Origin of the sequence: Salinivibrio sp. EAGSL (genome assembly GCF_013366455.1) — a bacterium.
In the GTDB taxonomy this organism is placed as follows: Bacteria; Pseudomonadota; Gammaproteobacteria; order Enterobacterales; family Vibrionaceae; genus Salinivibrio; species Salinivibrio costicola.
On record NZ_JABWMG010000006.1, the window covers coordinates 115343 to 171919 of the forward strand.

A 56577-nucleotide genomic window follows, 5' to 3' on the forward strand; every position below is an offset into this window, starting at 1 on the left:
CCAAACGCGGTGAAGCGGGCGATGCCCAGCTCGAGGTTCACACCGGCGTCACCACTGGGTTTAACAACAGCGACGACCTGACCAAAAAAGCCGCGGTCGCGGTATCCGGCGGCAGTGATACCTTGCAAGGGCGCTTGTCAGTAGCGTATGAAGGCAAAGGCGCGGCCTACGACGGCAATGGCGATCCTATTCTGCCCGATGTGACCCAAACCGATACCCAATTTAATGACAGCATTGATGTGATGGGCAGCCTCGATTACCGCCCAGATGACGAACAGCATCTCTCTCTAACTGCTCAATACTATGATAGTCAGCAGGATACGGATTATGGGATTGATTATGGGCCTAAAACCAGTATTTATGGAGGAGCGATTACTGTATTTTCTGGCTTATTAGATTCTAATAAACTCAAGCGTTCAGAAGGCCTAGAGCTTGACGAACAACCTTTCACTGAGCGTATGATGTTAAACGCTCAATATAGTAATGTTAATTTACTGAATCATTCATTACTTGCGCAAGTTTACTATCGTGAAGAGACTTTTGGATATTTCCCATATCCCAGATTAGTTGGCAACACTTTCACCATGAGTGCTTCAGAGCAAAGCAATAATGTTATCGGAGCGAAGTTATTATTAGAGAAGGAGTTGGGAGCTTTCACACTCAACTATGGCGTCGATTATAGCCATGAAGAGTTTAATGCGTTCCAGCGTGTTTATGACCCTGATACTAGCTATGCTAGCAATGGCCTTGAGTTCAAACATATAGGGGACATAGGCCGCTATCCCGACTTTACTACCCAAAATGCAGGCATATTTGCGCAGGCGGATTGGTCAATAACAGATAAATTCAACGCTTTTGCAGGATTACGGTATCAATACACCAAGTATAAAGGCGATGACTTTATTGGATTTGCTCAGCAAGCATTAACATTAGTTTCCTCTTCTCCAGAAGCTGATGCCATTCCAGGTGGAACCACTGACAAAGACATCTGGCTGGCAAATGCTGGGTTAAAATATGACCTGACCGACAACCAGCAAGTTTGGGCTAACTTTAGCCAAGGCTTTAATATGCCGGATCCAGGTAAGTTTTACGGCAAAGGCGATTACTCCGGAACCACGTTAAAAGAGAGTGTGAATGTGGAAAACACCCCGCTGGATGGTGCTAAAACAAACTCCTTTGAACTTGGTTGGCGCACCCAACAACAAGACTATAATGCTCAGCTAGCTGCTTATTACTCCCTCTCAGATAAGACTTATAAATATAAAAAAGCTAGCTTAGAGTTAAACAGTAATAAAAAGCGTATTTACGGCCTTGAAGGACAGATTAAATATTACTTCACTGATGTCTGGTATAGCCGCGCGCAGGGTCACTTAGTGCAAAGCGAAACCAAGAAAAATGGTAGCTGGGATGAGCTGAGTATCTACAATGCCAGCCCTTCTACTGCAATGGCGGCAGTGGGTTACGATAACTTCGATTGGGGCACCGAGCTCAACCTCCAACACGTTGGCGATTTGTCGGACGAGGCAGGATATAACCTAGAAGGCTACGAGCTTGTCGGTCTCAATGGTTACTACACCTTGCCAGTAGGCCAGATTAATTTTGGTATCCAAAACCTACTTGATAAGCAATATCAAACCATTTGGAGTCGTAAAGCACAAAACGCCTACAGTGAACAGCCTGAACCATCGAAACAAACTGCCGCAGCACTGTTTGACTACGCCGGCGTAGGGCGCACCTTTAGCTTAAGCTACAGCGCCACGTTTTAACTATGTTCCTTTTCGCGCCCAGTCCTCGCTGGGCGCCTTTTCTCCTAATTTGTTTCACTCATAGTTGCACCACAACATTGCCTTAGTAAGCCCGTGTCTGTAAGGAGTTGTCATGACACATCCCCTGAGTTTGAATGCGTTTTTCAATGCGTTGTTTGTCGAGCACCCACACACGCGTGTGATAAAAGGTCAGCCTGACCACGCCAGTTTCCCGTGTGAACACGGCGAATTATTATTACCGCTCACCTACACCTCAGCAGCCGGCCGTCATCGTTATCAAGGTGACATACTGTGGCGCGGTAGCGACGGTGAAACTGTCCCTACTACCTTTGCCGATGCGGTTTACCGTATCGCGCAATCAGTGCCTGAGATCAGTGGCGAGCGTCTCGACCGCTTTGCATCACGTGTTAGCCAGTCTGACGCCTATGTACAGCGAGCAGAAGCACATTGGCAACACAGGTTCGCTGACCGCTGGCCACAGCGTTTTATCGAATCGGAGCAGTCTCTGACCGGCGGTCATAGCATGCACCCTGCCCCCAAGAGCAATGAACCACTGACGCCCGAACAGCAAGAGGCGTATCTACCCGAATTTGCGGAGTCATTTGCGATTGAATGGTTTGCGGTTGCGCCGGGGCAATGGACAGGTGAAGGGGTTAACCATGATGTACTCGACACCTTGCAATCCTTGTTTGTCGATAGCGTGGGCTTAACCCATGCGGCCAATTTACCGCAAGGCTGGCTTCCCTTGCCCATGCATCCTTTACAAGCGCAAGCATGGCGTGACAGTGATGACGCACGTGCACTCAAAAACAGCGTGATTGATTTAGCCTTGACCAGTAGCGGCTGGCTGGCGACCTCATCGTCACGCGCCATCTATCATCCCGACCATCAGTGGATGTTAAAAGTCTCTCTACCTGTCAAGCTCACTAACTCGGTACGGCTATTAACCGCCACTGAAGCCAAGCGTGGTGCCTTACTGAGTAAAATGCTCAACGCAGCCCCCGGACAAACGCTGCAGCAGCGAGCCGCCACGACGACCTTTATCGAAGAGCCGGTCTGGTGCACCATTTTGTCCAAGCAAGGTGAGCCTTTATCACTGCCTTTGGTGAGCTTGCGCGACAATATTTTCGCCCACCAAGCCGATCAAGATGTCCACCTGCTCGCCAGTATCAACCAGCCACATGGGCAAGGCAGCCAAATTGGCGCGCTGATCGCGCAAGCCGCACAACATCATCAATGGACACAGCACGACGCCGCACATCATTGGTTAGCCGCCTTCTTGGACCATATTCTGTATCCCCTGTGTTTGGCACGCAGCGATTATGGCATCTTGTTACTGGCCCATCAGCAAAATATCTTGCTGCGTACCGCGCACGGTTTGCCTAGCGCCATGATGTACAGAGACTGCCAAGGTATTTGGGTCACCGACCCTGCCCCTGCGCTGTTCCCCGATGCATTCAGTGAAGGGTTACCAAGCTGTTACGTGCCAGCCGACAAGGTTGATCCGTATCTGAGCTACTACCTGATTGGTAATACACTAATCAATACACTTTCCGCGATCAGCGAAGCCACCGGTGTCACCGAGCAGCGTTTGTGGCAGGTGTGCCGTCAAGCTTTCGCAACTTGGCGAGCGAGCCATCCTGTGGATAGCCGCCTGTATGACTATCTTCTCGACTCGCCGACCCTGCACTGGAAACGGAACTTCCACACTTTCCTCGCCGATCACAATGAAGCGACACTGGCCGATCCCAGCCAAATTTACACGGATATCGATAACCCATTTTATGATGATAACGCACTGGGCTCATGCGTATTTAAACCGGTCAATCTTGATCGCACCGTGGGGCTTCGCAGCCACTCGCTCGACGCGTCTTATCACCTCATCGACGTGATGGAACATGGTCAAGCCAAAGCGACCTTCGTGCTGCACAAACCGGACAATGACACTGCGACGCTAACCACGCGCTATTGCAATGATGAATCACTCTGGTGGGCGGCGGTTGAGCACGCCTTTTATCAGCATCAGTGCCAAGCACTGTATGCCAGTGATTATCCTCACGCTCTGCAATCCGTCGTCGCCCCCTGCACACCACTGACACTGTCGCAGTTTAAACAACACTGCCCGATTTGGCACCAAGCTCAGTCACCCTCCAATGAGGTATACCAAACCGCAGAGAACGGTTTAACCCACCCAACGCGACCTGAGAAACCACAAGGCGTGTTCTATCGTCGCTACTTTTATCACCTCAAGCGCACACTAACGCTACGTCCAGCAGAAACGAAACGCGATCTTGCTTGCTTTCACGCCTGGCACAACCATCCGGATATTGCCCCGATTTGGGAGTTAGAGGGCTCGCTCGAGTTTCATCGTCAATATCTGCAAAAGGCCCATCACGATGCGCACTTGCTCCCCGTGATTGGCGAGTTTGATGGAAAGCCTTTCGGCTACTTTGAAATTTATTGGGTCGCGGAAGACCGGCTTGGACCTTACTACGATGTCGATGCTTTCGATCGTGGTATGCATATGTTAGTCGGTAATTCCGACTTTTTGGGTCGCCAATACTTTAATACCTGGGCGCAATCTATTATCCATTACTGTTTCTTAGCCGAGCCTCGTACCCGAAACGTAATGGGTGAGCCTAATGCAACAAATTGGCGCGTAGCCCGAATTGCTCGCGGTGTGGGCATGAAAAAACAAAAAGAATTCGATTTTCCCCATAAGCGCGCTGCACTGATGCAATGTGAGCGTAACGACTTTTTCGCACGTTATGCGCAATAAGGATGCAGTTATGACAAGGCATTATTCTATTTTAGGTGTAGGGCTTGGCCCCTTTAATCTCAGTGCGGCGGCGCTGCTGGCTCCCCACAGTCAGTCCATTTCGAATTTGTTTGTTGAGCAAAAGCCACGGTTTGCGTGGCATCCCGGCTTATTGCTGGATGATGCGAAAATGCAAACCTCATACCTAAAAGACATGGTGACGGCCGTCGACCCAACGAGCCCTTACACCTTTATTAATTACCTGGTTAAGACCAAAAAATTTTATCCCTTTACCGCGCGGGGCGAACAGACGGTATCGCGGTTAGAGTTTTCTGATTATATGGCTTGGGTGGCTCATCAGCTTCCCAACACCCAATTCGATACGCCAGTACTGAATATCATGCCTCACGGCTCAGGCTTCGCGGTGAGTACGCCACACGGACAATTGAGCTGCGATCATTTGATCGTTGGCACCGGTACCCAACCGTTTATGCCTGACTGTGCTGCGCCATTTGTGGGTGAGCGGGTCTTTCATGCCAGTGAACTTGCCCTCCGACAACCGGACTTAAGGGGTAAAAAAGTTGCCATTGTTGGTGGTGGTCAAACCGGTGCCGATGTCTTCCAGCATCTCTTTGATGGTGAATTTGGTAAAGTAGCGCATATTGATTGGATTTCTCGCCGTCCTAATCTGCAAGGATTAGATGAGAACCCTTTTACTGATCAGTATTTTATCCCTGATTACGCAGAGCAGTTTCATAGCCTCGACCCCAAGATCAAACACACTCAGCTTGCGCAACAAAAGCTTGCCAGTGATGGGATTACCGACGACTGCTTGCAAGGACTGTATCAACGCCTGTATCACGATAAATATGTGCGCCGGTCACCGCAATGGTGGCGACTGCTTCCAGGACAAACGCTTACTGGGATGCAATCACACCAAGCAGGTTACCAGTTAGCGACCACAGCTACCTTGACCGGAGTAACCACAGCACTCGATGCAGAGGTGGTGATCTTGTGTACTGGTTTTTCTCGCGCACTCCCTCAGTGCCTCGATACTTTAAGCGACCACCTCGACCTTGATGACGAGGGACGACCGAATGTGAATGCTCACTACCGAGTAAAAATGCGTGAAGGCAGTTCACTCGCTTTATATATGATGAATGTCGGCACCCATTGTCACGGTATTATTGAGCCACAATTGAGTCTCGCGGCCTGGCGGGCAGCAACCATTATTAATGCGATTAGCGACACGCCCCTATACGACATTACGCATCATCACGGCTTACTCGACTGGACGCTGACTGAGTCCTCCACACAGTCAGCTCAGATGCAAAAGGTAGCAGGCTGGTAATGGCGTACACACAAACAAAGCCCGCGACACAGACCGCTAAATGGCATCCTATCACCTTAACGTCTATTGCTGCTCTGATGGGCATTGGACAAAACGGGCTGTTGGTCTCGCTGCCACTGTTAGTGGCACAAGGCGGATTTTCATTGTCAACCTGGGCGGTGATCATAGCGGTGGGTAGTGTACTCTTTCTCCCTGCTGCGCCTTTTTGGGGACGTATAAGCGATCAGTACGGCCCCAAATTTGTGGTTCTTCAAGCCTTAATCGGCATGGCTATTAGCTTTGTCCTGTTACTGATCGCCACGCTGGGCGCGCAAAACAGCCTCAACCAATGGCCTTGGTTAGCATTAGCGCTGATGGCAAGAGTCGTGTATGGCTTAACCGTGGCGGGCATGGTTCCCGCCAATCAGCATTGGGCCGTGTTACTCGCTGGCGAGGCACGCCGCATGCAGGCGATCACCTCAATCAGTATTGGTTTAAGTCTCGGTCGCTTGGCCGGCCCATTAATCGCCTCGGCGGTTTTAATCGTCAGCCCGTATGCCTCACTTGTGCTGATGTTATTACTGCCATTAATCGCCACATTGGTTATCAGCCTCATGCCTCACCGTGAGGGCCAGAAAGATACATCAAGCTCGCCTGTCAGTCAGTGGCTGGCGCCAAAAGCTATTTGGCCCTATATGGGATATGGACTCGCCGTGTGTGCAGCAATTGCCCTATTGCAATACAACCTCACGCCGATACTCCATACCATCACCGAATGGTCTGCCAGTAAAGTTAGCCAGATGATGAGCTATTTGCTTACCTTAAGCGGCATTGCAACGCTCACCGTACAAGTGTTGGTGGTAAAAAAACAGCGTCTAAGCATCGACCACATGCTGGGCATCGGCGCAATCAGCTTAGTTGCAGGTTATAGCTTACTTTTACTCCCTACCCTGGGCGCATTAATCGTTGCTATGCTCGTAATATCAGGGGCCTGTGCGTTGCTGATCCCTGCCTATACTAGCCAAGCGATGCAAAGGCTCGACAATGAACCGGGGAAAGTCAGTGGTTATATCGCTATGGCGCATACGCTCGGATATGGATTCGCGTCACTATTAGCGACATTAACACTTAATTATCCACCTCTTCCCATCATCACTTGCGTCAGCCTTGCAACCATGGTGCTACTGGGCATATTAAATGCAGCATATAAACAGTGAACCAACTAAGGCTCACCGTTTTTTCCAGCGAGTTTTTGCCGTTTTCCGGCAAAAACTGAATGAGATCACTCAATCACACTATTGATATTTAAACTGAATCATTACCGGATAGTGATCAGAAAGCTCATTGTAGTAACCATCATGATAGGTTTGTCCTGCTTCTTGTGGCCACTCACCTTCTAAGTAATCCCAGTACCAGCTATCCTTCGCTTTTAAGCGCACAACCTGCATTTGCGGCTGGTTAACAGGCTTGCCATGATCGCGACTCCATAAAATATAATCTAACGTCGTGTTGTAATTCAGATCATACTCAAAGTGATACGCGTTTGCTTTAGTAAACCAGTTATGTTCAGCGGAGAAAGAGGTCACTTCAGGCTCAGAGAAGCGCAGTGCACCATTAAGTGCCGCTTTCATATCCTTAATTTCATCTTGACGGCTCCATTCCACATTCATATCTCCGCCGACAATCACGGGTTCGTCAGTCGGTATGTCTTTGTTGCTAATAAATTGTTTGATCTCGCCAAGTTGCCCTAAACGAACCTCGTGTTCTTCATCAGACATGCCATCATGCGTGGCTTGTAAGTGCGTACCTATCAAATGGAAGATCTCGCCATTTTTATCGATCTTAGCGTACGCAAACCCCTTATTTGCTTGATAGTCCCAGCTGCCCCGTAAACTGTTATTATAAATGTGCGCTTGCTGAGTCAAAATCGGATACTTGGAAATAATGGTGACGCCACCCCGGACGACGAAAGGAGAGTTAGAGCAATCTCCTGTTAATGCATCCCAACCCTCACCACTGCAATCTTGCCCCACATTGGGCGTTTGGTAAGGATATAGGTTGGCAAGTTGGTTCATTGCTTGCTCTGCTTCAGCGTTGAAGGCTTCGCTAACCAAAATGATGTCGGGCTGGGTATCCATGTCGGCAATCGCAGTCGGTAAACGAGCCGCTCGTTCTGCTTGATCCCAATCTTGTAGGTTGCTCAATTGCATGATGTTATAAGCCATCACGTTAAGTTCGCCAGCATGAGCGCCGACACTTAGCAATAAAGCCGCTACCCCTGAAAACAGTTTTTTTCTGTTCATATTTCCTCTTTGCGTTTTGCTTTCTAATTATGTTTGGTGCCAAGCCCACTCAAAGATTAGAACCCTAACGAAAAGAGGTTAGACCACACCAAGAATCCTTCGTATTTTATGATATGTTTGTAACTAAGATCACACTTGCGTAACAGCGCTGACTATTTCGCTTACTCTTTGGTCAATAGTTGTGTGTCTGTGGTAAACGTATGCTTTCTTAGCATGGTTGCTAGTTCGTGTTGTCGAACAGGCTTAGCAATATAATCATCCATGCCAGCCGCTAAGCATGCTTCTTTATCTTCTGCTGTTGCGTTGGCAGTTAATGCAATAATGGGGATTCGGTCCGTGCGAGACGCTTTACGCCTGATCAGTGCTGCCGCCTCATAGCCGTCCATGACCGGCATTTGGCAGTCCATGAAAATGGCGTCAAAAGGCTGACTGCTCCAAAGGGCTAACGCTTGCTCGCCGTTATCCGCTGATCGCACATTGATGCCTAACTGCGTCAGCATAGCTTCTGTAACGCGTTGATTAACTTTGGAATCCTCAACCACGAGAACATGTAGCCCTGCCAGTGATGTCCCCTTTCCTGTTGAACGCACAATACCCAGCGTGGGCTGTCTTTGTTGAAGGATCCGAACTAAATTAGCTTTTAAATCATTAAATTGATAAGGGCGTCCAAGATAACCTTCAATGCCTGATCGCTCGATGCGCGGTCTATCAATCACATCAGGCGCAGCCGTCAGCATGATAATGGCTGGGCTTCTCTCACCCAATTCAGTGACAATTTGCTCGGCGAGACTAAAGCCATCCATTTTGGGCATGATCTTATCAAGCAAAACGACTTTAAATGGAGATTGGCTATCAAGCCGTTCTTTAATAAGCGGCAACGCATCATCGGGATGCATACAACAGGTCACTTGACAGCCGAGATTACTCAGTTGCGCGGTTGTAATCCGCATATTAAGACGACTGTCATCAACCAGTAGCATTGGCGCGCCCGCGAATAAATACGCCTCTACGGGCGTCGCAAGCGGCACATCTGCACATTCAAAGCGCGCCGAGAACGAGAATAGGCTACCCACATCCACTTCACTTTCTAGGGTGATTCGCCCCCCCATCAGGTTGACAATTTGCTGAGAAATCGCGAGGCCTAACCCAGTACCACCTGCGGTTGCTGCTGAAGCGTCGCCTTGCTCAAACTTACCAAAGATACGATTTTGCGCTTCAATCGGAACACCAGGTCCAGTATCTTTCACTTGAAAACGAAGTACACAAGCGTTTCCCTCATCAAGAACTTTGGTAATCGAAACGGCGACGTCGCCTTGTTCAGTGAATTTAGTCGCATTCCCGACTAGGTTGATCATCACTTGGCGTAATCGCGGTGTGTCACCAACCAGCAAGGGCGATATCTCTGGGTCAATCTCACAGCCAAACTGTAAGTGTTTCTCTTTAGCTCTCAACGTGAACAAGTTTTCCAGATCTTTACCCAACTCAAATACATTGAGCTCTAATGGTTCTAACTCTAACTTACCTGCCTCTATTTTAGAGAAGTCCAAGATATCGTTAATCACATCCAGTAACGACATCGAGGAGGTTTCTAGCATTTCGACGAACTCTTGTTGTTCATCATTCAAACGCGTACTTTTCAGCAGCGATGCCATCCCGATAATGCCGTTCATTGGCGTACGGATTTCATGGCTCATGTTGGCCAGAAACTCGCTTTTTTTGTGGCTGGCCTTTTCGGCATCCAGCTTCTCGTTCTCAACCCGCGATAGCGTTTGGCGAAATTGAGTGACCATAGCATTGTAGCGCGCCTCAAACCCCCACCAACCGCGACATTCTGGTGGGACACTGATTTGATTTGGTAAGCCGTTGTCCCATTGATTCACCTGTTGGTGCAGAGCCGATAATGGTGCGGTGAGATACCGTTGCACTATCCACATTGACGCTATCACGCCCAGCCCTGAAACCCCCAACCAACCTAGAAACGCCCACTTCGCACTCTCTCCTAGATAAGCACGTAATGCGGTATAGTTCGAGGCCACATCAAGCTGGCCAAGTACATATTCATTGCCTTCTTTTTTGGCAATTAATGGCCAACTCATCTGGATCGATTGTTGAGTTGGCTCTACACCACGTTCAATTTGTGTGCTGTCAGCATCATAAACGTGTATGTAATCGATTTCTGGCTGTGCAATAAGTTGTTCAATTTGTTGTTCAAATGCTTGTGTTTCTACTCGCCATAGGTGATCAGTCATGGTGCGGACATCACGGCTGCCAACATCTTGTAACACGCGCTGGACCTGTGATTTATGGGATTGATAATCGGCAAAAAGTAATAGTGATGCGAATAAGGCGATGAGTATTACCCAGCATAGCGCCAGCTTCGTCATCAACGATACTGATAAGGAATGGCGTAAAATGGCTTTGCCTGCTTTCATAATCACCTATTTAATAGAAGAGCTTGCCCTATAAGCATAGAGCCCGTTCGTCGTTGGGGCGAAAAATATCCGGCTAGATACAAGGAAAGGTAGACAAAAAAGCGCTCCGGTTAAAGAGCGCGAAGGGTTTTATTTTCTGAGCGATCAATCCAACACGCCGCGACGTATTTGATCAAGCTCAATCGATTCGAACAGAGCCTTAAAGTTACCCTCACCAAAGCCTTGATTGCCTTTACGCTGGATAATTTCAAAGAAAACAGGACCAATAACTGTATTGGTAAAAATCTGTAGCAAGATGCCAGTATCCGCGTCACCATCAATCAGAACACGAGTATCACGGAGCTCATCAATATTTTCTTCGTGACCGCTAACACGCTGATTCACTTGCTCATAATAGGTCTCTGGCGTATCCATAAACGCCATTCCCCGATCTCGCAGCGTGCGTACTGTTTGATAGATATTCTCTGTCGTCATTGCAATGTGCTGAATACCCTCACCATTGTACGCTTTTAGGTACTCGGCAATTTGTGACTTATCATCACTGGATTCGTTAATCGGGATACGGATTTTTCCGCACGGAGCAGTCAATGCACGAGATTTTAGCCCTGTTTTTTTGCCTTCGATGTCGAAAAAGCGGATCTCTTTGAAATTAGCGATACGATCATAGAAATCAGCCCATACATCCATGTTGCCAATATCGACATTGTGCGTCAGGTGATCGATAACCTTCAATCCTGCATCGGCTTCTTTAAGGCGCGCTTGCCAATCAGGATAGAAGTCGAAGTCAACCTCGTAAATACTCTGATCACCGTAACGATCAACAAAGTAGAGTAACGAGTCGCCAATGCCATATACCGCCGGAATGCTAAGCTCCATCGGACCGATATTGGGCTCAACCACTTTGGCACCTTGTTTTGCCGCGTAAGCAATTGCATGAACAGCATCTTGCACACGGAATGCCATCGCATTCACGCTCGCGCCATGATGCTCTGCAAAGCTTTGTGCCTGAGACTCGGGTTCGCCATTAACAATAAAGTTGGTATCGCCTTGGCGATACAGCCAAACATGCTTGTGTTTGTGCTTGGCAATTTCAGCAAAACCCATCAATGAAAATAGACTTTTCAACGCATCAATACCGGCTTGATCGGGGGCGGTATATTCCACAAATTCAAACCCATCTGTCCCTAATGGGTTAATGGTTTTTACAGGTTTTTGCAGTGTGGATGTCATAATGGTTCCTCCTTGTTGATGCCAGTAGGAATAGCATGACGCCAAAGTAAGCACTAGTAATCCAGCACGCTCAGGTCGTTACAATAGTGTTAACCAATACTGTAATACTTACTGAACAGGAAAAGGAAATCCTCAAAAAGTTGTTTTTTATCAATGTGATAAAACAAAATGGCATGTAAAGAGATTCAATCACCTCTTATACACTTTGTTTACATTGAAGAAACAAAAACAGGAGAAAGGGCGGGGCATTTTAGATGAACGCACCGACGCTCCGAAGAGCGACGGCCAACCAAGTAGGTAAGAGAGGCGTGGCCGATTGATAATGGCTTCCGATGAGCAGAATGTCGGGAAACCAGCGGTCTACAGGTGGGATCCTGTTGAACATCGTCTGCCATCAAGGCTTAAATCTTCAAGCTTTAAACCTTCAAGCTTTAAACCTTCAAGCTATAGCTGGTTTGCTGTGCGTTGGGGGTAACCGTTTTTTGAACTTGGTCCATCAATGCCTGTTGCTGCTGATTGTACGCGTCCGCTTTTGTCTTTTGCGCCTCTTGCTCAGCAACACGATCAATTAAAGCTTGATAGTCGCGTTTATCCTCGCGCTGCTCACTCGATGCGGCAGTCTCTTTTTGCTCCTCCCGCTCTTTACGGATGACTTCAGCGCGTTCTTGCACACTCATCGAGTTATTGAGACCGCCGTTGACCTGATCATCCTGACGGTCACGTTGACGCTGCATATATTGCTGCGACAAAGGTTGCGAGTTGATTGACGTCGGCATAGGTCCTCTCTTAAACAAGGTGACATCTTGATTAAATTTTAGCCTATTTCTCCTCAGATTGATATCACAATGTATGCTTAATACGCTTGCCTTTGGCCCAGTTGTTGCACGTTGATCTTTCAGTGGCGCAACGTTGCGAGAAGAAGCAAAGGCTTAGATGACCAACCGCCCAAGAACCTATTGATCAATACAACAAGGAGAAAAACTATGCTGACCGGTAAACACTGTGTCATTACGGGAGCCGCTCAAGGTATTGGCCGTTCCATCGTCGAGACATTTGTCGAACAGGGAGCACACACCGTTTACGCGCTAGACCGGACTGTAGATAACATGCAAGACTGGCAAAACCATGCCGTAATAAAACCCGTGGCGCTCGATGTCTGCCACAGAGACACTGTCGCCAGCTGGGTGCAGACGTTGCACCAACACAACGCAGTCATCGATGTGCTCGTTAACAACGCAGGGATCACGCGTGATAATTTGCTAACCAAGATGAGCGAAGAGGATTGGGATGCTGTCATTGATGTGAATCTTAAAGGGGTATTTACCATGACACAGGCGATAACACCGCTGATGCTCGCTCAAGAGCATGGCGCGATTGTCAGTTTATCGTCAGTGGTCGGTACCGATGGCAATATTGGCCAAACCAACTATGCCGCTTCAAAAGGAGGTGTCATCGCAATGACAAAAACCTGGTCAAAAGAGCTCGCTCGTCATGGCGCACAAATTCGCGCCAACTGTGTCGCACCTGGATTTATCGAAACGCCTATGACCGCCAACTTAACAGATAAAGTCATCGACATGATGAAAGGGAAGACACCACTCGGGCGAATGGGTACCGCACAAGACATCGCGAATGCGATCAGTTTTCTTGCCAGCGACAACGCGAGCTTTATCACAGGTCAAACACTTAAAGTTGATGGTGGATTAGTCATATAATGACGTGATATTCATCCACAACATTGAGCGTTTTATGACCCCGACACTTCTTATCACTGGCGCGAATCGCGGAATCGGTTTAGCCCTTACCGAGCGGTATCTTGAACATGGCTGGCGTGTTATTGCTTGTTGCCGCTTTCCGGGTTCCGCGCCGCATTTAATGACGCTAAAAAATCACTATGCCTCACTGACAACACAGGCGTTGGACGTGACAGACCACGCCGCAGTGCAACAACTTGCATCAAACCTCAGTGACACGCCCATTCACTTACTGATCAATAATGCCGGTCAATATGGTCCCAAAGGCTATCAGCTAGGAGAAACGGACACAGAGGCGTGGCGAGAGGTGTTAGCGGTCAATACCATTGCGCCACTAGTCATGGCTGAGTCGTTTATCCCACATCTCACGCTTGCCAACAATAGCGGACATACTCCTATTTTCGCCTTCATCTCATCAAAGGTGGGGAGTATGAGCGATAATCAATCAGGAGGGGGTTATATCTACAGAAGCTCCAAAGCCGCTCTAAACGCAGTCGTCAAAAGCTTATCAATTGATTTACGACCAAAAGGGATTCGCACCGTCGCCCTACACCCTGGCTGGGTACAAACCCAAATGGGCGGTCCTAATGCGCTGATTACCGCCGACATCTCGGCGCAAGGGCTCAAGCAAGTTCTCGATACACTCACCGACAGCCAAAGCGGACACTTTTTCGATTATCAAGGCAACACCATTGCGTGGTAGGCCGGTAGCGGTGGCGTTCAAATCGGGAAAAAGGTCATAGAGGCCATACTGTGTACCACTTGATTGATATTACGATTGGTACTGTCCGCCACCATCAGTGCCATCATATCTTGGATCAAGATCATCTGACTCAGTAAGCGCTCATAACTATAATTGGGGACACCATTTGCATTCATGCCGTTACTGAGCAGCAGCAAATGACCTTGATCATCACGACGGTTATTTAACAGCCACGCAATTTTTTCAAGGTTACGTGCACAGTTATAAAGCTTTTGCTGATCAATATCATCGAGTAAGAAGAACTCAGTCTGGTGATTATAGCTAGCGCTTATCATCCCAGTGACACCGGCCATCAGTGCGAATACACGATCCCCCTCGAACTCAGTAGAAAATGCCAGCGGCAACAATGCAATGCCGTCCATTCCACCCAGCTCACGGAATCCATTCTGGGGACGCTGCTCCGCCATTAGCTGGTGAACGCGTTGGTCGATGGTCATTCCGGGCACTTTTTTTAGCTCTCTGGGATTACGTTTATAGAGCTTGATCAGTAGTCGCTCGGTGATCTGACGAATTTCGGCGATATGAATATCGGTAATCAAATCCATATCTGATTTCGCAAGATTTTTTATATCAAACGGCCGTCCCAGCTTTTGTGCACATCCTGTTAGGCTGAGTATCAATAACCCCACCCAAAACCCGCGCATCATAGTGTTATCCTTACATCCTTTGTCGGCGCTAAGGATACGCATTTCACGCCCAGTCGTGGACTGAAAGAGATAACTTTGTATGGAATATCACATTTTTTACGAACAATCAGAATCGCAGTCTCTGTAGCCCCTGCTACACTCTTCAAAAGTGGTCACTCGGAAGAGCCTTATGCGACGCTGTCTCATTCATGCATTTTTTATCACCATCGCATTTAGTGCATGCACTTATGCCACTGAAAATAAAATCATTATATATGCAATACCGCATTGGCCACCATGGAGTGATACCAGTGAGTATCCCTACCAAGGTATTGATGTTGATGTGGTTAATGCTCTAGCGAACAAGATCGCTGTTGATGTAGAAACCGTTCAATGTGCATGGAAACGATGTCTGCGTTTGTTAGAAACGGGTAAAGCAGATATCGCGACAAATGTACTGAAGCGAGCCTCTAGAGAGCGCTATCTTTATTATCTTTCGCCGCCTTATCGAACCAATCTCATATACGCTTTCTATACTCACAAAGGCAGTATGATATCGATTAAACATCAATCTGATTTGTACTCATACTCAGTGTCACTCGAACGAGGCGCCAGCTTTACATCCGATTTTGATAACGACTCGAATATTACTAAACGCCCTGTTAGTCAAATAGACTTTGCGATTAAACAATTAATCAATCAACGTGCAAGTGTGGTGATTGGCGAAAGTCATCAAATTGACTACATGGTGGCGAAGTTCGATCAAAACGATGTGCTTGAAAAGCAGCCTTTGACCTACTCCGAAGCCCTTGAAAGTTACATTGTCCTAAGCAAAACGTCATCAAATTCGCATTTAAAAAAACAGCTTACCGATGCGCTGAAACAACTGGTCGCATCGGGAGAGATAACAGAGATTATAGATAACCATAGCCGCAAAGCTACTCGCACTGACTAACGATTGTTCGTGGTTATTCCATATCGATCATCGCTACGCAATCCATCGCGATCACGCGTTCTTCATCGGTCGGGATCACCCAAACGCCCACCTCACTGTCAGCGGCTGAGATACAGATTTGGTTCAGTTGATTCGCCGATGCATCTAACCTGATGCCAAGCCAACCACATTGGCGCACGACACTGTCTCGTACGGGTGCTGCATGCTCGCCAACACCCGCCGTAAACACCAAATGATCGAGTCCTCCCAAGGCGGCAGTCAAACTCCCGATCTCTCGGGCGATACGATAACAATAATGGTCGATCGCCTGCTGGGCTCTGGGTTTATCACTACGTAATAATGTTTGCATATCACTGCTGATCCCAGACAAGCCTAACAGGCCAGACTCCTTATAAAGGAGTTTGCTTACCTCAGCGACCGTCATTCCTTCTTCACCGATGAGGTGTAAAACCAATCCGGCATCAATTGCGCCACAGCGCGTCCCCATGGGTAACCCTTCTAGCGCTGTAAACCCCATGGTCGATGCAATACTCTGTCCTGCTTGGATCGCACATAAGCTGGCACCGTTACCCAAGTGGGCCACAATCACACGTGCTTGGGGATCATAATTAGGAATCATGGAAGGTAAGCAACGGCAAATATAATCATAGGAAAGCCCATGAAAACCGTACCGTTGAAAGCCGCGATCGTACATCGCATAAGGCAACGCAAATTGGCGAGCCTCTAAAGGCTGCTTCGCATGAAAGGCGGTATCGAAGCAGGCAATTTGAGGCGTACCTGGCAATCGCTCGTCTAGCGCTCGAATGGGTGCGAGGCTATAAGGTTGATGCAATGGCGCCAAAGACGTCAATGCGTCCAGTAGCGTCACTTTATCCGGGTCCAGGCGGGTGGCACAATCATAGTGCATCCCCCCATGAACCACACGATGTCCGACCGTAATGAGGCGTTCGAGCACATTATGCTGCCCTAACCAATCGAGTAACGACATAATAGCCGCCTGATGATCGTTGGCCTCAGCCGGAGCAGTGGCATAGGCATGATTCCCGGCATGCATGATCACCGCGGTTCGTTCTGTCCCTAGTCCAGAGAACTGCCCCCGAAATACACAGACTTGCTGATCCGTGTTGTCAGAATTAGACATTGCGCCAGCGTCGAACAACGCAAACTTTAGGCTCGACGAACCACTATTGATTACGAGTATATTTTTCATCATCCACTAGACACGCGACTTATCGAGCGATTTTCGTTGATAGTCCGCCAGTAATAACGCTAGCGCGCTTGACGCTATTCGCGTTAAAGCGTCATCGGCTCGACTGGTTAACATAATGGGCACTCTTGCGCCCACCACGACACCAGCGCCTTTGGCATCGGCAAGATAGCTGAGTTGTTTCATCAGCATATTGGCCGCTTCTAGATCGGGAGCCATCAAGATATCAGCACGCCCTGCCACTGGCGACTCAATACCTTTTGTTGCACGCGAGTCCTCAGAAACGGCACTATCAAAGGCCAGTGGGCCATCAAGGATCCCACCCGTGATCTGACCACGTTCAGCCATTTTGCACAGCGCGGCAGCATCAATCGTCGCATTCAACTTCGGATTAATCGTTTCAACGGCTGACAATATGGCCACCCGCGGATGGGCGTTCCCGATCGCATGCGCCAGCTCAATCGCGTTTTGAATGATATCGCGCTTTTGCGCGAGCCCTGGGTAAATATTGATCGCAGCATCGGTAATAAATAACGGTCTTGGATAGGTCGGAACATCGAATGCCATTACATGGCTTAAACAACGTTCAGTACGCAATCCTCCCTCACGTTTGACAACCTCGTGCAACAGTTCGTCAGTATGCAACGCACCTTTCATTAATGCTTCAATTTGACCCGCTCGTGCCATTTGCACGGCGCGCTCTGCAGCCGCGTGACTATGCGGAGTATCGACAATTTCGAAGTCCTGAATATCCACTTCGGCGGTGTCTGCAGCGGCGAGAATTTTATCTCTTGGCCCCACCAGCGTTGGAATGATTAGTTGCTGTTTTGCCGACGCAACCGCGCCACGAATAGAACTGTCATCAACGGGGTGGACAACCGCCGTATGCATGGGATCAGGATGATCCGCTGCGGTAAGAATCGCGTGTAACTGCCCGCGCTCAGACAAGCGCACTTCTGGCATGACTGTCCGTTGACGGCTTACTTTTTTAGTGGGGGCTAATACGCGTGCTTCGCCTTCGATGACGGTATCGCCGCGTTGATTTTCGCAGCGACAGGCAAACACAATATGATGGCGTTTATCGTCCATTTGGTCGACGCGTACGATTACTCGAAGTACGTCGCCAAGCATGACCGGTGCTTTAAAGGCTAACGTTTGGCCTAAATAAACCGTCCCAGGCCCGGGTAACTTGGTACCGAGCACCGTTGATATCAATGCGCCGCCCCACATGCCATGGGCAATAATCTCTTGGAAACGGCTGCTTTTGGCAAAGTCATCATCCACATGAGCAGGATTGACATCACCGGACATTATCGCAAAAAGCTTAATGTCCTCCATGGTTAAACGTTTTTCTAAAAACGCCTCATCACCGATTGAAATTTCATCGTACGTCTTATTCTCGATGACCTCCTCGTTATGTGTCCCTGTCATAGTAAGCTCCTTAATCGTCTATAACGTCGAAAAATACGCTGATTTAAAAACGAAGATGATGACCGGCGTCGACGTAGTGCGTTAGCCCTGTCAGTACACGCCCTGCATCAGCGGTAAGGTAAACAACCGCATTCCCCACATCCTGTACCGTTGCCAGTCGACGTAACGGCGATCGCGTTTCACCGTCTACCGCCAACGCTTCAAATTCTTTTAATCCAGAGGCGGCACGCGTACGAATTGGGCCTGGAGAAATGGCATGAACACGGATACCTTGCGGCCCAAGTTCAGCGGCGAGATAGCGCGTGGTCGATTCGAGCGCGGCTTTAACCGGTCCCATCAAGTTGTAATTATCCACGGCTTTTTCTGCGCCATAGTACGACATGTTAAATAATGTGCCCCCAGCTGACATAAGAGGCTCTGCCCGCTTAGCCATGCGAATGAACGAGTGGCAGGAAATATCCATCGCGAGCGAAAAGCCTTCTCGAGAGCAATCCACCACCCGACCGTGTAAATCATCTAACGGCGCAAACGCGATCGAGTGAACAACAAAATCAATCCGCCCCCATTTTTCTTTGGCACGCGCAAATAGCGCATCCAATTGGTGGTCATCTTGCACATCACACAACATCATTTCAGGATCCCCCATTGACGGCTTCAGGGGGGTGACAAAGCGCTCTGCCTTAGGTGACCCATACGTCACCAGTACGTCTGCGCCTGCTTGGTGTAACGCTTGGGCGCAGCCAAAGGCAATGCTATTTTCATTCGCCAGGCCCGCCACAATGCCGACTTTACCTTCAAGTGAGAAAGGATGTTCCACGATGTTCTCCCTAGATTTATAACGAAAGCGTGAGCCGCTCCACGTGAGGCGTTCAACACATAGAGCAGTTACACTAAAAAATGTGCTGCCTACTTTAGAGGACTCACAAGCTTTTAACTTAGACCCAAATCAGGACTAAAGGCAAAATTATAGATGAAATGAGAAGCAATCTTTGTAAGAAAACAAGACACTTTTGCAAAACTTTAATGACAAGCCTGCACAATAGGCTCAATGGAGAGCTTTTACTCAATTTAAGTAGGCGTGTGATAAATGAGCTCTGAGCCCATGACGAAAAAACGCCGCTTTTTATAGAAAAAGCGGCGTTATGCTAGCGTATATCGCGTGAATTTAAGCCAATTCGGCCATTACACATTTTGCAAGATCTGCTGGGCGATAGTACACGGACTTCATGACCTTGCCTTGACGAATCAATTTACCGTCAACCGTCACATCTGTTGCGCATTTGGCAATAATCCCGTCATCTTTGGGGCTTGCCACAACCTCAATGCCTTTTTTCTCATAGTAGGCTTGGGTGTCCGCGAACGCCTGCGCATCGCGGCAAACTTTACTCATATTACTGCTATGCACTTCGTCCCAACAGGTTATGAAATCGATCCCGAGTCGATTAGCAATTTGCAGTAAAATATCAATCATATAACTGACTTCAAGTTGATCACGATACCCGCGCGACCCCATCTGTACGGCGCGTCCCATGAGGACATAAACACTGTCGACGATAGCATCAACTTGTTCAACCAGTGAGTCAGCCTCAGCCAGTTCGGTCATCTCCTCAACCGCCAATGCCGTATGAAGATCATCTGCTTTGTCGTCTAATGAGGTTGGATCGTTACAAGGCAAGTCAAACGTGATTCGAAAGGCTTCAATATCACGGTAAAGGTGGTCGTAAATCGCTTGATCGAGAACTGCAAATTTCATGTTTAAAGCCCTTTGAGAAACAAACACGCATGGCGTCATGCTGGTACACAAGGGGCAATACAATAGCACTGCTGGCGGGGAGTTAAAATCAATTGCGCAGATTCTTTAATATGACCTAGCGCTACAGCGCAAATATTACTCAAGCTTGGTGTCTGCTCGCCGTTACCGTTTTATAATGAGAAAACACGTCAGGCGAATCTCGGCCAAAAGGATTGTTATTATGACCAAACGCTTATCGCTTGCTACGCTTTGTGCGGGCATGTTACTCGCCACAGCAGCACAGGCCCAAACATCGCCACTCAGTATCGGCGCTAGCGCCAGTGTTACCGATGTTAAATACGGATCTCAAACAGAGACAGGTCACACCTGGGAAGTGAATGGCACGTGGCGGCTGACCGATTATACCAGCCTGTATTCAGGGTATGGTGAAACCAGTGCCGACTTTGATAACGCCAATGGTACAGAAACAACGTTGACGTCCACCTATATTCCCGTTGGCGTACAAGTTAACTTCCCTATGACGATCGGCAGTGTCTACCTGCGTGGTGGGGGAAACTACTATCAAACCGAATTTGGGACGGATAAAGACATCGGTTGGGGCGCCAGCGGAACGGTTGGCTTTGAGTTACAACCGACCGTCGGACCTAAAATGAACTTTGAGCTCACCTATGCCGATCGCGGCGATGCCGAAACGAGCTCCGTGAGTGTCGGTACCAGTATCGGCTTTTAACCGCTCATAGCAGGGTGCCAAACAACGGTCGTTACGATATAGATTACCACCGCGCGACATAACGCGCGGTGGTATCATCGAAATACGGCAGACTACATGCCACCAGCAACATCAAATAAACTACCCGTCGAATAAGATGCATTATCTGACAGCAGCCAAGCAATCATTTCTGCTACTTCCAGCGTCGACCCCCCACGACCAAGCGGGATATTATCAGCCACACGCGCGACACGATCAGGCTCTCCTCCTGCCGCATGCATATTGGTATCAATTGGACCTGGGCGCACTGCGTTGACACGAATCCCTTCACGGCCCACTTCTTTCGCTAGCCCCATAGTCAGTGTGTCTAATGCGGCTTTGGTCGCGGCATAATCAACGTATTCATTGGGTGATCCGGTTTTAACCGCTGCGGAGGAAACATTAACGATAGCGCCGCCGTTACCACCACGAGATTGCGCCATGCGATGCACCGCCTCTCGGCAGCACAAAAAGGCACTGGTAACATTGGCTTGAAACATCGCGTTGATCCGCTCCGCATCCATACCGCTGACAGACGATTGCGGCAACATGATACCGGCATTATTCACCAATGCGGTGATATTCCCTAAGCGGTTATCCGCTTCACTGAACAACCGCTTGACACCTTCTTCACTCGACACATCGGCCTGAACGGCGATCGCGTTTACTCCAATCGCTTGAAGTTCATCAACAAGCGCAAAAGCAGATTCACTGTTGCTCAAATAGTTGATGCAAATGGCATAACCACGCTGTGCCAATAACTTCGCCGTCTCGCGGCCAATGCCGCCACTTGCCCCGGTTACAATCGCAACTGGATTCATTGCTACTCCTTTTCGCTCATTCTGCTGATACCGGTGGGTAGTATCCCATTCTCACTGCGCCCCAATGTTTACCTGCAACAAAGAGCGGGACAGAAAGGTCATGCATGACTTCACCGGTATCGCGCTTATAGGTTTGCAGCAGCATGGTATCAGTATGTTGCCCACAACGCCTACCTGTACGGTCATCAAATAAGCGTTTAGTCCGGTTACCGGTGATATCTTGCGCATAATCACCGGTTAATGGCTGACAAAAACGTTGATTATGCGTGGGAACATAACCGTTCGTGTCATTGGCTATCACGTAAACAATATTGTCATCGATGTCCAAAATAGGCTCTTGAATCGGCGGTAATAATCGATCACAAAACGTATCGAAACGGGTGGTGTATTTTTGTGGATGCGTATTGGCAATGGGTTGATAGTGGCGGTCAAACAAATCGGAAGGACTAATCTCGCCCTTCGCAAGGGCCTGTTCAAAAGCCGCTTCAATCCGATCTCGACATACACTCGCCGCTTTGAAAAAACGCTGATGAGGGCTAGCATCGGAGAGCTCAGCAAAAACCGCATTGGTTTTTTCTGCGGTATCCATTAATCCCTCGGCTTCTTTACTCAAGACCGTGACTTGCTCATCACTGATTTCAAGTCCAGATCGGACCTGTACCAGCGCGGATGCAATTTGCTCTAAACTGGCGCTATTCTGTGATGACCCATGGGCTATCTCTTTTACCGCTTCTTCAACCTGATCGGCTCCCGAAGAAAGCTCGGTTAAAATGTACCCGACACGCTCAACATTTTCAGTGCCTGACTCGACATCGGATGACAAGGCTTGAATATGTGCCATCACATTACTCGACTCTGCCATAATGTGTTTTATGATTGTCGCGACTTCACTTGTGCTCTGTGAAGTCCGCTGCGCAAGCTGTCGTACTTCATCAGCCACCACCGCAAAACCACGCCCCTGCTCACCAGCTCGAGCGGCTTCTATTGCGGCATTTAATGCCAGCAAGTTTGTTTGTTCGGCGATATCATCAATAACTTGTGCGACGGCACTGACTTTATTGACGTTGGCGTCCAGAGCTTCAATTCGCGCAACCGTTTCGGCGGTTTTTTGGTTAATATCTCGCATCTCAGCAATGGATGCGGTCAGTTCATTTACACCCTGCTGACTAAGATCCCGCATACGAGTCACTTGCTCAACCGATTCAGTCTCGACTTGGCAAGCACGCGAAAGAGTTTGCTCAATATGTTGCGCTTTATCGGTAATCTCTACCACCGCAGAAAACTGCTCTGTCAAACGAGCCGTTAAAATGTCAGAGCGATGCGAGACTTCTGCGGCCGTCATCGCGTTCATTGTGGCACGCGTTGCTAATCGTCCAACGGTTTCAGTAGGAATGTCTAGTGTAGCGTTTTCAACTGCAGATTCTTGCTCGTGTCGCGGGAACAGATAGAGCTTTACGGCAAGACCTATGCCCACAGCTTGACAGGCCAATATCAACACAACCCATGTAAATTGCGCCGATACTACAACCCATCCTCCAAATATAGACAGCGCACAAACGACGCCAAATGCGACCCAAAATCCCATTTTGTTATCCACTACGATCCTTGTCATTTTCCACCTATAATCCTTATCTTTGGAACGGATTAGCACACTCAGTACGCTAAAAACCTAACGGTTACAGACACCTGCTAATACCGAGAGACTTTCAGCCTTGGTCCATTACAGATGCCATATTTTTTGGGTCATCGCGGTGAACACGATCAAATTTAGACTAAAGCCGTATGTCTAACATCTTGGGGATTAACTGTTGCGACGCAGTTGCGATACAAAAATAAATGCGACTCATAAACATCGAGAGTGTCTTTGTATGATAATTACCACAAACGTGATTAAATCCCACGCAAAATGCGCTAAGCTCTCCCTAGATTATTGTTATTAATGAGAGAACCATGATCCCCCATCGACGAATTCGCCAATCGATTCAGGCCTTTTTTATTTTAGTCACGATGAGCTTTTCGCTGGTATGGTTCTCATTAGCGGTGCTGCCAGAAAGCGAACAATTCGCCGTGATTTGGTACGTATCGGCTGCCGGCGCATTCGGGTTTAGCTGCTTTTCAGGCTACGTGAGGCTTGTCGCAGCCGCAGGCTTTTTCACCGGCGTCTTTTATGCCGATACCATGATGGGGATTCCCGCTTCACTCAGTGCCAGCATGGCGGCTGTCAACACTGCAACCGCCGGATTAGGTTGCACCATTTACCGATTAACGTACAAACGTTACGGTAACCCGTTCGAGAGTATGTGGCCCTTTATTCGAGGTTTAGCGCCCACACTTATCATCAGCCCTCTATTTGGTGCGACACTCGGTGCCAGTGTTCAGTCAATAGGAACCCATCAACCGTTCGATTACTTAGTACTTCGGTGGTTTATTAGCGAATTTGTCGGTTTTGTCGCCCTATTTCCTCTCTTGTTAGTCGTCAAAGAGAACCTCAGCGAACGACCTAATGATCGACTTGCGAAATCGAGCACGTTTTGGATCGCCTTGATAGCCCTGTGCTTGGCCGCGATCAGTACAATCAGCCTGTTGTTATATCTTTCACCTCACCCGTTTTTGGCGCTCACAGCGCTGTTTTTGTTGGCGGCAACACTGCAAAGTCGTCTGATTGGTTTAGGCTGTATCGCGTTAACATTACTAAGCTTTGACATTTTATCCGCCCTCGGTGCACTGACATTTCAAGTAGAAGCGGATCAAAAAGCCTCACTGTCTCGCATGGCGATGGCTGGTGCCGCCATGATGGTCGGGGTGATAATGACACAATTCGCATATAGCTATCGACGTCATCAAAAGCATCATCTGGAGCAACATGCGTTATTAACCCAAGCGATGCATAACTCCCTTATTGGTATGGCCATACTCGACCCTCGCGGCATCGTTCAAGACGCTAACGCGAGCCTTGCGCAGTTTTTTGCCTGTGAACCGCGTGTATTGCTTGGCTCCCATGTTTCTATTTTTACCCGCGAGCAAGATCAAGCGGCATTAAAAGACTATTTTAATGAACTGAGCATGGGTCATACCGATAATAAACGGCTGGAGAAGCGCTTCCTGCGCGCGGATGGGGAGCAAGTATGGGGAAGGCTCTCTGTCACTGCGGTCCGTGACAAACATGCCGGCCATGTGACGCATCTCATCAGCCAAGTCGAAGACATTAATGCACTGAAAGCGGCACAGAGAGAGCAAAAACGCTGGCTAGAACGTTGGCGTTTTGCTTTAGATATCAACAAACTCGCCGTATTTGAATTGAACGTTCATACTGGCGTTATTCTGTTTTCAGGTTGGTCAGCGCCACTATTGGGGATCAGTGCAAAAAGCATCCAAACCTACCAAGCCTGGACCGCCCGAATCCATCCAGACGATTTACACGGCTGGGAGCAAGCCATGCGCCTGCTGGTTGAAGGGCGTACTGATCGTATGATCGAAGTATTTCGCTTTCAAAATGATCAGGGAGATTACCGATATCTACGGCAAGCGTCGGCGCGACAAACCGGTGAAGAGACAGAAACCGTGCTAAGTACGGTAATCGATGTCACCGAACAGCACCTAGCCAACCAACAAACCGATACCTTACGCCGCCGCCTTGAAGCCGCGACCAAAGCTGCTAACATTGGTATTTGGGAGTACAACGTCGCAGACGACACGCTCGAATGGGATGCGCAGATGTATGCGCTCTACGATATACCCGTCTCTGACGGTAAAGAAACATTGGCCACTTGGCAACATCGCCTCCATCCAGATGATGCCGATAGGGTCAAGCGTATACTCGGCAAAGCCCTCAAATATCAACAACGTATCGATACCCAATTCCGGATTCTCGATACTCACGGTCGAACGCGTTACCTGCGTGCCCTTGCCAGTGTACAAATCGATGATAGCGGCAATACCATACGATTGATTGGCGCCAACTGGGACAATACTGAAATAAATGAACTCAACCAAACCCTTGCCCAGGAGCGCGAACAATTAAACGTAGTGATGAATTCCATCAACGATGCCGTAATCACCACCGACGACCAAGGTCATTTAGCCTATCTCAACCATACGGCACAGCGACTGACTCTCAATGGTGAGGATCGGCCCCTTGGACAAACCATCGACGACATTTTCCAACTGTATCGTCAACAACAGCGCGTGCTGCTTTCGAGTTTACATGAAAATCAAACCGCGACCTTTTTTGAAACACAGATAAAAGATGCCTACCAGCTTGTGTTAGCCAATGGGGAGCGCGTCTATGTCTCCGTGGCAGTATCGCCGTTAACCAGTCATCAAGGCTATGTGTATATTTTACGTGATGTGTCTGAAGAACATGCGTTAATGGCGCAACTCGACTACAACGCTAACCACGATCCACTGACACATTTACCGAACCGCCGGGCCTTTGAAACCATCATGGAAAGGCACCTTACACAACACCATGACGATACCCCGTCGGTACTTGCCTTTGTCGATCTCGACCTGTTCAAAATCATCAACGATTCTGTCGGCCACCATGCGGGCGACGATGTTCTCTGCCAAGTGTCTCAAGCATTGGCTGATAACATTCGCAGTGATGACACCGTTGCACGACTCGGCGGCGACGAATTTGCAGTCCTCCTCACACACTGCAATATGCGGGATGCCAAACAGACAATTGCCGATTTAATCAGTCGCCTCGAGAATCTATCTTTTTCTTATGAAGAGCGGATTTTCGCCATCAGTGCCAGTGTCGGCTTAGTCAATATCGGTGATGACGCCTTAACTCTGTCCGACTTAATGAGCCGCGCTGACGTTGCCATGTATGAAGCGAAGTCAGCGGGCCGTGGACAAATCGTCGACTATAACGATATATCAGGCTTCGCCCAAGGCCGCCACAACGATATGCAAATGGTCGGAAAAATTACCCGCGCATTGGCTGAGGATCGATTTACCCTGTATGGTCAACAAGTCGCTCCCGCGAAAGGACCAACCATTGAACACTGGTATGAACTATTAGTGCGGATGATTGACACGGATGGCAATATCATGAATCCGGGGCAATTTATCCCCGCCGCAGAGACCTTTGGTTACATTCGTGACATTGATGCGTGGGTGGCTAACTATGTGCTCAATACTCGCGCCCAAGAATTGGCCGACTCTGGCCTTAAATTTAATCTCAACCTCTCCGCGCACTCAATCAGCGATCCCAAGTTCCAAACACATTTGAAGGCCCTGTTAGCCTCATCCGTCTTTCCCGCTGAGCGCTTGTGCTTCGAGATCACAGAGTCAGCCTTAATTAGCCACTTAAATACCGCCGTTTCATTTATCGATGAGTTACGCGCCTATGGGGCTCACATCGCACTTGATGATTTTGGCGCCGGCCTATGTTCTTTCCATTACTTGAAACTCTTTAACGTTGATGTCGTGAAAGTGGATGGCCAGTTCGTTGCCAACCTCACCGATAACGAAAACGACATTGACCGAGTGATCCTCGAATCTATCGTCAGTATCTGTGACACCATGGGGTATAAAACTGTCGCGGAGTGGGTGTCTGATGAAGAAAAACTCGCGCGCGTACAAGAGATCGGCATTCATTATGTGCAAGGGTTTTTAATCGACTATCCCACGCCACTTGATACCTTGCTTGCCAACAAAGTATCGAACAAACAAAAAGGTGCTGAATAGGGTTGCGAGACGCCGAAAAGATAGGCAATTTAAGCTTTTTTGCTTGGACTGCCTGTTATGAATCAATACACGCTTGCAGGGTGTGGTGCAATCCTACTGTGGAGCAGCAATGTCGCATTGATCCGCCACGTGACCGAATTACTTGGCCCTGTAGGTGGCGCTGCCGCCATTTATACTATCGCGGCGCTCTGCTTAGTGGTTTTTGTCGGTACGCCCAAACTCAGCGATTTTCCACGTCGCTACTTGATTGTCGGCGGCGTGTTATTCGTGGTCTACGAATTATGCTTGTCGTTATCCCTAGCATGGGCTAATACGCGCACACAAGCGATCGAAATGGGCGTCATTAACTATTTGTGGCCGTGCTTAACCGTCTTCTTTTCCGTGCTTATTACTCGCCAAAAAGTCAGCCTTTGGCTTTATCCTGCCTTAATGATCGCATTTTTAGGCGTTATCTGGACAGTAGGCGGCAAACAGGGGGTTTCTTGGCATCATTTAGTCGCCAATATTCACTCAAACCCATTGAGCTATATCCTGGCTTTCAGTGGCGCCATCATTTGGGCCATATATTGTAATCTGACCCGCATGAGTGCGCAGGGAAAAAACGGCATCACGTGGTTCTTTATAGCAACGGCCATCACACTCTGGGTCGGTTTTGCACTCTCTGATGCGCCTGCGCTTTCCGGTTCTTGGTCGGAGGCAGTTTATGTGTTCGTGGCCGGTGCGGCAATGGGAGGAGGTTACGGGCTGTGGAACCTTGGTATTCTTAAGGGCAATTTGGTGTTCTTAGCAACCTTGTCTTATTTTATCCCGATCCTATCAACGTTTTTATCAGCGATTCTCTTGTCGACCGAGCTGACGCTCTCCTTCTGGCAAGGCGTGGCGATGGTGACACTCGGCTCATTGGCAAGCTGGTGGCTGACGCGAGCGCCGACCACCAGCAACAAGACCTCGAGTACCGCTAAATCACACTAGTGACGATGTATCCAGCCGCTCTTGCGGCTGGATACAGTTTACTGTGCCAAGGCTAACGCCGGTGTTGCCGCGCCATAATAGAGGCAAATACGCTGACCATTGATTTGTTCAACCTCAAACTCAATCTCGTAAATACGCTCCATCACTGGCTTGGTCACTACCTCATCAACGGGACCGCTCGATACCACTTCGCCATCTTTCATCGCGACCATATTGTCCGCATAACAAGCGCTAAAGTTAATATCGTGCATCACGACCACCACGGCCTTGTTATATCGATGTGCCAGGTCTCTGACCGTCTTCATGATCGCCACCGAGTGACGAATATCGAGATTATTGAGCGGTTCATCGAGAAAGATATAATCGGTGTTTTGTGCCACCACCATCGCGATGAATGCCATCTGCCGTTGGCCCCCACTTAATTGATCAATAAAGCGGTCTTGTAACTCCGTTAACCCTAATTGAGCTAACGCTTCATCAATCACCGTATCATCATCCGCAGTCAGTCGCCCTTTAGAATGGGGAAAACGACCAAATGCCACGAGCTCACGAACACGAAAGCGCATATTGACATTATTCGCCTGCCGCAACACCGCCAGCCTTTTTGCTAATGCCTCATTGCTCCATTCACTGAGCGGTTTATCGCCAATCAAGACTTCACCTGCATCACTATCAGTGAGTCGACTCGCCATAGAGAGCAGCGTACTTTTCCCCGCACCATTTGGACCAATTATCGCGGTCACTTTACCCGGTGGGAACAACGCACTGGCCTGATTTACCACCTGGGTTTGCCCGTAGGCTTTCGACAATCCAATTAATTCAATCATAATGGTTAAAACTTGTTTTTCGTTAGCAGGTACAAGAAATAGCTTCCACCAACAAAGTTAATAATCACACTGACAGTGGTTTCAAACCCGAACCACTGCTCAACAACATACTGACCGGTTAACAACAAAAAAACTGCCAATACACTGGTCGCAAGAATCAAAAAACGATGCTGATAGCTCACAAACATTTGCCGGGCAAGGCTGACTACAATCAAACCAAAGAACAATACAGGCCCGACCAAAGCCGTCGATACCGCAATCATGATGGCGATGATCACCATCACCTTCAGTGTGAGTCCGCGCATATCGACGCCTAAACTGGTGGCATTATCTTCACCAAGTAAGCAAACATCCAGCTGATTGGCATAGCGGTAAAGCGCCAACAAACACAGCCCTAACACCGGCACACTGATATACACCAGATCGCGATTCGCATTGTTGAAACTGGCAAACATGGCATCTTGAAGTACCGCAAATTCACTGGGGTCAACTAATAAGGTAAAAAACTGGCTAACACTGCCAAACACACTCCCGAGTACGATACCAATTAACAACAAGGTATAGACGTTAGCGCGATGCCGACGAAAATACAGCGTAAATAGCACGCTCGCCGTCACCGTCATCAATGCCACACTCACCGCAAAGTTTAAATAGGCATTCACCAAAAACAGACTGGTTGAACCAAAGATCACCAGTAACAGGGTTTGCAATAAGACGTACAAACTATCAAAACCAAGAATTGAGGGCGTCAATATTCGATTATTGGTGATGGTTTGAAACACTAATGAAGAGGCCGATATTGCGATCGCTGCCAGCGCAATCGAAAGCACCTTCGGCGTACGCCTAGAAAGAAAGTAAGCATAATTATCCGCGGTAAGGCCATGCCCTAAGAAATAACCGGCGACCAGTAAAACGCCCACCGCAACAAGAGAAAGTTTGAGTCCATCACGCATTGGCTTTATCCCTCATCACTAAGTAGATAAAGACCACACCACCCAAAATCGAAATGATCATGGCAATAGGGACTTCATAAGGGAAGATAATTACGCGGCCTAAAATATCGCAACTTAAGACCAGTACCACCCCCCAAAAGGCGGTCCAAGGCAAATTACGCTTAATATTATCGCCCATGAACAATGAGACAACATTCGGCACAATCAGGCCAAGAAAAGGGATCACGCCGACGATCATCACCACGGCCGACGACAACAAGGCAACCACCATGACACCAAACAGCACCACTTTTTGATAATCCAAACCAATATTCTTGGCGAAGCTTTCTCCAATACTGGCGGCGCTAAATTGGCTCGCATAGGCATAGGCCACGGCACATACAGGCATGGCAACAAACAAGATTTCATAGTTCCCCGCCAACACCGATGAAAAATTGGCCACCGTCCACGCTTGTAAGGTTTGAATCAAATCGTATTTGTAAGCCAGGAACTGAGTAAGAGACGAGACCACGTTGCCGTACATAATCCCGATCAAAGGAACAAGCACGGTATTTTTAAATTTGAGGCGCTGTAAGAAACGGACAAATAGCCAAGTACCTGCCATCGCCGTACCGACAATCACTGTCAGGTCAAGCCATTGGTTTGCACCACTAAAAACCACGAGCGTAACCACATAGCCAAGCAGCGCGCAATCAATGGTGCCCGTGGTATCTGGGGAGGCAAAGCGGTTTTGACAAATCTGCTGCATAATCAGGCCGGCCACACTCAGCCCAGCCCCGGCAAGACAAATAGCCAGCAGGCGCGGAATACGACTGGTGGTAAAAATGGTCCAGGCTTCTGAATCACCGGCCCACAAACTATCCAAAGAAACGTGGGCGACACCGATAGATATCGACAATAGCGCCAGCACCATAAGGATAGGAATAGAAAGATACTTCACAACACGACTACCGTTGGGTCTGAAACCACAAAGACCCGGGAGAAGCCCGGGTCAACTTTTATCTGTAAAAAAGCAATCTATACAGAAAGCGATGCGTCATCAAAAACGATTAAAGTACGCGATTGACATCGTCGATCATTTTATCCATCGCCGTCATCCCAGCCATGGTGATATACCAAGCAGTTGGATCTAAGTAGCTGATACGTTGATTTTGGTGCGCCAGTGTCTTATTTACCAATGGGTTATCGAAACGCGCTTTAGCTTTTCCCTGTCCCTCACCAATCGCTTGCTCACGATCAAGCACCAGCAACACATCTGGATTGGCATCGGCAATGTATTCAAAAGAAATCAGGTTGCCGTGAGAGCCAGCCACTTCTACGTCATCACTTTTCGCAGGTTTTAGTCCCAGCTCGTCAAAAACCAGACCAAAGCGGCTTTTCTCACCAAACATCGCCACTTTACTGCCGTTGCTCATCACCATAAGCGCGTTGAAGTTATCTGCCACCGCTTTTTCATGTGTTTGTGCAATTTTGGTATTTACCTGGTCGATAATGGCTTCCACTTTTTCTTGTTTGTCGAAGACATTACCCAGCATGCGCCAGTTTTGCTGAACACTCTGCCAATAATGGTCATAATCGGCTTGGAACATAATGGTTGGCGCAATTTCTTCTAATTCACTCATCAGCGACGCCATACGCGCCTCTGCGATGATCAAATCCGGTTTTGCCGTAAAGATTGCCTCATAATCAGGCTCTTTAACGGTCCCTACCGCTACATACTTATCATCTTGGTAAGTTTTTGCTAAGTAATCTGGCATCAATGATTTCACCACGCCTACAGGTTCAACCCCCAGGCGGTCAAGCACATCGAGGCTGCCTTGCCCAAGCACAACCACACGCTGCGGCACACCGTCAATCTCAACGGTGCCCATGGCATGGTGGATGGTTTTTGCAGCAGCGTGACCACTTAATACCAAAGAAACGGTTAAAAGAATGAATTGGAAAAATGAACGAAAAGCTTGCATAGCCCTTTCCTCGCAAAAATTGATGGCAGCATGCTAACGCAGTTAAAACGCCAAGTCACGAATAGAAGTGAGAATTATTCATATTCATAACTCTATTGATAAAGCCGGATCAACACACCATCACGATAAGGGCGTCAGTTACTAAAACTGTTTTGATCTTGCGCAAAATAAAGACAGATATCAGCCAGTGTTGTGTCTATTTCCCGTTTTTATCCGCGAATAAACCATCGAATCGGACCTATTTGGTTACAACGCAAGCGATTGCACCGACACTATCAACATATTTAGTAATCATTGGCCGGTTTACGGGTTAACATGGATATAGTTGTGATCAAGATCGCGCGGATATATGCGCTGGTTACATACACTAGACTCATCTCGAGCGGTATGACTGAAACGATAATTAAAGACAGCTAAGACTGTCGCAAATTCGGTACCGGATTGAGCTGAACTGCATCTAACGAGTTGTTTGAGGGTTATAATGAACGAAATTTTACTTGCGGTCGTCGCTGGCGCCATTGTTGGCTTTTTCTTCAGCGCGATCAAGTTACCATTGCCTGCTCCCCCGGTGATTTCTGGGATCATGGGCATCGTTGGTATCTACCTTGGCGGCATGGCTTATCAAGCCGTGATCGAACGCTTTTTCTCTTAACTTTAGATAATTGGAGCACACTATGGCTACCCCACATATTAACGCTGCAGACGGCGCATTTGCTGAAACAGTCCTGATGCCAGGTGATCCACTGCGCGCGCAGTACATTGCCGAAAACTTTCTAGAAAACGCGGAACTGGTCACTGATGTCCGTAATATGTTCGGTTACACCGGCACTTACAAAGGCAAAAAAGTATCGGTAATGGGTCACGGTATGGGTATCCCATCGTGCTCCATCTACGTCCATGAGCTGATCAAAGATTACGGTGTTAAAAACGTCATTCGCGTCGGCAGCTGTGGCGCAGTAAAAGATGATGTCAAACTGATGGACGTGATCGTTGCACAAGGCGCTTCCACCGACTCAAAAGTAAACCGCACCCGTTTTGCCGATCATGACTTCGCCGCTATTTGTGATTTCCATCTTATGGAAACTGCCGTTGGTGAAGCGCGTAAACAAAACGTCTCTGTGCGCGTTGGTAACGTATTCTCTGCGGATCTCTTTTACAGCCCAGAAGCCGATCTGTTCAACAAAATGGACAAACTTGGCATTCTTGCCGTTGATATGGAAGCAGCGGGTATCTACGGTGTTGCTGCAGAGCTAAACGCGCGTGCTCTCACCATTCTGACCGTGTCTGACCACATTATTCGTGGTGAAGCACTGAGCTCAGATGAGCGTCAAAAGTCGTTTAATGAAATGATGACTGTCTCGCTCGAGACCGCGATCAACCTGTAAATGTGGGTTGGAGGAAACGTGCCAAGCGGTAAACTGCCACCCGCTGCCGGTCAATTGCAGCTGAATTTTTGTAAAACCTTGACCTGTCCTAACTTTGGGTCAATGGATGAGCAAGATTATTTGGTTCAGCGCTCTAATCCGGCACGCCCAACGCTAGTATGCCGAGAATGCGGGGCGTTTCCTCCTCTGCTCAACAACCAGCAAGTTCATGCCGAGTTGATAGCCCAACGTCAACTCCATGCAGATGGACTATGTGCCTGTACCAACCCCGCCTGTGAGCACTTAGGTAAGCCAGTCTTAACCTACCGTCACTGTTACCATGCCTTTGGCTACAGCGGCGATAGACAACGTTATCGGTGTAAAGGCTGTCAAAGTACCTTTGTCGACCGTTGGTCTGGGATTAACAAAAAGAGTGAGCTGCAACAAAAGTTGCTGGCCTTCCTTTTCACGGGCCATACCGTGCGAGAGATCTGTCGTCGGCTTTCTCTCAATCCAAAGACCTTTTATGATCACCTGAATCAAATAGCTGCGCGTTGTCGACAAAAACTTGCCGCGTACGACACACGCTTTTTATCTGATACCTCAACAGGCCACCTCGCGAGTGTTCATGCACCGCTGCAACCTAACAGCGAAAATGGCGTACAATGGCTAGCGACCGGAGAGGCGCATAGCGGCTATATTTTGCTTCAAGATGTCAACTATCATTCGTATGATCATGACCATCTCACCGAGCATCATGATCCGTATCAAGACGCTTGCCGCTTTATGGCGACCACCAATGCAGGCCAGCGCTCGGAGCCAACACCACGCCCTGACGGCTTACTGGGTCGCGTTGACGCAAAATACCGAGAGGTGTTTTCACGCTCAAATGTGGAAGACCCTTACACCCAGCCGTTGCACTTTATTTACCCTAATCGTGGTACCCTGATTCGTCCTCAATACACCACCTATGCCCATTATTTAAACCTCAAGCCTTTTATTGATCATTGGCAACACATTGTGGTGTTTTCTCCGCAGGAGCCCTTATTGCGCTCGGCTTGTTTATCCGTTTTCGAAGCCGATATTCGTGACAAACGGGTAAGCCATGTTTACGTCGAGCAAGATCCTTATTGGCAACCCGGCTCAGAGCCAGAAAAAATTGATATTGTGTTACTCAGTTGGTGGCGCGATCGCTGGGCGTTTACGCGCAGCGGTGCAGGGAGCAAAGCCATTTGCGATCATGGGCAAAATAAGGGCAGAGAAGCCTATTGGTTAACCCATGCAAGCTGTGATGCGATGAAGAAATATCAACAACACTTCCATCAGCAATTTGCACTGTTGGTTAATGAGCCACGACGCCGGTTACGCCCTGGAGGGTTACTGCCGTTACTTGATATTTACCGTGCCTGGCACAATTTATGTTGGCAAGATCACGCCCACGTCACGCCTGCTCAGCGTCTTGGATTAACCGATCGCCCGCTCACACTCGCGGACCTCATGCTTTAACGTCTCACCGCCCGATTGTTATCGATAGTTCAACCTAACGCCCGCGTCGTCTCCCTTGACGATATCGCTGTTTCGCGTTATTTATCTCGATACTAAAAATCCAGTCACGAGGATATAAGTATTGGATATTCAACTGCTGCGTACATTTATTGAAGTCAGTAAGACCCGCCATTTCGGTCATGCGGCGGATAATCTTTATCTGACCCAATCCGCAGTCAGCTTTCGTATTCGCCAACTTGAAACCCAGTTAGGCACCGCACTGTTTATTCGTCAGCGCAATAATGTTCGCCTCACAGAAGCAGGTGAGCGTTTATTTCCCTATGCAGAAACTATGCTGCAAACTTGGCAACGTGCGCAACACGATGTCAGTGCCATACAAGCCGCCAGTAGCCAATTAACATTTGGGGCGTCACCGATGTTATGGGAGCTTGATGGCGTAAGCGCATGGATAAATCAGATAGGTGCAGACCATACCGACTGGCTACTCCGTGCTGAATCAACGCCAAGGCAATTACTCGCTCGCCATTTAATTGAGAAGCGCATCGACGCGGGCCTAACGTCAGAGTTACCAAAACTTGAAGGGCTGCAGTCTCATCACCTTGGCAATTATCAATTACAGCTGGTCAGCCACGTCGCTCATCTTCACCTGGATAAGAGTGATGAGCTACCGCTTATCTATCTTGACTGGGGCACACAATTTGCGAGTGCACAAAGCCAAATAGCGCAGTTACAGCGCCCACCGGTGTTACACACCCAGTCGTGCCACCTGGCGTTAAACTATTTGCTCACACATGGCGGCATCGCATTTCTGCCTTCCTTGGCGATTCAACAGTACCTAGACAGCAAACGACTTCATTTAGTCGATAAAGTACAAGCACTTACCCATCCTCTTCACCTTATCTGGCTGACAAACAACGATAAAAGCAATTTAATCAGTCAGTTAATAGAATCAAACGGTCAGCTTTACGCCGGTTAAAAAAACGGTCGTTTGCGGCGAATTTCACTAGTCGGTGAGGCATTTTTCGGCTATCTTAAAATTGTTAGGCAACAACATACTGCCTAATCATCCGGCTACACGTAGCCTTAAAAATCAACAAGCGTTAGGAAAGCACCACCATGGCACAGTGGGATCAATGGTTAAAACACGGCTCTCAACAAAAAGAGAAGTTTAAATCTCGCCACCACGACGATTTTGATGACGATATGTCACACGGTAAAAAAGGCAAAAAACGTCAAAGCAAACGCGCGCACCGACCTCAGCAAGAGGACAGCTACTTCGGTGATGACCGCTAACTGCGTTGATACGTTTGTCGTCAAAATTAAAAAAGGCAATGCGTCGGCGTTGCCTTTTTGTTGCCACTTATCACCGAGACGGTGTTAGGCTTGCATCGTTCGCCAATGGGTATCGAACTCCGTTAATACGGCATGTGTCGTTTGCCACAATGGATTTTGCTTAAGTGTCTGCCAATCAATCGGCGTCCGTACGCGGAGTGCATCTGCCATTGGCACGGATTGAATCGGTAATGCATCTAAAACCGACACCGTACTTGCGCGATCATTACAGATCAGCGTCATATCACACCCTGCATCCAGTGCTGCCTTAGCACGAGAAGGGGCATCACCAAACACATGCGCCCCACCCATGCTTAAGTCATCCGAGAAGATAATCCCTTTAAATCCGAGTTGCTGACGCAAAATATGAGTTAGCCAATAGCGTGAGCCACTGGCAGGCTGTGTATCATGCTGCGGATAGACCACATGCGCAGGCATAACCGCATCCAATAAGCCTTGTTCAATAAACGCTTTAAAAATAGCGAAATCAGACGACTGCAGAATATCACGCGGATCTTCAGGGGTAACTAAATGAGAGTCTTCTAACACAGCACCATGCCCCGGAAAATGCTTCCCGGTCGTTGCCATGCCGGCACGGCGCATACCCATTGAAAAGGCGCTGGCGTATTGCGTCACCACCTGTTGTTCTTCACCGAACGCGCGATCTTTAATGGCGGCACACGCAAAGCCGCGATCAAGCACAGGTGCAAAGCTCAAATCAATCCCATGCGCAATTAACTCGGCGGCCATCAACCATCCAGCTTGCTCAGCCATCTCAGTGGCTGCACCAAGTGCATGATAAGACTGTGCGGCCGGGATCGGCGTAAATGCCTCTCGAAAGCGTTGAACGCGTCCACCTTCTTGATCCACCCCAATTAAGATATCTCGGCCTGCCGCCGCACGAATAGACTGTGTCAGTGCGCGAAGCTGCGCGGAATCGTAATAGTTGCGGGCAAACAAAATCACGCCACCGACGCTCGGATGCGCGAGAATTTCTTTCTCTTCATTATCGATTTGCTCTGCGTGCACATCGAGCCAAACGGGTCCCATTATGTCTCCTTCATCCTGCGTTTATCACAGACGAATAATCAAGCACTTTGCGAGATATCGCAATCTGTTTATACTCGCTGTTTGTGTATACCCATTGCGCATTACTGCTATCGTACCGTCGTCATTATGCAAGGAACAGCCACATGTCATACTCTGGAGCCGATATCTATATTGGTGTCATGTCAGGAACCAGTTTAGATAATATCGATGCCGTCGCTGTCAGGTTTAACCAAGCCGGTCAAGTCGAGTCAATTGCGCGACACAGTGATCCGATACCGCAAGACATCAAAGCCACGGTGATTACGTTAAGCCGAGGTCACCCTGTGTCAGTGACAACGCTCGGTGAGCTCGATCGTCGCTTAGGCGAATGTTATGCCGCGGCGATTAATTCCTTGCTCGAACACGCCGCCTTATTGCCTAAGCATGTCGCCGCGATAGGCTGTCATGGACAAACGGTGTATCACCAGCCAAGTGGGGATTACCCGTTTACCATGCAACTTGGCGACGCCAATGTGATTGCCGCTCGAACCGGTATTACCACTGTTGCCGATTTTCGTCGCAAAGATATGGCGTATGGTGGCCAAGGTGCACCACTGGTGCCCGCATTTCATAACGATTACTTTTCCGATAGCGAACAACCGACTGCGGTGGTCAATATCGGCGGCATCGCCAATGTCTCAATGATATGCCCTGATCGCCCGTTATATGGCTACGACACCGGACCCGGTAACATGCTAATGGATGCGTGGACACAACGACATCGCCATCAAGCCTATGATCGAGATGGTGAATGGGCGGCAAGCTGTGCGCCTTATCAGCCCCTGCTCCAACGGCTACTGTCGGATGCTTACTTTTCTCGCCCTGCGCCCAAAAGCACAGGTCGAGAATATTTTAACCTCGACTGGCTCGACCGTCAGTTGCTCGCGTTTTCGCTCTCCCCCGATCAGGTACAAGCAACACTTTTGGCACTCACCGTTGAGAGTATCGCCATAGCCATACGACCGCTAAAGCGCGGACGCATCTTTGTTTGTGGTGGGGGAGCACATAATCAAACGTTAATGCTCGCGCTGCAACAAGCCATGCCCAACTGGGCAATCGCTCAAACCGATGAAGTCGGGATCCGTTGTGACGATATGGAAGCCATTGCCTTTGCATGGCTTGCTAAACAAACACTCAACCACCAGCCTGGCAACGTCCCTGCCGTGACCGGCGCCAGCCAAGCGTGTTGCTTAGGTGCCATCTATCTACCCTATTAAGGAACATCAATGACAGCCCCCAGCGTCGAGCAACTCAAGCATTTATTATCCGAAACGCGTAATCCCCACACTTACGGACTCGATCAGCAAGATACACTTGGCTTGGTGACCATGATTAATGCCGAAGACCAAGGCGTCGCACTTGCAGTCCAATCACAACTTCCCGCTATCGCTGACGCTGTCGACCACATCGTAGCCGGGTTTAACGCGGGAGGCCGGCTTATCTATATTGGCGCGGGCACCAGTGGACGCCTGGGTGTATTAGATGCCGTTGAGTGCCCGCCTACTTTCGGGGTCGGACATGAACAGGTAATTGGCCTTATTGCCGGAGGCGAAAAAGCGATGTTTATCGCCCAAGAGGGAGCGGAAGATGATCCAAAGGCAGGTGTCGCGGATCTAGACGCCCAACACCTCAGTTCGAAAGATGTTGTCGTCGGTATTGCCGCCAGTGGCCGAACGCCGTATGTGGTTGGCGCGCTTGAATTTGCTAAGCAACAAGGTGCTGTCACCATCGCCTTATCATGTAACCCCAACGCCACGATCAATTCGCATGCTGATATCGCGATAACGCCCGAGGTCGGCCCAGAAGCGCTTACCGGCTCAACCCGTATGAAGTCTGGCACCGCGCAAAAGTTAGTACTAAACCTATTAACCACTGCCGCCATGGTCAAAATCGGTAAGTGTTATCAAAACTTAATGGTCGATGTAAAAGCCACCAATCAAAAACTGGTGACACGCTCAACCCTGATCGTGATGGAAGCGACAGGTTGTGATGAAGCGACCGCGGTTCAGGCTCTGTCCCATGCCGACGGTGAGGTTAAGGTAGCCATTTTTATGGTGTTAACCGGGCAGGATCCGCATTTAGCAAGAAAGCATATTGAGCAAGCTAAAGGACATTTACGCGATGCACTCGCGATGACGCCACAACGCTGATCCTCATAATATCCGTCGCTCTTGCGAACGATAGCTCATACAAACGATAGCGCTTACAAACGACAGCCTCGCGAACGGTTTACACTTTTTGAGATCCACCTATCCAGATGAAGAGCGCCGATTTCGTTCGCGTATCACTGTACTCGGCTGCGCACTGTCCATACGTTCCACGTACGCTTGGTATTGGCTAAACGGTAAGGGGCGTGAATAGTAGTAGCCCTGCGAAACGTCCACACCATAACGCCGAAGCAAGCTCTCGGCCTCTTCACTCTCAACCCCTTCGGCAACCACCATCACCCCTAACGATCGCGCCATATCGGTGGTTGCACGAACAATACTTTGGTGGCGGCTACTTTTGGGAAGATCTCGCACAAAGCTGCGGTCAATCTTAAGCTCAGTAAAAGGCAATTGAGATAGAAAGTACAAAGACGAATACCCTGTCCCGTAATCATCGATAGAGACTTCAATACCGTTTGCCGATAGATCTGCAATCAACTGCTTGAGCCAATTGTAATCTTCCACCATGATCGATTCGGTCAGTTCGAGTGAAATTAAATTCGTGGGTATATGGTACTCTCGAGCCAGTTCAACCACACGATTGGCTAAATCAGGGATATAGATATCAGACGCACTAATGTTGACCGAAAGCCGACGACAGTGGCCACGGTTAATAAGCTGCGCTTGCTGCTGAAAAGCACGCTTAATCACCCAAAGGGTAAGACTATTAATAATCCCGACATCCTCGGCCATTCGTACAAACACCTCAGGCGATATCTGGCCATACTCTGGGTGCGTCCAACGTGCCAGCACCTCTGAGCCATGGATAGAGCCTGTGCGTAAATCAATTTGCGGTTGGTGATAGAGATCCAACCCATCATTCTCAATCGCATCTCTCAAATCCGTGACGAGCGAGACATGTAGCTGATGGTGTCGCTGCTCATGAGAATTAAAGTGCGCATAGCTGCCAACAAAAGGACGGTGCTGGTCAATGGCATTTAACGCTCGGCTAATAAGTAATCCTGGATGCTCACCATCGGTTGGATAGTGACAAACACCGATACGCACATTGACTTGCGTAACAAAGGATCCCACGCATAAATCACCATTTAAGCTATCAACTACAGCAGTTAGCACCTGGTCACACGTCTTGCGATCCACATCCTCAATTAAAAAAGCAAACACCCCTTCTTTTAGGCAGCCCAGGCGGTGGCTGGGCATATCACTGTCCGTTTTGATCGCTTGTACCGGCTGAACCGCTAAGGTGTCATTCATACGTGCAGCAATCGCATTGATATATTCATCGCGTGCACTTTCATCTAGGTAAGGCAATAAATTGTTATAGTTATCAATCGATAAACAGCACAAATTGAAATTGTTGTTGCGGCTAATGAGGTCGCTGATCACCATGTGCAATACGTTGTTATTAGGAAGACAACTCAAGGTATCATGAGTCAGCGCTCGCATTTCCTGCATCCTTTGAAAACGAAACCGCTCGGCAAGCGCCAGAGAAAATAGAATCATGGTTAGCGCAAGCGCGAGCATCAAGACATAACTTGACAACAGAGTGTACTCAATGTAATTCAGCATCAGTGCGTAGAATGTCAGTCCGCCAGCCATTGCGGGTAGCCAACACAAAATAAATAGAAACAACCAGTATTTACTCGGCTGCCATTGCTGCCACAAGTAATAAATAATCACTCCGTAGACTGGGATTTGCGCAATGAGAACAAAAGAGGCAGACATATAAGCCGGCGTAATAAAGCTCAGTAATGCGAGACCGAGCAGCCCACCCGTCGTGATTAAAAATAGAGATCGCGCGCGTTGATGAATAGGACTACGCGTAAAATCTAAGAAAAAATAGGTAAACCATAACCCGACCGTTAATAAACAAACAGTGAGTGCCACCAAGTGATTACTGATAAATATCTGGACAAAATCAGGGACAAAGTAACGACTAAAGCCATGATTCACACTCACCACTAACGCACTCAACACAGTTGCAAACACATAAATTAAGTACACGCGCTGCCGACTGTATACATAGACACCGGCGCTATAGAGTGCCATCAGCATGGCAAAACTCACAAATCCGCCCCATACCAAATGCAGCGATTTGGCGAAATGGTCATAGTGCTCATGGTCCATCACCCATAGTGGCATGGTTGCCATATCTCGTGACGTCACTTTGATCAAAAGCTGATTGGTATGATCGGGAAGCAAGGTCACGGGCACAGAGGACGGCAAGGGCAAGCGGTTCAGTCTTTCTGGTGTAATATCGCCAGCTTTTACACGCGAGCGAATCTGTTCACCATCGAGGACGTGATAAGCATCAAGATAATCAATCGAAGGGTTATCAGTGATCACATGTATCGGCCGCTCAGTGAGGCCCGTATAGTCAAAGCCGATGTTGATCCAGTACGTTTGGTAAGCTAATTTCCATGGAATGTGGTTTGGCCCTGACACCGACGTGAAAGGGGCATGTGCCATCACATAATCCAGTGATAGCTCGTTCGTCTCGTCAACAAAGTAACTATAGTTTACGTCAAGAAGAGGCTGCTCTTCGGTCGTACCCTCACTGAGATCAGCAATCCACACCCCGAACGTACTCAAGGCGAGTAATGCGAGCAATGTCGCCCCCCAGATCAGGGGTTGTCGTGATTGTAGTGCGTGCATCAAGCCACACTCCCTTAGCCAAAGACAAGCTCGTCATCATGCTATTTTTCTACGTAGCCGCGAGTCTCTTCTACACAGCCGCTAGTAGTTTTGTTTGAACGAGCACTAATAAACTTAGATAGCAATGGCTACTTTTTCAAACAGAGCACGCCACGCATTCTCGTTTGCTCGCGATTTCAACGATATTCTCGTCAATCGATAACCGAGCACCGTAACAGCTTATGAACATTGGTATCGCGACAGAACATTTGTTCGTTTTGTATAACAGGCGTATACTGGTAAGCATTGCATTCATCGTGCCTTTAAACGCAACCTAAGGTACCGTTCAGTCGCGAGACCATCGAGCATGAGCATATCAACGCCCCCTGATCACTATCACGAAGACACCGACTTATTAACTGAAATCGCCATTTTGTACTATCAACAAAGCGCGACTCAGGAAGAAATTGCTCGCAAATATAAAATCAGCCGCCCCAAAGTAAGCCGTCTTTTACGTAAAGCACGTGAAGAAGGTATTGTGGAAATCACGGTCAAATTCCATCCCGTACACAGTGCCCAGCTCGAACAGCGATTGATGGCCAGGTTTAACCTTAAACGCGCCTTAATTTCACTCGACCAACCGAGCGCCGAAGAACAACGTACACAAGTCGCGACCTTGGTATCCTCTTATCTTGACGGTAACCTTAACGATGGCATGGTGGTTGCGGTGGGCCAAGGTCAAAATGTCGCAGCGGTCGCCGATCACCCGGGGGTTGTCTCGCATCGTCAAGCCCGGTTTGTTTGCGCAATAGGCGGCACACACCGCAGCGGTGACGCGTTTAATGCCGATCATATCTGTCGACGATTAGCCAAAAAGTTTGGGGGGAGCAGTGAAACCCTATACGCCCCAGCGTATGTGGATAATGAGTCGATTCAACAGGTGTTCGTGTCCCATCCGAATATCAGTGAAACCTTGAACCAGGCCAGAAAAGCAGAGTTTGCACTGGTCGGCATTGGCGATATGGATGAGAATAGTCATATGGTCAAATTGGGTTGCTTTACCGCACGCGAGTTTGTTGAAGCACGGGTGAATCATGGTATTGTCGGAGACATCGGCGGTTTTGATTTCTTCCGACTTGACGGACAACCCACGGATAACCTGATGCGTGGTCGTGTGGTTGGACTGGCGATGCCAGATTTGGCACGTATTCCGAGTGTTATTGCCATGGCGAGCGAGAGCCGCAAAGCCTTATCGATACTCGGTGCGCTGAGAACGGGCGTTATCGATGTACTCGCGACCAGTGCAAGCTGCGCAATGGCTCTGCTGAATATGTCGGAGCCTGCACCTGATGAAAGCGTGTTCACATTTCAACAGGATGAGTAAATTCGTGACAAAAGAGTGAGAGGTAACTCTCTTTATATCGCAATACAATTGACAAGTGGCGTAAAAAACTCAAAGATCGTCACATCATTTGCTCAGACGCGTTGCATCTGTTCATATTCAGATCAAGCGTTAGCACGTAACTCGGCGTCTGGGCCTACCACGTAAAGAAGGTGAGTGAAGATGAGCAACAAACTGGACCAACTCCGAGCCCTAACCACCGTTGTCGCAGACACAGGCGATATCGAAGCGATTAAAAAGTACCAACCGCAAGACGCAACCACCAACCCTTCGCTGATCCTGAAAGCCGCGCAAATCAAAGAGTATGCGACATTGATTGATGAAGCGATTGCGTATGCGAAATCACACAGCAGTGATGCCGACCAACAAATCGCCGATACCTGTGACCGCCTCGCAGTGAACATCGGTAAAGAAATTCTTAATGTCATTCCTGGTCGCATCTCCACAGAAGTCGATGCCCGCTTATCCTATGACACCGACGCAAGCGTTGCTAAAGCACGTAAGCTGATCAGCATGTACAACGAAGCGGGGATCAGCAACGATCGTATCCTGATCAAACTGGCTTCAACCTGGGAAGGCATTCGTGCCGCTGAAATCCTGGAAAAAGAAGGGATCAATTGTAACCTGACGCTATTATTCTCGTTCGCACAAGCACGTGCCTGCGCAGAAGCCGGCGCTTACCTGATTTCACCGTTTGTTGGCCGTATTATGGATTGGTACAAAGCCAAAGAAGGCCGTGATTTTGAGCCTGCAGAAGACCCAGGCGTGAAGTCCGTTACCACCATTTACAACTACTACAAAGCACACGGCTACGACACCGTTGTGATGGGCGCAAGCTTCCGCAATGCCGGTGAGATCCTAGAATTAGCCGGCTGTGACCGCCTCACGATCAGCCCACAATTGTTGCAAGAGCTAAGCGATGCTGAAGGCGATATTCCTGTGAAGCTAAAAGACACAGGCGCCACCGAGCAACGCCCAGCAGCAATGACCCATGCGGAATTCTTGTGGGAACACAACCAAGATCCGATGGCCATCGAAAAACTTGCTGAAGGCATCCGAAACTTCGCGGTCGATCAAGGTAAACTTGAAGACATGATTCGCGAACAACTGTGATCCAACCCAAAGCGTGATTTAACACAATAAAAGCGGTTTAGGCCGCTTTTATGATATCGTTTTCTCTTATTTCACCTGTTCAACCTGTAGGTAAACACATGGAACGCAAAATGTTAGCCAACGCCATCCGCGCCCTTGCGATGGACGGTGTTCAAAAAGCCAAATCTGGTCACCCAGGCGCCCCAATGGGCATGGCCGATATCGCCGAAGTATTGTGGCGTGACCACATGAATCACAACCCGCAAAACCCAGATTGGGCTAACCGTGATCGCTTTGTGCTCTCAAACGGCCACGGCTCAATGCTGATCTATTCATTGTTGCACCTGACTGGCTACGATCTTGCTATCGACGATCTGAAGCAGTTCCGTCAATTGCACTCGAATACCCCAGGCCACCCTGAATATGGCTATGCACCGGGTATTGAAACCACCACTGGCCCACTCGGCCAAGGGATTACCAACGCCGTCGGTATGGCCGTTGCTGAAAAAGCACTGGCAGCACAATTTAACCGTGACGGTCACAACATCGTCGATCACCACACCTACGCATTCTTGGGTGATGGCTGCTTGATGGAAGGCATCTCTCACGAATCGTGCTCACTGGCGGGCACGCTAGGTCTCGGTAAATTGATCGCATTCTGGGATGACAACGGCATCTCAATCGACGGTCACGTTGAGGGTTGGTTCTCTGACGACACCGCTAAGCGTTTTGAATCTTACGGTTGGCATGTGATCCCCGCTGTCGATGGCCACGATGCGGATGCGATTCAAGCTGCATTGAGCGCTGCGAAAGCCGAAACCGGCAAACCGACGCTGATCTGCACCAAAACCACCATCGGTTATGGCTCGCCAAATAAATCAGGCAGCCACGATTGTCACGGCGCGCCGCTGGGTGATGACGAAGTACAAGCCGCACGTGAATTCCTAGGTTGGGAACACGCGCCTTTCGAGATCCCACAAGACATCTATGCACAGTGGGACGCCAAAGAAGCCGGCGCAGCTAAAGAAGCCGCTTGGAACGAGCAGTTTGCCGCATATCAAGCACAATACCCTGAGCTTGCCGCCGAGTTTACCCGTCGTATGAACGGTGAACTGCCAAGCAACTGGGACAGCGAAACTCAAAAACTGATTGCGGATCTGCAAGCCAATCCAGCTAAGATCGCATCACGTAAAGCGTCGCAAAACGTCTTAGAAGCGTTCGGCAAACTGCTACCAGAACTGCTCGGTGGCTCAGCCGACTTGGCACCGTCTAACTTGACCATGTGGTCAGGCTCGAAAGCGATCACCGCAGACGACGCGAGCGGCAACTACCTGCACTATGGTGTGCGCGAGTTCGGGATGACCGCCATCATCAACGGTATTGCCCTGCACGGCGGGTTTGTTCCTTACGGGGCGACCTTCCTGATTTTCATGGAGTATGCACGTAATGCCATGCGCATGGCGGCACTGATGAAAACGCAGAACATTCAGGTTTACACCCACGACTCAATTGGCTTGGGTGAAGATGGCCCAACTCACCAGCCGGTCGAGCAAATGGCTAACCTGCGCCAAACGCCGAACATGAGCACCTGGCGCCCTTGTGACCAAGTCGAATCGGCAGTAGCGTGGAAAGCCGCGGTAGAGCGTAAAGACGGCCCAAGTGCGCTGATCTTCTCGCGTCAAGGCCTGGCTCAGCAAGCGCGCGACGAGACCCAATTGGCGAACGTTGCCAAAGGCGGTTATATCCTCAAAGACTGTGCAGGCAAACCTGACCTGATCTTTATTGCGACTGGCTCTGAAGTAGAGCTGGCTGTTGAATCAGCTGCTCAGCTAAGCGAAGCAGGCAAACAAGTCCGTGTGGTCTCTATGCCAAGCACTGACTTGTTTGATAAGCAAGACGCCGCTTATCGCGAGTCGGTATTGCCATCAGACGTCACCGCTCGTATTGCCATTGAAGCGGGTATTGCTGACTACTGGTACAAGTACGTTGGCCTAGACGGTCGCGTCGTCGGGATGACCACCTTCGGTGAATCCGCGCCCGCTGACGAGCTGTTCAAAATGTTCGGCTTCACGGTTGAAAACGTGGTTAACACTGCAGAAGAGCTGCTGTCTTAACAGCACACTGATTGCACGTTAACCCTGCTAAGGCCAGTCAACGATGACTGGCCTTTTTTTGTCCAAATGAACATCATCGCTTTACAAGTGAACAGATTGCTGTACGGTGGTCACAGCTCTGGAACACGGAGCGTCAATGATTCATCAAGTAAAAGGCAACATAAGCTGCACTATTATCTGTATTATAGAGTTTCTAACGTTACCCGCTTTCGCTTCTAGACATGTCATCGACTCCGTTCAAAGCTATCCTAATTTTTGTAATTTAAGAGAGAATGATTATGTCTAATCAAGCAACTGGTATCGTCAAATGGTTTAACGAAGAAAAAGGGTTTGGTTTTATCACCCGCGAAAATGGCGAAAAGGACGTGTTTGTCCACTTCCGCGCTATCGTTGGTGACGGTTTTAAAACCCTGACTGAAGGTCAACAAGTTAACTTCACCGTTGAACAAGGCCAAAAAGGCCCACAGGCCTCTGAAGTTTCTGTCGCATAAGAAATCAGACCTGATTGATAAGGGGCGCTTAGGCGTCCTTTTTTTTTCATCTCAATTTGGCTATCCTACCGAATCACAAGCAAAAATTGCTTTGTTTTCCCCGCAAACATAGAACACCTGAAAATTAAATATCATAAAGGCTTTACATGTGGGTGGATTGCTGTATTGTGGTGTCAGCTCTGGAACACGGAGCGTCAATGATTCATCAAGTAAAAGTCAACATAAGCTGCGCTATTATCAATATTATAGAGTTTCTAACGTTACCTACTTTCGCTTCTAGACATGTCATCGACTCCGTTCAAAGCTATCCTATTTTTAGTAATTTAAGAGAGAATGATTATGTCTAATCAAGCAACTGGTATCGTAAAGTGGTTTAACGAAGAGAAAGGTTTCGGTTTCATTACTCGTGACAACGGTGAAAAGGACGTGTTTGTACACTTCCGTGCTATCGTTGGTGACGGTTTCAAAACCCTAACTGAAGGCCAACGTGTGAACTTCACCGTTGAGCAAGGCCAAAAAGGCCCACAGGCGTCTGACGTTTCTGTAGCATAAGAAACCGAGTCTGATTGATAAAGGGCGCCTAGGCGTCCTTTTTTTGTGTCTATGATTCGGGAATAGCCCGTATATCGACACAAAACCAAAAGCCCCAGCCATTTGGCATACTGCCTGGCTGGGGCTTTTTGTTAGTTAGTTTTTGTTAGCTCTTCTGCATTTGTTGACGCTTTTTCAAAAAGGTCAGCCAGCTTTCTACTGCATCATCCGGCGCAATCTGTTTGGCAAGACGCGCTTGTTTCAGTGCCTGCTCATACTGCTTCAGCTTGTAGTGAGCTTGGACTTTTGCCAACGCAATATCTTTGTCCGAGGCGCCTTTATCAGCATGCTCAAGCGAAGTAAGCGCTTGCTGATACTCACCTTGTTGGATCTGCATTAACGCGAGTTGCCAGTGGTATTGGCTGTCTTTTTTCACCGCCTGTTTCCATGCCCCGATCGCTTGTGGCCATTCCCGAGCCTGCTGCCAAAGGCTTGCCTGTTGCGCCAGCGTTTGCGCATCTTGCTCTGAGGCGGGTAAACGTTTTAGCCATTGCGCCGCACGCTCTGGCACGCCCTCATTGGCATAGAGCTGGGCAACCGTACGCTGTTCGCTTGGCTCAAGGGTAATGCCTTGGCGCTGCGCCAGTAAGTAAGTGCTAATTGCCTCTTTTGGCTGTTGCAATCGCACATAGTTTCCGGCCAGTTGACGCCACCACTGCTTATTGTCAGGCTCGCGCTTAATCAACGCTTTCAGCGTCGGTGTGGCACCACGCCATTGCTCAAGCTGAAGCTGAGCCCCTAATTTAAGTGATAAGGCCGATACACTGGCAGTGCTTGTGACCACACCTTGATAATCGGGATACGCCTTTAATACCTGGCTCCACTGTTCGCGCTGATAATGTGCCTGCATAATGCGCAGCCACACATCTTCACTTTGATCCGCCTTTTCTTTGGGGATCGCGCGAGCCAACGGGTAGTAATATTGCAGCGCCGACGCATACTGGCCATCGATCAGCAATAAATCGGCTAACATGCGCTTGGTTTGCCACGCTTGTGCATCTTGCAGCTGCTCACTGTCCACCGCACGCTGAATATGCACAATGGCTTGGTCATTATTGCCATATTGCCAATAAAACACCCCTAATGAGCGATCCACAAACGCTTTGTCATACGCCCGACTGACACTCAAATTATCGAGCAGCGCAATGGCTTCACCCAGTTTTGCATCTTGCTCAAGGGTTTGTGCTTTTTCAATCGCGCGTGCCACCGATGGCGAAAGCTGCGCGGCAGCAGGCACCGACATCAATAGCAACGCGCCAATAAATAGTCTTTTCCACATCAGCGTAAATTAAACTCCAATTTGACCTGTTGCCCGGGTTGCGCCACCGCATTACCATCGACCACTTTCGGCTCGTATTTCCACTTCCGTAGGGCACGTAATGCCTCACGTTCAAACACACGCGGTGGATTGGCATCGACCACTGTTAAATCTTGCGGGCGACCCGATGGAGCAATGGTAAAACGCACCACCACATAGCCTTCTAAGTTTCGGCGCATTGCACGCGGCGGGTAATTGGGCTCCACCCGGAACAATGGCATCGCTTGTTGGTTATTGGGGCCGGTATTCAGATTTAGCTCACCCAATGAAGGCGCTTGTACCATCACCCCTTGGATCCCACTTTGCAGATCCAAATTAGGCATATCAGGCTGTGGTGATGAGGTAGACTGCGATTGCGTCTGCGTCACCGGCGTGGGTGTGTCAGGCACTTCGGGCGGTTTAGGCCGCTCTGGCACAGTCCGCTGGCGACGCTGCACCTCGGTATCCGGCTCTTGCATAAAAATATCGATGCGCGTTGACGACGATGTTTCCTGCGGACGTTGACTGCTATGACCTACCATCAATGCCATCAACATAAAAAGCCCTAAAGTAAACACCAACGCCACCGGCATTGAAATCAACCATCGCTTCATTGCGGTGACTCCGTTGCCAACGCAATACTGCCAATACCCGCCCCTTTTGCCGCATCCATTACCTTGACGACCGTGCCATTATACGCCAGTTCATCAGCCTGAATCACCAAAGACGCATCCGGTTTATCCAGCAATAAGTGCTCTAGCGTGGCTTCAACACGCTCAACATCCACGAGACGTTTATCGATATAGATCTCGTTAGAGGCCGTCACCGCAATAAATATACCGGCCTCTTTCTGACTGGTGGCGTGACTCGCTTCTGGACGGTTCACTTCAACGCCTGACTCGCGCACAAATGAGCTGGTGACAATAAAAAAGATCAACATGATGAACACAATGTCCAACATGGAGGTTAAATCAACTTGCGCTTCTTCGCGCTGTTTTTGGGCTCGAATCAATCGCATTACTGACTCCGAAGCGCCTGCTCGAGCGCAATTTCGCGGCGCTGACAGGCTTTAACTAAACGAGCATGGGCAAACATCCCAGCTAAGGCCGCAACCATTCCCGCCATGGTGGGTAAGGTTGCCATGGAGATCCCTGATGCCATCAAACGTGGGTCGCTAGTGCCTTGACTTGCCATCACATCAAACACAGAGATCATACCGGTCACCGTGCCAAGCAATCCGAGCATCGGACAAATCGCCACCAAGGCTTTAATAAATCCTAAATAGCGCCCCAACTCTTGCTGGGCTTGAAACAAGACCCCTTGACGAATGGCTCGGGCATACCAAGAGCGCTGATCGGCGCGCGCCTGCCAAGCACGCACCCATGCATCACGCTGTGCGGGAAAGCGAGAGAACAAATACAACAGCCGTTCAATCACCAGCAACCAACACACAAACACGACCGCCCCGAGCCACCACAACACCGGGCCACCTTCCGCCATAAAGTGGCGCAAGGTGCTCCCCAAGTCTTGCTGATTCAGCTGTGAGAATAACTCGACGTCTATCATGCCGTTGGTCCGATTGCCGCCTGATTGTCTGTGGTTTCCGCTTGCTCGGCGACTAAACTAATGCTTTGTTTTTCGAGCATGCCGCGAATATGGTCCGCCTGCCCGCTGAGAATATTATGCGCCAACAGCAAGGGAATCGCCGCAATCAGACCCAATACCGTGGTCACCAGGGCCATTGAGATCCCATCGGCCATGACTTTCGGATCACCATTACCAAACTGGGTGATCACCTGGAAGGTTTCGATCATCCCTGTCACCGTCCCCAACAGGCCTAGCATAGGGGCAAGCGCCGCCAAGAGTTTGAGCATCGACAGGCCTTTTTCACAGCCGTGCTGCTCATCGACCACCGCTTCAAGTAAGCGTAATTCGAGCGATTCGACATCACGCTGGGGCGCATCGTGATAGACCTTAAGCACACGGCCAAGCGGGTTATCTTCGGGGGTGTCTGGGTGCTTCAATTGGCGATGCATTTTGGCATGAATCGACAGCAACACTGCCCCGCGGTATAGCGCAATGAGCAAGCCGACGGCCAACAAGGTGGCAATCACTTTGGCAACAAAGCCGCCTTGTGCGAAGCGATCGCCCAGGCTCGGCGCGTTTTCTAGCTGGCCGAGCAACGTGCCACGGGCCGGATCAATCAGTACCGTCTCACCCACGGAAGACACCGCTTGCTCAAGGGTTGACGTGGTTAACGTATTGTCCGGTTGGGCGCGATACGGCACGGCGACTTGGCGATCGGTTTGCCAATTTAGGTAACCTTGATCATTCACTAAGCCGACGTTGCCCACACGCACCACCGCTTGCTCCGATGCCACACCTTGCGCATTCACTACCGGTAACGACACGGTTTGCAGCTCACCGCTGGTTTGCATTTGGGTCAGCATCCCTTGCCATAGGGCATTGAGCTGCTTGAGTGATGGCAATGTATCGGCCGCGACAATATCCGAGACGGTTTGATTAAATGCCGGCTGAGTGATCGCCACATAGCTGGACACGCCATCGGTTTGAATGGTTTTACTCGCTTGGCGCACCACGCCAAATAGCTCACCTAAACTGCCCGACTCTAAGCGAAGTTTATCTTCCAACGACGCCAATTGCTGCTCGTTGTCACTAAAAGTATCACTGAGTTTTTCGGTTTCCGTCTCCAGCGCATTCCGAGTTGCCTTGAGCTCATCACGCTTTTGGCGCAGCTCACGTTCCGTCATCGTAAATTGTGCTTCACGCGCTTGGTTGTGCTCACGTGCCTGCTGCTGAGCTTGCTCAGTTTGTCCGACCAAATCATCAGCGTGAGTCAAAGGGGCAACTGCGACCAAACAGGCGGCGGCAATCAGGGTTTTCCAGCTCATGATTTCACCCCTTGGTTGGCACTTAATGGCAAAGATAACAACGACGGGGCCACTTGTTTTTGTGCCACCGCAAAGGCCTTATCCACCGCTTCACCGGCGCTAGCATCTAGCTCGACCCAGGTTTCATCACGGGTGCTCCACACCCAATGCTGCTGACCATCGAGGCGACGCGCCACCAGCGACACACGGCCCAGGTGCAAGACATCCACTTGATGATCGCGGCCGTTAAGCGCAATGGTATCTTGGTAGGCATCGAGTTTGCTGCCGTAATCACGCTCTATCTGATATGCCTCAAGAATACGACGGAATTTTTCTGAGTCCGCCACATCGGCGCGGCCCATCATCGCCTTCAGTTTTTCAACACGTGCTTGGCGTTGATCGGCTTTGAGCGGAATATCGTTAGCAAGCCACTGCTCGAGCCCGCCGAGCATGCGATACATCAACGGCACAATGCCTTGACGCGTCTCTTTGATCTCGGTGATTTGATCGCGCAGGCTTTGTGCTTCTGCCTGTTGGTTGCTGACTAAGTTTTGTAAGTGATCGCGGTAGATTTCGAGGTTACTGATTTGCGCCTGGATTTGTTCAATTTCTTGGCGCATGGCTAAACTGCTGTCCGCGCGGCGGTTAATACGAGATTGCGACTGAGCCGCTTCTTGGGTGGTGTTACCCTCGATGGCTTGCGCCTGTTCGAGCTGATCCGCACTGGCAACGGGCGTCAGCGCCAAACAAGCGGCCACTCCCCAAGCAAGGCGAAAAGAAGACGATTTTATCATGGTGATATCTGCAAACATGCTTAATGACAGGGCTTTCGCCCCAAACAAAAGTGAGAATAGTTTCTATTTGCGTGTAATGTACCGAGTTTGGCGGAAAAGATCTAGCATAGCAGTAAAGGAGCTCGGAGAATATTGCGGCTTATCCGTAAATGACAACGTATATCTATTGACTATATACAAAAACCATTTAGAGTGTATATTAAATAGATACACAGGATGGTGTTATGGCTACAAAAACAGCGCCAATCAACATGCGGGTACAGCCATCGGTAAGAGACATTATCGATGCTGCGGCAAGTTTGAAAAAAGTCGATAGAACCGTATTCATTCAGCAAGCAGCGCTTAATGAAGCGCATAGCATACTGGCCGAACAACGGGATTTTGTCCTTGAAGCAAAGGCGTTTGAAGCTTTCGACAACGAACTTCGTGCAGAGCCGCGAGCGCTTGAAGGCGTGAAGGATCTGTTCAATAGGAAAGCGCCTTGGGAATAAGTGCCCCCACACTACTGACTGATGAGCACCAGATTAATGCCTTTCAATGTGGTATTAAAGCACTCGATACATGGTTAAGAAAACAGGCGTTAAAGAGCCAAAAGCGCGGAACCGCGAGAGTGTATGTTGCCAATGACACAGCAGCCCACCAAGTGATTGGGTACTATGCCATTGCCATGGGTTCAGTATCGAGAGAGCACGCATGTAGCTCACTACGGAGAAATAGCCCTGACCCGATTCCTATGGTGATTTTAGCAAGGCTTGGGGTGGATAACGCCTATCAAGGTCAAGGCATTGCAGCCGGTCTTTTAAAAGATTGTATCATTCGCTCAATACAAGCAATGAACGCTGTTGGTGGCGCGGGCATTTTAGTTCATGCCATTGATACCAGTGCGCAAACGTTCTACAAAAAATTTGGCTTCAAAGAGTCAACGTTTGACCCTTTAGTACTCATGGCACGCATCTGTGATATCGAAAAATCATTGTCCATAGACTGAGGTGATGACTCGCTGCCATGATTCAAACTCCTTATGCATTGTCACGCCAGAGAGTAGGAACGAGTGATCAATACGCTGTTTTTTCCGAGGTGTTTTCTCTCGTTCCCACGCTCCTGTGTGGAAGTGCATACCTCGCTACCACTCACGACAAACCGCCAGTAACCCCGACGCTCCCATGTAATCTCTGGCACTCGAATAACGCCAGTGAGCTGCTTCATCGACATAGCCCCGCTTCACCGGATTTTGATGAATGTAGTCGATTTTCTGCCACATCATGGCGTCGCTTTGTATCAATTCAGGATGCACACCCTCCTGCCAAAACTGATAAGCGCGGTCACCTTTGTGGGCTTTTTTATAAAACGCCAATTGATCCAGAATTTGTTTAACGTTGCGCTCAGCAAGGTATTGAATCAGATTTCTCGCTGTCCATGATTTAAGTCGAGCAATATCATGATCCAATGCCTTACTTTGCAACACTAAATGACAGTGGTTTTCTAACACCACCCAAGCGTATACCTTTAGACCATCCTTGTTTAAAAAACGCAACGAGTCGAGCAAGATATTGACGGTGTCCGGGCGCGTGAATACCGGGATCCAGTGCAGCACGGTCAAGGTGACGAAGTGCGGTAAGTGAGGCTCGGTGATTTTATAGCGGCTTCTCCCCATGATTCACACTCCATATGCATTACCACGCCGGAGCGTGGGAACGAGGTAAAAGATCTAGCCTAGCAGTAAAGGAGATGACCACGCACGCTATTGTCCTCACCATCGCGTGCGCTGTTTTACTATCAATACGTTGTTTTTTCTGAGGTGTTTTTATAGATTTTGCCGTCTTTCATGATCACCACCAAGTGCGCGTCAGGCTCGGCAATCAGGTCAAGATTTTCTAGCGGATTGCCGTCCACGAGGAGAATATCGGCCAATGCGTCTTGCTCAATCACGCCCAATTTACCTTGATATGGGCTGCGATTTCCCGATAAAGCCAGTAGTTCAGCATTGTCCGCCGTTGCCATCGACAACACCTCAGCTGGCGAGTACCACTTTGTCATCGTGGTTAAGATCGCACCTTGATGTTTGGTCATCGCGGGGGTAAATAAAATATCGGTTCCCCAAGCCACCTTGAGCCCATATTGCTTGGCCAGTTTAAAGGCGTTGTTGGTGCCTTTTGCAACTTGTTGTTGCTTTACTTTCGCCTCACCCTGCATCGGGTTCGAGTACTCATTGGCAAGAAAGGCTTGTCCACTTAACCAAATGCCTTTATCTGCCATCATTTGTGCAGTGGCTTCATCCATTAACTGACCATGGTCAATCACCTTAACACCGCCTTTAATCGCGGTTTGAATGGCTTTGGGCGTGTAGGCGTGCACCGTGACATACGTACCCCAGTTTTCCGCCGCATCTACCGCTGCGCGAAATTCTTCTTCCGAGTACTGGGCCACATCAATCGGATCATACGCAGAGGCTACCCCACCCCCCGCGGCGAGTTTAATTTGCGAGGCGCCTAACATCAGTTGCTCGCGGACACGTTTTCTTACCTCTGCTACACCATCCGCTATCACACCCCCATTGGTTGCCTCACCACGGCTTAACCCTGCATTGTTCGCCGCCGGCACCTCATAACGCATCCTAAAATCACCATGCCCGCCGGTTTGAGAGATCATCGCACCCGATGGCCAAATACGCGGCCCAGCTACTATGCCCTCGTCAATGGCTTGCTTAAGACCAAAAACCGGCCCACTGAGATCACGCACGCTGGTGAAGCCACGCATTAAGGTGCGTTCCGCCTCGTGCCCTGCACGCAGGTTAATATACCCGGTGTCAGCGGTGAGCAACTGAGGCACCGAAACCGTCGCCAGCATCGCATGCCAATGTGCATCAATCAGCCCCGGCATTAAAGTACGCCCCGCCCCTTTGATCACCTTTGTGTTCGACGATGGCGTCACATTAATGGGCTCACGCGAGATCTGGGTAATCTTGTTTCCCTCAACCAAGACATGAGCAGGAGCAGAAAGCTGCACGGATGTACCATCAAAAATACGCACATTTTCAAATAAAACATGACTTTTGGGTGGCTCTGACTGCGCCATCACAGATGTCACAACGAGCAAGCTTGCCACCGCCAAATACCGCATTAATCCCACCATCCCACACTCCTTGTTATTCCTTGATAAATTGCGTTTGATCGCACTGTCTATCAAGTTAGTCAACCAGGCTAAAAAGGCCAAACTTTAGGGAGTTATCGCCTTATGCGCTATCTCACGTGGATTGCGGGGGAAGGGGTTTTAACTCGTTCCCACGCTCCTGCGTGGGAATGCCTACCTTGCTACCATTCGCGACAAACCGCCAGCAGCCCCGACGCTCCCTCGTAGTCTCTGGCACTCGAATAACGCCAGTGAGCTGCTTCATCGACATAGCCCCGCTTCACCGGATTTTGATGAATGTAGTCGATTTTCTGCCACATCATGGCGTCGCTTTGTATCAGTTCAGGATGCACACCCTCCTGCCAAAACTGATAAGCGCGGTCACCTTTGTGGGCT

At 49.1% G+C, this 56577-nt stretch carries 49 protein-coding genes and 1 pseudogene (1 of these 50 running past the window's edge); 24 read left to right on the top strand and 26 right to left on the bottom strand.

Annotated features, from left to right (window positions below; genetic code table 11):
- From HLG76_RS05335 to HLG76_RS05350, 4 genes are all read left to right on the top strand, one after another.
- A protein-coding gene (locus tag HLG76_RS05335; RefSeq protein WP_175993228.1) for a TonB-dependent receptor crosses the window boundary here: on the top strand, positions 1 to 1766 show its 3' portion. 463 nt of this gene lie to the left of the window's left edge; only the last 1766 of its 2229 coding nucleotides appear in the window; its start codon lies off the left edge, out of view; the stop codon is at positions 1764 to 1766.
- A gap of 112 nt (positions 1767 to 1878) precedes the next feature.
- Positions 1879 to 4545, top strand: coding sequence for a GNAT family N-acetyltransferase (locus HLG76_RS05340; RefSeq protein ID WP_175993229.1), 2667 nt, complete (start codon positions 1879 to 1881; stop codon positions 4543 to 4545).
- A gap of 10 nt (positions 4546 to 4555) precedes the next feature.
- The gene (locus tag HLG76_RS05345) at positions 4556 to 5875 is read left to right on the top strand and encodes a lysine N(6)-hydroxylase/L-ornithine N(5)-oxygenase family protein (RefSeq protein WP_236719499.1); all 1320 of its coding nucleotides are present in this window, start codon (positions 4556 to 4558) and stop codon (positions 5873 to 5875) included.
- Positions 5875 to 7071 carry an MFS transporter gene (locus tag HLG76_RS05350; protein WP_175993230.1) on the top strand — a complete coding sequence of 399 codons (1197 nt, stop codon included), beginning with the start codon at positions 5875 to 5877 and terminating at the stop codon, positions 7069 to 7071. The genes HLG76_RS05345 and HLG76_RS05350 overlap by 1 nt, the downstream gene beginning before the upstream one ends.
- 78 nt (positions 7072 to 7149) lie before the next feature.
- Here HLG76_RS05350 and HLG76_RS05355 read toward each other — a convergent pair whose 3' ends face one another.
- The 4 genes from HLG76_RS05355 to HLG76_RS05370 all read right to left on the bottom strand — a co-directional run bounded on the left by HLG76_RS05355 (position 7150) and on the right by HLG76_RS05370 (position 12595).
- Entirely contained in the window at positions 7150 to 8157 is a 1008-nt protein-coding gene (locus HLG76_RS05355; protein WP_025744874.1) for a sphingomyelin phosphodiesterase, read from the bottom strand.
- A 161-nt stretch (positions 8158 to 8318) separates the two neighbouring features.
- Positions 8319 to 10589 carry a response regulator gene (locus tag HLG76_RS05360; protein WP_175993231.1) on the bottom strand — a complete coding sequence of 757 codons (2271 nt, stop codon included), beginning with the start codon at positions 10587 to 10589 and terminating at the stop codon, positions 8319 to 8321.
- A 144-nt stretch (positions 10590 to 10733) separates the two neighbouring features.
- Positions 10734 to 11819, bottom strand: a complete 1086-nt coding sequence (gene hppD, locus HLG76_RS05365; protein ID WP_077460864.1) for a 4-hydroxyphenylpyruvate dioxygenase — start codon at positions 11817 to 11819, stop codon at positions 10734 to 10736.
- A gap of 431 nt (positions 11820 to 12250) precedes the next feature.
- Positions 12251 to 12595: a hypothetical protein gene (locus HLG76_RS05370; RefSeq protein ID WP_077460863.1), complete on the bottom strand. Its 345-nt coding sequence runs from the start codon at positions 12593 to 12595 to the stop codon at positions 12251 to 12253.
- Positions 12596 to 12802: 207 nt separating this feature from the next.
- Between HLG76_RS05370 and fabG the strand changes: the two genes are divergently transcribed.
- Both fabG and HLG76_RS05380 read left to right on the top strand, forming a co-directional pair.
- Positions 12803 to 13534 carry a 3-oxoacyl-ACP reductase FabG gene (gene fabG / locus HLG76_RS05375; RefSeq protein WP_175993232.1) on the top strand — a complete coding sequence of 244 codons (732 nt, stop codon included), beginning with the start codon at positions 12803 to 12805 and terminating at the stop codon, positions 13532 to 13534.
- 34 nt (positions 13535 to 13568) lie between these two features.
- The gene (locus tag HLG76_RS05380; RefSeq protein WP_077668994.1) at positions 13569 to 14276 is read left to right on the top strand and encodes an SDR family oxidoreductase; all 708 of its coding nucleotides are present in this window, start codon (positions 13569 to 13571) and stop codon (positions 14274 to 14276) included.
- 17 nt (positions 14277 to 14293) lie between these two features.
- Here HLG76_RS05380 and HLG76_RS05385 read toward each other — a convergent pair whose 3' ends face one another.
- Entirely contained in the window at positions 14294 to 14983 is a 690-nt protein-coding gene (locus HLG76_RS05385; RefSeq protein ID WP_077660611.1) for a hypothetical protein, read from the bottom strand.
- Between the two features lie 169 nt (positions 14984 to 15152).
- Between HLG76_RS05385 and HLG76_RS05390 the strand changes: the two genes are divergently transcribed.
- The gene (locus HLG76_RS05390) at positions 15153 to 15917 is read left to right on the top strand and encodes an ABC transporter substrate-binding protein (RefSeq protein ID WP_175993233.1); all 765 of its coding nucleotides are present in this window, start codon (positions 15153 to 15155) and stop codon (positions 15915 to 15917) included.
- Between the two features lie 13 nt (positions 15918 to 15930).
- Here HLG76_RS05390 and HLG76_RS05395 read toward each other — a convergent pair whose 3' ends face one another.
- From HLG76_RS05395 to HLG76_RS05410, 4 genes are all read right to left on the bottom strand, one after another.
- A complete protein-coding gene (locus tag HLG76_RS05395; protein WP_077774238.1) occupies positions 15931 to 17130 on the bottom strand; it encodes an acetate/propionate family kinase in 1200 nt (399 codons plus the stop codon).
- Positions 17131 to 17133: 3 nt separating this feature from the next.
- Positions 17134 to 18555 carry a bifunctional enoyl-CoA hydratase/phosphate acetyltransferase gene (locus HLG76_RS05400; RefSeq protein ID WP_077669872.1) on the bottom strand — a complete coding sequence of 474 codons (1422 nt, stop codon included), beginning with the start codon at positions 18553 to 18555 and terminating at the stop codon, positions 17134 to 17136.
- A 43-nt stretch (positions 18556 to 18598) separates the two neighbouring features.
- Positions 18599 to 19372: an enoyl-ACP reductase FabI gene (gene fabI, locus HLG76_RS05405; RefSeq protein ID WP_077660608.1), complete on the bottom strand. Its 774-nt coding sequence runs from the start codon at positions 19370 to 19372 to the stop codon at positions 18599 to 18601.
- A gap of 348 nt (positions 19373 to 19720) precedes the next feature.
- Complete coding sequence (locus tag HLG76_RS05410) at positions 19721 to 20308, bottom strand: nucleoside triphosphate pyrophosphohydrolase family protein (RefSeq protein ID WP_077460857.1); 588 nt, start codon at positions 20306 to 20308, stop codon at positions 19721 to 19723.
- A 220-nt stretch (positions 20309 to 20528) separates the two neighbouring features.
- Between HLG76_RS05410 and HLG76_RS05415 the strand changes: the two genes are divergently transcribed.
- Positions 20529 to 21038: an outer membrane beta-barrel protein gene (locus tag HLG76_RS05415; protein WP_021023765.1), complete on the top strand. Its 510-nt coding sequence runs from the start codon at positions 20529 to 20531 to the stop codon at positions 21036 to 21038.
- Between the two features lie 92 nt (positions 21039 to 21130).
- On the opposite strand, the gene HLG76_RS05420 is transcribed toward HLG76_RS05415, so the two are convergent.
- Together HLG76_RS05420 and HLG76_RS05425 are read right to left on the bottom strand one after the other, a co-directional pair.
- Positions 21131 to 21877 carry an SDR family oxidoreductase gene (locus tag HLG76_RS05420; RefSeq protein WP_021023766.1) on the bottom strand — a complete coding sequence of 249 codons (747 nt, stop codon included), beginning with the start codon at positions 21875 to 21877 and terminating at the stop codon, positions 21131 to 21133.
- Between the two features lie 16 nt (positions 21878 to 21893).
- Positions 21894 to 23489: a methyl-accepting chemotaxis protein gene (locus tag HLG76_RS05425; RefSeq protein WP_077677351.1), complete on the bottom strand. Its 1596-nt coding sequence runs from the start codon at positions 23487 to 23489 to the stop codon at positions 21894 to 21896.
- A gap of 338 nt (positions 23490 to 23827) precedes the next feature.
- Here HLG76_RS05425 and HLG76_RS05430 point away from each other — a divergent pair, with 338 nt between their 5' ends.
- Both HLG76_RS05430 and yddG read left to right on the top strand, forming a co-directional pair.
- Positions 23828 to 27571, top strand: coding sequence for an EAL domain-containing protein (locus HLG76_RS05430; RefSeq protein WP_175993234.1), 3744 nt, complete (start codon positions 23828 to 23830; stop codon positions 27569 to 27571).
- A gap of 48 nt (positions 27572 to 27619) precedes the next feature.
- The gene (gene yddG, locus HLG76_RS05435; protein WP_303245979.1) at positions 27620 to 28543 is read left to right on the top strand and encodes an aromatic amino acid DMT transporter YddG; all 924 of its coding nucleotides are present in this window, start codon (positions 27620 to 27622) and stop codon (positions 28541 to 28543) included.
- A 38-nt stretch (positions 28544 to 28581) separates the two neighbouring features.
- Here yddG and HLG76_RS05440 read toward each other — a convergent pair whose 3' ends face one another.
- The 4 genes from HLG76_RS05440 to HLG76_RS05455 form a co-directional block, all read right to left on the bottom strand.
- Entirely contained in the window at positions 28582 to 29370 is a 789-nt protein-coding gene (locus HLG76_RS05440; RefSeq protein WP_077460853.1) for an ABC transporter ATP-binding protein, read from the bottom strand.
- 5 nt (positions 29371 to 29375) lie between these two features.
- Positions 29376 to 30323, bottom strand: a complete 948-nt coding sequence (locus HLG76_RS05445; protein ID WP_021023771.1) for an iron chelate uptake ABC transporter family permease subunit — start codon at positions 30321 to 30323, stop codon at positions 29376 to 29378.
- Positions 30316 to 31236, bottom strand: coding sequence for an ABC transporter permease (locus HLG76_RS05450; protein WP_025744503.1), 921 nt, complete (start codon positions 31234 to 31236; stop codon positions 30316 to 30318). The genes HLG76_RS05445 and HLG76_RS05450 overlap by 8 nt, the downstream gene beginning before the upstream one ends.
- 136 nt (positions 31237 to 31372) lie before the next feature.
- Positions 31373 to 32287 carry a siderophore ABC transporter substrate-binding protein gene (locus HLG76_RS05455; protein ID WP_175993236.1) on the bottom strand — a complete coding sequence of 305 codons (915 nt, stop codon included), beginning with the start codon at positions 32285 to 32287 and terminating at the stop codon, positions 31373 to 31375.
- 481 nt (positions 32288 to 32768) lie between these two features.
- Here HLG76_RS05455 and HLG76_RS05460 point away from each other — a divergent pair, with 481 nt between their 5' ends.
- From HLG76_RS05460 to HLG76_RS05480, 5 genes are all read left to right on the top strand, one after another.
- Entirely contained in the window at positions 32769 to 32939 is a 171-nt protein-coding gene (locus tag HLG76_RS05460; RefSeq protein WP_021023774.1) for a XapX domain-containing protein, read from the top strand.
- 22 nt (positions 32940 to 32961) lie between these two features.
- Positions 32962 to 33672 carry a purine-nucleoside phosphorylase gene (gene deoD / locus HLG76_RS05465; RefSeq protein WP_077460852.1) on the top strand — a complete coding sequence of 237 codons (711 nt, stop codon included), beginning with the start codon at positions 32962 to 32964 and terminating at the stop codon, positions 33670 to 33672.
- 18 nt (positions 33673 to 33690) lie between these two features.
- Positions 33691 to 35157, top strand: coding sequence for a lactate dehydrogenase (locus tag HLG76_RS05470; RefSeq protein ID WP_028569712.1), 1467 nt, complete (start codon positions 33691 to 33693; stop codon positions 35155 to 35157).
- A 121-nt stretch (positions 35158 to 35278) separates the two neighbouring features.
- Positions 35279 to 36133 (top strand): HTH-type transcriptional regulator HdfR, encoded by an 855-nt coding sequence (gene hdfR, locus HLG76_RS05475; protein ID WP_077460851.1) that lies wholly within the window; start codon positions 35279 to 35281, stop codon positions 36131 to 36133.
- Between the two features lie 140 nt (positions 36134 to 36273).
- Complete coding sequence (locus HLG76_RS05480; protein WP_158009955.1) at positions 36274 to 36450, top strand: hypothetical protein; 177 nt, start codon at positions 36274 to 36276, stop codon at positions 36448 to 36450.
- An 84-nt stretch (positions 36451 to 36534) separates the two neighbouring features.
- On the opposite strand, the gene nagZ is transcribed toward HLG76_RS05480, so the two are convergent.
- Positions 36535 to 37539, bottom strand: coding sequence for a beta-N-acetylhexosaminidase (gene nagZ / locus HLG76_RS05485; protein WP_175993237.1), 1005 nt, complete (start codon positions 37537 to 37539; stop codon positions 36535 to 36537).
- A gap of 143 nt (positions 37540 to 37682) precedes the next feature.
- On the opposite strand from nagZ, the gene HLG76_RS05490 reads away from it, so the two are divergent.
- Both HLG76_RS05490 and murQ read left to right on the top strand, forming a co-directional pair.
- Complete coding sequence (locus HLG76_RS05490) at positions 37683 to 38795, top strand: anhydro-N-acetylmuramic acid kinase (protein WP_175993238.1); 1113 nt, start codon at positions 37683 to 37685, stop codon at positions 38793 to 38795.
- 9 nt (positions 38796 to 38804) lie between these two features.
- On the top strand, positions 38805 to 39728 hold the full coding sequence (gene murQ / locus HLG76_RS05495) for an N-acetylmuramic acid 6-phosphate etherase (RefSeq protein WP_175993239.1): 924 nt from the start codon (positions 38805 to 38807) through the stop codon (positions 39726 to 39728).
- A gap of 99 nt (positions 39729 to 39827) precedes the next feature.
- On the opposite strand, the gene HLG76_RS05500 is transcribed toward murQ, so the two are convergent.
- Positions 39828 to 42401 (bottom strand): EAL domain-containing protein, encoded by a 2574-nt coding sequence (locus tag HLG76_RS05500; RefSeq protein ID WP_175993240.1) that lies wholly within the window; start codon positions 42399 to 42401, stop codon positions 39828 to 39830.
- A 346-nt stretch (positions 42402 to 42747) separates the two neighbouring features.
- Here HLG76_RS05500 and HLG76_RS05505 point away from each other — a divergent pair, with 346 nt between their 5' ends.
- The 5 genes from HLG76_RS05505 to HLG76_RS05525 all read left to right on the top strand — a co-directional run bounded on the left by HLG76_RS05505 (position 42748) and on the right by HLG76_RS05525 (position 48031).
- Positions 42748 to 43764, top strand: coding sequence for a sugar-binding transcriptional regulator (locus tag HLG76_RS05505; protein ID WP_077460847.1), 1017 nt, complete (start codon positions 42748 to 42750; stop codon positions 43762 to 43764).
- A gap of 180 nt (positions 43765 to 43944) precedes the next feature.
- Positions 43945 to 44895, top strand: a complete 951-nt coding sequence (tal, locus tag HLG76_RS05510) for a transaldolase (protein WP_175993241.1) — start codon at positions 43945 to 43947, stop codon at positions 44893 to 44895.
- A gap of 98 nt (positions 44896 to 44993) precedes the next feature.
- The gene (gene tkt, locus HLG76_RS05515; RefSeq protein WP_077669864.1) at positions 44994 to 46988 is read left to right on the top strand and encodes a transketolase; all 1995 of its coding nucleotides are present in this window, start codon (positions 44994 to 44996) and stop codon (positions 46986 to 46988) included.
- Positions 46989 to 47266: 278 nt separating this feature from the next.
- Entirely contained in the window at positions 47267 to 47479 is a 213-nt protein-coding gene (locus HLG76_RS05520; protein WP_077460844.1) for a cold-shock protein, read from the top strand.
- A gap of 339 nt (positions 47480 to 47818) precedes the next feature.
- Complete coding sequence (locus HLG76_RS05525) at positions 47819 to 48031, top strand: cold-shock protein (RefSeq protein WP_021023787.1); 213 nt, start codon at positions 47819 to 47821, stop codon at positions 48029 to 48031.
- A gap of 145 nt (positions 48032 to 48176) precedes the next feature.
- Here HLG76_RS05525 and HLG76_RS05530 read toward each other — a convergent pair whose 3' ends face one another.
- The 6 genes from HLG76_RS05530 to HLG76_RS05555 form a co-directional block, all read right to left on the bottom strand.
- Complete coding sequence (locus tag HLG76_RS05530; protein WP_175993242.1) at positions 48177 to 49349, bottom strand: lipopolysaccharide assembly protein LapB; 1173 nt, start codon at positions 49347 to 49349, stop codon at positions 48177 to 48179.
- Positions 49349 to 49981 carry an energy transducer TonB gene (locus HLG76_RS05535; protein ID WP_077669863.1) on the bottom strand — a complete coding sequence of 211 codons (633 nt, stop codon included), beginning with the start codon at positions 49979 to 49981 and terminating at the stop codon, positions 49349 to 49351. The genes HLG76_RS05530 and HLG76_RS05535 overlap by 1 nt, the downstream gene beginning before the upstream one ends.
- Positions 49978 to 50385, bottom strand: coding sequence for a biopolymer transporter ExbD (locus HLG76_RS05540; protein WP_021023790.1), 408 nt, complete (start codon positions 50383 to 50385; stop codon positions 49978 to 49980). Before HLG76_RS05540 ends, HLG76_RS05535 begins: the two co-directional genes overlap by 4 nt.
- Complete coding sequence (locus HLG76_RS05545) at positions 50385 to 50867, bottom strand: MotA/TolQ/ExbB proton channel family protein (protein WP_241824069.1); 483 nt, start codon at positions 50865 to 50867, stop codon at positions 50385 to 50387. The genes HLG76_RS05540 and HLG76_RS05545 overlap by 1 nt, the downstream gene beginning before the upstream one ends.
- A gap of 62 nt (positions 50868 to 50929) precedes the next feature.
- Positions 50930 to 52279, bottom strand: coding sequence for a MotA/TolQ/ExbB proton channel family protein (locus HLG76_RS05550; RefSeq protein ID WP_175993243.1), 1350 nt, complete (start codon positions 52277 to 52279; stop codon positions 50930 to 50932).
- Positions 52276 to 53052 (bottom strand): DUF3450 domain-containing protein, encoded by a 777-nt coding sequence (locus HLG76_RS05555; RefSeq protein ID WP_102504963.1) that lies wholly within the window; start codon positions 53050 to 53052, stop codon positions 52276 to 52278. Before HLG76_RS05555 ends, HLG76_RS05550 begins: the two co-directional genes overlap by 4 nt.
- A gap of 224 nt (positions 53053 to 53276) precedes the next feature.
- On the opposite strand from HLG76_RS05555, the gene HLG76_RS05560 reads away from it, so the two are divergent.
- Both HLG76_RS05560 and HLG76_RS05565 read left to right on the top strand, forming a co-directional pair.
- Entirely contained in the window at positions 53277 to 53543 is a 267-nt protein-coding gene (locus tag HLG76_RS05560; protein ID WP_021023794.1) for a DUF1778 domain-containing protein, read from the top strand.
- Positions 53534 to 54040 carry a GNAT family N-acetyltransferase gene (locus HLG76_RS05565; RefSeq protein ID WP_175993244.1) on the top strand — a complete coding sequence of 169 codons (507 nt, stop codon included), beginning with the start codon at positions 53534 to 53536 and terminating at the stop codon, positions 54038 to 54040. The genes HLG76_RS05560 and HLG76_RS05565 overlap by 10 nt, the downstream gene beginning before the upstream one ends.
- Positions 54041 to 54175: 135 nt before the next feature.
- Here the strand turns inward: HLG76_RS05565 and HLG76_RS05570 are convergent, their stop codons facing one another.
- The 3 genes and pseudogenes from HLG76_RS05570 to HLG76_RS05580 all read right to left on the bottom strand — a co-directional run.
- Positions 54176 to 54706 carry a transposase gene (locus tag HLG76_RS05570; RefSeq protein ID WP_175993245.1) on the bottom strand — a complete coding sequence of 177 codons (531 nt, stop codon included), beginning with the start codon at positions 54704 to 54706 and terminating at the stop codon, positions 54176 to 54178.
- A 122-nt stretch (positions 54707 to 54828) separates the two neighbouring features.
- The gene (locus HLG76_RS05575; protein WP_217706493.1) at positions 54829 to 56184 is read right to left on the bottom strand and encodes an amidohydrolase family protein; all 1356 of its coding nucleotides are present in this window, start codon (positions 56182 to 56184) and stop codon (positions 54829 to 54831) included.
- Between the two features lie 179 nt (positions 56185 to 56363).
- Positions 56364 to 56577, bottom strand: a pseudogene (locus HLG76_RS05580) (hypothetical protein); the annotation flags it as partial.

What these genes read in the sequence shown, in the direction of transcription:
- HLG76_RS05340 (WP_175993229.1), top strand. Translation starts at nt 1,879, where the DNA reads ATGACACATCCCCTGAGTTTGAATGCGTTTTTCAATGCGTTGTTTGTC.
- HLG76_RS05345 (WP_236719499.1), top strand. Translation starts at nt 4,556, where the DNA reads ATGACAAGGCATTATTCTATTTTAGGTGTAGGGCTTGGCCCCTTTAAT.
- HLG76_RS05350 (WP_175993230.1), top strand. Translation starts at nt 5,875, where the DNA reads ATGGCGTACACACAAACAAAGCCCGCGACACAGACCGCTAAATGGCAT.
- HLG76_RS05355 (WP_025744874.1), bottom strand. Translation starts at nt 8,157, where the DNA reads ATGAACAGAAAAAAACTGTTTTCAGGGGTAGCGGCTTTATTGCTAAGT.
- HLG76_RS05360 (WP_175993231.1), bottom strand. Translation starts at nt 10,589, where the DNA reads ATGAAAGCAGGCAAAGCCATTTTACGCCATTCCTTATCAGTATCGTTG.
- hppD (WP_077460864.1), bottom strand. Translation starts at nt 11,819, where the DNA reads ATGACATCCACACTGCAAAAACCTGTAAAAACCATTAACCCATTAGGG.
- HLG76_RS05370 (WP_077460863.1), bottom strand. Translation starts at nt 12,595, where the DNA reads ATGCCGACGTCAATCAACTCGCAACCTTTGTCGCAGCAATATATGCAG.
- fabG (WP_175993232.1), top strand. Translation starts at nt 12,803, where the DNA reads ATGCTGACCGGTAAACACTGTGTCATTACGGGAGCCGCTCAAGGTATT.
- HLG76_RS05380 (WP_077668994.1), top strand. Translation starts at nt 13,569, where the DNA reads ATGACCCCGACACTTCTTATCACTGGCGCGAATCGCGGAATCGGTTTA.
- HLG76_RS05385 (WP_077660611.1), bottom strand. Translation starts at nt 14,983, where the DNA reads ATGATGCGCGGGTTTTGGGTGGGGTTATTGATACTCAGCCTAACAGGA.
- HLG76_RS05390 (WP_175993233.1), top strand. Translation starts at nt 15,153, where the DNA reads ATGCGACGCTGTCTCATTCATGCATTTTTTATCACCATCGCATTTAGT.
- HLG76_RS05395 (WP_077774238.1), bottom strand. Translation starts at nt 17,130, where the DNA reads ATGATGAAAAATATACTCGTAATCAATAGTGGTTCGTCGAGCCTAAAG.
- HLG76_RS05400 (WP_077669872.1), bottom strand. Translation starts at nt 18,555, where the DNA reads ATGACAGGGACACATAACGAGGAGGTCATCGAGAATAAGACGTACGAT.
- HLG76_RS05410 (WP_077460857.1), bottom strand. Translation starts at nt 20,308, where the DNA reads ATGAAATTTGCAGTTCTCGATCAAGCGATTTACGACCACCTTTACCGT.
- HLG76_RS05415 (WP_021023765.1), top strand. Translation starts at nt 20,529, where the DNA reads ATGACCAAACGCTTATCGCTTGCTACGCTTTGTGCGGGCATGTTACTC.
- HLG76_RS05420 (WP_021023766.1), bottom strand. Translation starts at nt 21,877, where the DNA reads ATGAATCCAGTTGCGATTGTAACCGGGGCAAGTGGCGGCATTGGCCGC.
- HLG76_RS05425 (WP_077677351.1), bottom strand. Translation starts at nt 23,489, where the DNA reads ATGACAAGGATCGTAGTGGATAACAAAATGGGATTTTGGGTCGCATTT.
- HLG76_RS05430 (WP_175993234.1), top strand. Translation starts at nt 23,828, where the DNA reads ATGATCCCCCATCGACGAATTCGCCAATCGATTCAGGCCTTTTTTATT.
- HLG76_RS05440 (WP_077460853.1), bottom strand. Translation starts at nt 29,370, where the DNA reads ATGATTGAATTAATTGGATTGTCGAAAGCCTACGGGCAAACCCAGGTG.
- HLG76_RS05445 (WP_021023771.1), bottom strand. Translation starts at nt 30,323, where the DNA reads ATGCGTGATGGACTCAAACTTTCTCTTGTTGCGGTGGGCGTTTTACTG.
- HLG76_RS05450 (WP_025744503.1), bottom strand. Translation starts at nt 31,236, where the DNA reads ATGGTGCTGGCGCTATTGTCGATATCTATCGGTGTCGCCCACGTTTCT.
- HLG76_RS05455 (WP_175993236.1), bottom strand. Translation starts at nt 32,287, where the DNA reads ATGCAAGCTTTTCGTTCATTTTTCCAATTCATTCTTTTAACCGTTTCT.
- HLG76_RS05460 (WP_021023774.1), top strand. Translation starts at nt 32,769, where the DNA reads ATGAACGAAATTTTACTTGCGGTCGTCGCTGGCGCCATTGTTGGCTTT.
- deoD (WP_077460852.1), top strand. Translation starts at nt 32,962, where the DNA reads ATGGCTACCCCACATATTAACGCTGCAGACGGCGCATTTGCTGAAACA.
- HLG76_RS05480 (WP_158009955.1), top strand. Translation starts at nt 36,274, where the DNA reads ATGGCACAGTGGGATCAATGGTTAAAACACGGCTCTCAACAAAAAGAG.
- nagZ (WP_175993237.1), bottom strand. Translation starts at nt 37,539, where the DNA reads ATGGGACCCGTTTGGCTCGATGTGCACGCAGAGCAAATCGATAATGAA.
- HLG76_RS05490 (WP_175993238.1), top strand. Translation starts at nt 37,683, where the DNA reads ATGTCATACTCTGGAGCCGATATCTATATTGGTGTCATGTCAGGAACC.
- murQ (WP_175993239.1), top strand. Translation starts at nt 38,805, where the DNA reads ATGACAGCCCCCAGCGTCGAGCAACTCAAGCATTTATTATCCGAAACG.
- HLG76_RS05500 (WP_175993240.1), bottom strand. Translation starts at nt 42,401, where the DNA reads ATGCACGCACTACAATCACGACAACCCCTGATCTGGGGGGCGACATTG.
- HLG76_RS05505 (WP_077460847.1), top strand. Translation starts at nt 42,748, where the DNA reads ATGAGCATATCAACGCCCCCTGATCACTATCACGAAGACACCGACTTA.
- tal (WP_175993241.1), top strand. Translation starts at nt 43,945, where the DNA reads ATGAGCAACAAACTGGACCAACTCCGAGCCCTAACCACCGTTGTCGCA.
- tkt (WP_077669864.1), top strand. Translation starts at nt 44,994, where the DNA reads ATGGAACGCAAAATGTTAGCCAACGCCATCCGCGCCCTTGCGATGGAC.
- HLG76_RS05520 (WP_077460844.1), top strand. Translation starts at nt 47,267, where the DNA reads ATGTCTAATCAAGCAACTGGTATCGTCAAATGGTTTAACGAAGAAAAA.
- HLG76_RS05525 (WP_021023787.1), top strand. Translation starts at nt 47,819, where the DNA reads ATGTCTAATCAAGCAACTGGTATCGTAAAGTGGTTTAACGAAGAGAAA.
- HLG76_RS05530 (WP_175993242.1), bottom strand. Translation starts at nt 49,349, where the DNA reads ATGTGGAAAAGACTATTTATTGGCGCGTTGCTATTGATGTCGGTGCCT.
- HLG76_RS05535 (WP_077669863.1), bottom strand. Translation starts at nt 49,981, where the DNA reads ATGAAGCGATGGTTGATTTCAATGCCGGTGGCGTTGGTGTTTACTTTA.
- HLG76_RS05540 (WP_021023790.1), bottom strand. Translation starts at nt 50,385, where the DNA reads ATGCGATTGATTCGAGCCCAAAAACAGCGCGAAGAAGCGCAAGTTGAT.
- HLG76_RS05545 (WP_241824069.1), bottom strand. Translation starts at nt 50,867, where the DNA reads ATGGCGGAAGGTGGCCCGGTGTTGTGGTGGCTCGGGGCGGTCGTGTTT.
- HLG76_RS05550 (WP_175993243.1), bottom strand. Translation starts at nt 52,279, where the DNA reads ATGAGCTGGAAAACCCTGATTGCCGCCGCCTGTTTGGTCGCAGTTGCC.
- HLG76_RS05555 (WP_102504963.1), bottom strand. Translation starts at nt 53,052, where the DNA reads ATGATAAAATCGTCTTCTTTTCGCCTTGCTTGGGGAGTGGCCGCTTGT.
- HLG76_RS05560 (WP_021023794.1), top strand. Translation starts at nt 53,277, where the DNA reads ATGGCTACAAAAACAGCGCCAATCAACATGCGGGTACAGCCATCGGTA.
- HLG76_RS05570 (WP_175993245.1), bottom strand. Translation starts at nt 54,706, where the DNA reads ATGGGGAGAAGCCGCTATAAAATCACCGAGCCTCACTTACCGCACTTC.
- HLG76_RS05575 (WP_217706493.1), bottom strand. Translation starts at nt 56,184, where the DNA reads ATGGTGGGATTAATGCGGTATTTGGCGGTGGCAAGCTTGCTCGTTGTG.